This is a genomic window from Tatumella morbirosei (assembly GCF_000757425.2).
GTDB lineage: Bacteria > Pseudomonadota > Gammaproteobacteria > Enterobacterales > Enterobacteriaceae > Tatumella > Tatumella morbirosei.
Genome location: NZ_JPKR02000003.1, coordinates 230,186 through 287,503, shown reverse-complemented (window position 1 = coordinate 287,503; position 57,318 = coordinate 230,186). Strand labels below are relative to the sequence as shown.

Sequence of the window (57,318 nt, the reverse complement as noted above, 5' to 3'; positions counted from 1 at the left end):
AAGTTGTGTTGCAGATTGCTGTACGCTATCCAGTAACTTCTTCACATCATCCAGCGTCACAATCGGGTTCAGTAACGTCATTTTCAGGCAGGTAATCCCGTCTGCTTCTGTTACCCCAACGTTAGCGCTTCCTGATGCCAGCAATGTGTCACCAATCCGCTGATTCAGTAAGCCCAGAGCTGCGTCATCCACCGGTGTGGCAGGTACAAAACGGAACAATACACTGGCCAGTTGTGGCTTCATCACCAGTTGCAGAGACGGCTCAGTGCTGATGTATTCAGCAACCTGCTGTGCCAGAGTCACACCGCCATCGATAATTTCCGCATATTTCGTCTGACCCAGCGCTTCCAGTCCCATCCATAGTTTCAGTGCATCGAAACGACGGGTAGTCTGCAATGATTTAGACACCAGGTTAGGCACGCCCTGCTCTTCATCAAAATCTGAGTTCAGATAGGCTGCCTGATAACGCATCAACTCATAGTGACGGGCATCTTTTAGCAGGAAAGCACCACAGCTGATAGTCTGGAAAAACTGCTTATGGAAATCCAGAGTGACTGAATCAGCCGCTTCCAGACCTTTCAGATAGTGACGATACTGTTCAGAGAGCAGTAATGCCCCACCCCATGCCGCATCTACATGAACCCAGATACCTTCACGGGCCGCCAGCGCCGTGATTTCAGGTAAAGGATCGATGGATCCGGCATCGGTGGTTCCGGCGGTCGCGACAATCGCCAGCACCTGCTCACCACGGCTTTTAGCTTCAGCCAGTTTCTCCTGCAGGTCATGAATATCCATGCGGGAAAAAGCATCGGTTTTTATCTGAGTAACCGAACGATAGCCCAGTCCCATCAGAGCCATATTTTTTTGCACCGAAAAATGGGCATGTTCTGAACAAAATACTTTGATTTTACTCAGGTCGCCGGGCAGCCCCTCCTGCTGAACAGAGTGCCCCTGGCGGGCAAAGTGAGCATCACGGGCCAGCATTAAGCCCATCAGATTACTCTGTGTCCCACCGCTGGTGAATACACCGGCATCTCCCGCCGGGTATCCCACACGGTCGCGTAGCCACTCTATCAGTTTGACTTCAATAATGGTGGCTGACGGGCTTTGATCCCAGGAGTCCATACTCTGGTTGGTCGCATTGATCAACACTTCGGCCGCCTGGCTAATCACCAGGCTGGGACAATGCAGATGTGCCACACATTGTGGGTTGTGTACTGACAGACTGTCATGCAGGAATAAATCTACCGCACGCGCAATAGCAGACTCATTACCCAGTCCTTGCGCGGTGAACTGCAACTGAATGCGCTCGCGCAGTTCAGCAACGGTTTTCCCCTGATACATCTCTGGTTGTTGCAACCACTGTGCGACGGCCTTTGAACTTTGTTCAATGGCCGCCTGGTAGGCGGCAACACTTTCAGCCGATCCACTGAGGATCGGGTTTAACTCTGACATACAGCGGCTCCGCTTAAGCAGGCTGAACACCGGCACTTAACAGCGCCTGCTCAAATTTATCCAGGAAAATGGCCAGCTCATCATTAGTGATCAGCAGTGATGGCAGAAGACGCAACACAGCGCCATGACGGCCACCACGCTCCAGGATCAGTCCCTGTTCAAAGCATTTCTTCTGCAGTAATGCAGACAGTTCACCATCTGCAGGATAACTTCCCATATGATCGGCAGCTTCATGTGGCTTAACGATTTCAATACCGATCATCAGGCCTGGTCCACGGACCTGACCAATCACCGGATAACGCTGCTGTAAAGATTTCAGTTTACCGGTCAGCCATTCGCCCTGAGCGGCAACTTTGTCGGCAATCTTCTCTTCTTTCAGGATCTTCAGCGTCGTCAGACCGGTCGCCATCGCCATCTGGTTTCCACGGAAAGTCCCGGTATGATGGCCCGGTGACCAGACATCGATCTCTTTTTTGATCCCGAGAACTGCCAGTGGCAGGCTGCCACCGACGGCTTTGGACATCACAATAATATCAGGTTCGATCCCTGCGTGCTCGAAGGCGAACAATTTACCGGTACGGGCAAAACCTGCCTGCACTTCATCAACAATCAGCACAATACCGTGTTCACGGGTCACTTTACGGATACGTTGCAGCCACTCTACCGGAGCAGGATTAACGCCGCCCTCACCCTGAACGGCTTCAAGGATGACAGCCGCAGGTTTACGCACACCACTTTCAACATCGTTGATCAGGTTTTCGAAATAGTAGCTGAGCGCTTTAACACCGGCTTCACCACCAATGCCCAGCGGACAGCGGTACAGGCTTGGGTAAGGCATAAACTGAACTTCCGGCATCAGGCCATCAACCGCTTCTTTCGGTGACAGGTTACCGGTCACTGATAAGGCACCATGAGTCATGCCGTGGTAACCACCGGAGAAGCTGATCACACCGCTACGACCGGTGGCTTTTTTAGCCAGTTTAAGTGCCGCTTCTACCGCATCTGCACCGGAAGGTCCGGTGAACTGCAGGCAATAGTCTTTACCTTCGCCTGGTAACAGCGAAAGCAGATAGGCTGAAAACTCATCTTTTAACGGAGTCGTCAGATCGAGGGTATGTAACGGTAAGCCACTGGTAATGACACTTTGGATAGCCTGAAGCACTTCCGGATGATTATGGCCCAGAGCCAGCGTTCCGGCTCCGGCCAGACAGTCCAGGTACTGTTTATTATCTGCATCAGTAATCCACACTCCCTGCGCCCTGGTAATGGCTAAAGGTAACTTACGTGGATAACTTCTGACATTTGATTCGAAACCGGCTTGTCTGGACAGAAGGCTTTCATTGCTTTGCGGTAATGAATTAGCGCTCAAAGTATTAATACGGACTTTATCCGTCATCATATCTCTCCTACAACCCGGACCGCGTATTGGCCGGATTGGATAATAGGTTAAAAAAGTATGTGTATAAAACGCGGCTAATATAGTTTTTTTTACCCCCGGGCTCAATAGTTAATTTTCGTAGATAATCAAAACATATTTATATAAATCAATGACAAAAGCTTTACTGGCCCAATATGAATATTTTGTTGCTTTGTAACTAATCGTGTTCAGGAGTGATTCAGTTGTACATTCCGTGCGAAACAGCATACAAAAACGGCGGAACACCCCCGCTGTTTAAACTAATGATCCCACACCGGGAACCTTTCTTCCCTTAATTTTCGGGCAGGATATTACCCTTCGCTAAACAATCGGGACTGATGACTTAACAGCCAGGATAAACAATTATTTTAGGCAGTTAGCTGACAGGTTGGCTGGAAATAATGAAACTGACCGGAGTGGGTGCGGGCTATAGCTCACTCTCACTGGCCCCGGCCGTTAAATTTACCCAATAATTTATAGCGTGTCCCGGGATAGAGAAATTTCGAATAAGTCACCACCGTAGACTGACTCCAGGTCTGACGACGAATCAGTAAACAAGGTTCCCGGTCATCAATTTCCAGCAATTGCTGCTGTTCACCATCTGCCATGACTGCCTCAACGATATGTTCTCCCGCCGACAGCGGTGCCACATTCATCAGATAGGTATAGGGCGTTTGCGTCTGGTAATCATGGTTGAGGTAGTCTGGTGCGCCCTGTGGATTCACCAGCCGGTCTTCCAGTTGCACCGGAACACCATTCTCATAATGGATAATCCGTGAGCTAAACACGTTTTGCCCTGCCCGAAGTCCCAGCAAAGCTGCCTGTTCAGCACTGGCCCTCACCTCCGCAAGCCAGATGGTCCGGCTGGTATGCTGATGGCCGCGCATTTTGATCTCATCGGCAATATTGTGCACTTCCAGCATCTCAGTATAGCCTTTGCTTTCGGCAACAAAGGTTCCGACCCCCTGCATTCTTATCAGAAAACCTTCGCTGGTCAGTTCACGTAGCGCACGATTGATGGTCATTCTGCTGACCCCCAGACTGCTGACCAGCTCATTTTCGGACGGTATTTTAAGGTTGGGTTTCCAGATACCCTCAGCGATCTGACTGATGATAGCCTGTTTTACCCGCTGATAAATCGGTGCCGGCAGATCACTCATCGCTTCGGTCAGCTGTGTAATAGCATTTTTCCCGGTCATAGTATTTTTCCTGTGTCGCGTTTCTATTGCTATTTTCTGTCTGCGGAGGCCAGGCCAATAATCTTTCCAGGATGTCAGCTTGTCCTGCCCCGCTTTACCGCACACTGCACTGTCGTGGGGCGTTTTTCAGCCAAAGTGCCCCGCCGCTGAGATAAAGTTCACCGCACTGAAGCAAGAGACTCCTGAATCATCATGGCGCATCTCTTGCATAGCAGTGAGCTGGTTGTCTACACAAGTCCAGACAATGACGGCCAACGAGTAACGCTGTGGATGTTTATGCAAAACGGATACCGTTCCCGGAGGAATTCAGGGGATTGCATTACGCATCTGCTGGTTATCAGCCACTCATCACCACTTAATATCCTGAATCCAGACCCCGTCGTCTCTCAGGAACCCCCGACAAACAGAGGCTGAATATAATTACTATGATTCTTAATACTGACGATCTGCGTAGCGAAGCAAAACGCGTACTGCCAGGATTTGTTTTTGATTACGTTGATGGCGGCGCCGGGGATGAGAAAACCCTGCAAATTAACCGTCGCACCTTCGACCAATGGCTGTTTGCACCGTCGGTGTTACGTGATGCCAGCCAGAGGGACCTTTTTGTTACTCTCGGCCGTAGTCGTTTATCCGCTCCACTGCTGGTGGCCCCCACGGGTTATAACGGGATGCTGCGCCATAATGCCGACCTGATGCTGGCTCAGGCAGCTGCACAGGCGGATATCGGCTATATACAAAGTACCGTGTCCACTGCCGCGATGGAGTCGGTCGCGAAAGCTTCGTCGGGGGATCGCTGGTTTCAGTTATATGTTCTGAAAGACCGTCAGGTCACCCGGGATCTGATAGAGCGTGCAAGCCGGGCCGGCTGTTCCGCACTGGTGGTCTCAGTTGATGCTGTTCATTTTGGCAACCGTGAAAGGGATAAACGCCATTACCGGCGGCCAATGAAGCTGTCATACCGCGCTATGGCAGGTATCGTCCTGAAACCCCGCTGGTTCTGTACAACGCTGCTCCCTGCCGGGATGCCCGGATTTGGTAATCTGCTGCCTTATCTGCCCCCGCAATACCGTAAAGGCGCTGGAGGAGCAGGATATTTTGCCAGTCAGATGGATACCACGCTGGACTGGGAAACCCTGAAATGGATACGCTCACTGTGGCAGGGCGATTTATACATTAAAGGATTAATGACCCCGCAGGATGCCCTGCTGGCAAAAAGCATCGGTGCCAGCGGTATTGTTATTTCAAACCACGGCGGCCGCCAGCTCGATGGCACACTCAGCCCACTGACCGTGCTTCCTGAAATCCGACGCCAGACAGGTCCGGATTTCACCCTGCTTATCGACAGCGGCTTTCGCCGGGGTACCGATATCGTCAAGGCACTGGCGCTGGGCGCTGATGCGGTATTACTCGGGCGGCCATTACTCTATGCACTTGCTGTTGGCGGCAGGGCGCAACTTGACCGGACCCTTACAGCACTGATTGATGAGACTTCTCTGACACTCGCGCAGTTGGGCTGTACGTCGCTGCGAGAACTGGGTCCTGAACTACTCTATACGCCTTCGGGTCAGAGTGCCGCCAGATAACCACCATCGACATAAAGTATCTGGCCAGTGATATAGCGTGCCGCCGCTGAACTTAAAAACACGGCGGCCCCCTGCAAATCTTCAGTTTCACCAAATCGCTGCAACGGAATTTTCTGTTGCATGGTTTCGCGCCATTGGCTGTCACGGTAGAACACCTCGGTCAGTTCAGTTTCGAAATAACCGGGTCCAATGCCATTAACACGAATGCCTCGTCCGGCCCATTCGGTGCTCAGTGCACGGGTCAAACCTGCCAGCCCGGATTTGGAGCTGCCGTAGGCTGCTGCACCGGCGACACCCACCAGGCTGGTCAGTGAACAGATATTGATGATGCTGCCCCCGCGTCCCGCTGCCAGCATCGATTTTGCAGCAGCCTGAGCACAAAAAAAGGCGCCTTTCAGGTTGGTCCCGACAATTGTGTCCCACAGTTGTTCGGTGACATTTTCAGAGGCACAAATCTGTTCTGTACCGGCATTATTTATCAAAATATCAATCACCCCGGCAGCAGCAATCGCGCTTTCGATAGCCGGAGTATCCGTCACATCCAGCACGATGCCATCGGCGTGAAATCCCTGACTGCGTAGCTGGTTTACAACCTGATCGACACTCTTCTGCCTCCGACCACTAATCACTACCGCAGCGCCAGCCTCTGCCAGGCCCGTGGCAATAGCCAGGCCAATCCCCCGCGTTGCACCGGTAATCAATGCACGTTGGCCATTCAGTGAGAAAGCGTTAATTCTGTTCATGGTTGAATCACCGTTTTAAGATAGCCGGACTGTCCAGCCAGCAAGCGCTGATAAGCTGCCGGTACGTCATCCAGTGGAATCGCCGGCGCGGTCAGCTGTCGTAACTCCCTGGTCAGCCCCGCCATCACACCCAGTGCCTCCCGCTGCTCATTGCGAAATACGCTACAGCCCACCAGGCTGATTTCCTTCTCGACCCAGTAGTTAATATCCAGCCCGGCGGAATCATGGAAAATACCCACCAGGGCTATCTTTCCTCCTGCTGATATTTGCTCACTCAGCTGCCGCAGCACCGAAGAAATACCGGTAGCTTCCACGGCATAACTGAAGCGAGCTGCGGGTTGCAACGGAATCACCGCTGCCAGCCGCTGATAACGCTCATCATTAGGCTCTGCAAGCTGTATCTGGCAGCCTTTCAGCCGATGTAACAATAAGGCGACCAGACCACCAATAGTGCCACCACCGGCAACTTTTACACTTGCACCCTCGGGTGGATTCAGCTGTCTGACAACCCGCAATGCCACGCCCAGTGGCTCACTGAGCACAGCAATATCGTCCGGAACCTCATCAGGAACCCGTACAAGGTTTCGTTCAGGTAACCAGACCTGTTCGGCAAATCCGCCGTCGAAGACTTCCCCGACAAAGCCAAGCTTTTCGCAGAGCTGGTAATCCTGGCGCTGGCAGGCATCGCACTTGTCACACCACACTCGTGAGTCGGCAACGACCCGACACCCCGGGGGGAATACGTGAGTACTCTGCCGAGCGGTAACCACTCCGAATAATTCGTGGCCGGGGGTGACAGGCTGACCCGCCATCCACTTTCCTGTCCTGAAATTATGCAGATCAGAGCCGCAAATTCCGGCACGTAATACCTTTACCTGCACCCAGCCAGCGGGCGGAGTGCACACAGTTTTCCGTTCAACCCTCAGATCTCCTGGTGAATAAAGAACCACGGCTTTCATTTGCTACTCCCCGGGTAAAGAATTTCAAATCAGGTTGTTAAGCCATTCACTGAAATCATCATCGCCTTCACTGCCTAACATGACAGCCACTGACAAACCGATCGCAGAGCTGACCGGATTGTGTTGGGCCGCCGCTCCGGCACGTAAATCCATTACCAGCGTCGGGCAACAGAATAAAGCCAGCCGGATAATCCGTTGCCAGTCCTCCGGCAGCCAACCCTTTGCTTTAAGCGCCGCCAATAGCGGTTTCCAGTACAAATCGCCTTTGCTGACCAGAAACGCTTCGCGCAACGGGGTGAGTTGCCAGTTGTGAGTCACGTTAATCTGATTGTTTTGCACTGATACCGTGACACTGTAACGTTTTGCCGCATCCTGTGGCTCATACAGCCAGCATGGGTGGGCAAAAATATTATGAAACGTCGCTTTAATCTCAGCCAGTAGTGACGGAATCGCACTCCCGGCAAAGGCCGGATCAAAACTGACCAGACGGGGTGGTTCCCCCTCCTCATACCAGATATTGGCGTTATGAGCATCACCATGAGCGACCACTACTCCCTGCCCGTTAAGGTAATCAGGATTCAGTCGCCGGCCGGATTCAAGAAACAGGGATTCCAGGGTATGGGGATATAACACGCCGTTAATACACCACTGCATATCTTTCAGGTGCTGCCACTCAATCTGCTGGTCTCCGAGCAGAAAAGTTTTGTCGATATAGAATGTGGCGACCCTGCCCCCCAGCCCCGGCGTGACTCCGTCAGAGATCAGCCGGTGATAAAATAACTGATGAATGGCTTCACCGGCGATTTCTTCTGCTGTGGCCTGGCGCAATGTCGGCAGAGTTTGCCTCAACAGATGTTCATCCGCTTCACGCTGTGCGATCACTATCGGTGCTATCGCCTGCCAGTCATGCCGGGTTTCAATGTCGCGGCAGACATCGGCCAGTCGCCGGTCGTTGCGCAGGCTATACAACAGAATTTGACGGCCTGGCTCGCCGCAGGTAAACAGTGGTACATCGACCGCAAACCCATGCTCCCTTAATAATTCTGCACGGTAATATTCCTCAACCGTGCTCTCCTCACCTTCTTCGTGGTGATATTTAAAAAAGAAGGTCTTTTCATCATCCAGGGTGACCCGGCCATTCAGCGAATTAAGACTGTACTGATCACGGTTTATCGTCAGCGATAGCGCCTTACGGCCGGTCACTTCGCTGATCAGTTGTTTTAGCTTTTCTGCTGCCGCCTGCCACTCCCCCTGTCGGGTTAATCGCCGGGCTTCGGCAGCCAGCGGCGGTCGTTGCAGCTCACTCATCATGACTGCCCTTCAGTAAACCCTGACGGATATCAGATACCGCCAGTGCATGACCCGGGAATCCCTCATATTCAGCAAAACGTTTGGCATTCGGGGCCAGAGTCTGATAACCCGTCGGGGTCACCCAGGCTACCGATATCCGTTTCATATAATCAAACACCGACAACGGCCCTGCCGTTTTCGCCGCGCCATTAGTCGGCAGTACCGCATTCGGGCCTAACATAAAATTACCCAGGGTGATTGGCGTATGCGGGCCAAGTAAAATCTCACCGGCATTGCGAATACGCATCATCACTTCCATCGGTTCACTGGCCAGAATCTCGAGATGTTCCGGCGCGTAGCCATTGACGAATTCTATTGCGGTGGCGAAATCTTTAGTCAACACCACCCCACCGTGAGTACCGCCCAGTACCGCCTGCGAAAAACCGGCGCGCTTCTCGCCAATAGTCTGCCAGTAACCCGGCAGTGCTTCGATCGCTTCACGGGCAACCCTCGGGCTGGACGTTACCAGATAAGCGGAAGAGTCCGGTCCGTGTTCCGATTCAATCAACAGATCCAGTGCTGCCAGCGCTCCATTTACCGAATCATCGGCCAGGATAATACTTTCACTCGGGCCGGCAGGAACGCCGGGATCGATAAGCCCTGACAACTGGCGTTTTGCTGCCACTACCCACGGGCTGCCGGGGCCAACAATTTTCAGACATTTAGGCACGGTATCTGTACCGTAAGCCACTGCTGCAACTCCCTGGGCACCGCCGCACTTATAGATATCTTTAATCCCCACCAGCCGTGCGGCCACCAGCGTAGCATCATCAACCCGCCCATCCGGCCCCGGAGGGGTAATCACTACCGGCAGTGGAACCCCGGCGACTACCGCCGGAACGGCCGTCATGATAAGCACACTGGGAAACGACCCCTTACCCCGCGGAACATAACAGGCGACGGAATCGATCGGTACATGGCGGTCACCGGCAAATGCGCCGGGTAACATCTCTTTAAACCACATCTCTTCGGGTTTTTGCGCTTCATGAAAAGCGCGAACATTAGCCACCGACAGCCGCAGAGTTTCGACAACCTCAGGGTCCATACGGGCGAATGCTTGTTCAAACTCTTCTTCGGTGGCTTTCAGAGAAAAATGTTCCGGCACCACACCATCAAATTCACGGCCAAAGCGGATTAAGGCTTCATCTCCTTCGGTTCGAACCGCTTCGATAATCGGCTTAACCTTTTCGGTAAAAAACGACAAATCAGATTCAGTACGGCGAAACAGGTGCGCCGGTAATTCATCGGCCAGTGAGAGATCGTGAAAAGAAACAGTCATAACCCATCCTTAATTATCAATAAACGGTAGAGTGCTGATGGATACGTTGCAGGACTTCGTGCTGCAGATCGGTAAATTCAGCGGTGCGGTTAATCCCCTCATGACGAGGCCGCTGTAGCCCTACTTCAAAAGTGGTATCAATATGGCCCTGGCCCATAACCACTATCCGGTCAGACAGCCAGACCGCCTCTTCAATATCATGAGTGACAAACATCACTGTCAGGCGGTGCTTCTCCCAGATTTCGATCAGCAACTGTTGCATCTGATGACGGGTCATCGCATCCAGTGCACCGAAGGGTTCATCCATCAGCAAGATTTTCGGCCGGTAAGACAGCGCTCTGGCGATGGCAACGCGCTGTTTCATCCCACCGGAAAGTTCACCCGGCCAACGGTCGGCGGCAGCGCCGAGTTTCACCAGTTCCAGATGCTGCTGAGCAATCTCACGACAGTCACGGGCCGGGGTACCCGCGGCTTTCAGGGCAAATTCGATATTGCCGCGAGCGGTCAGCCAGGGAAGCAGCGTATACGACTGAAAAACCACCCCGCGATCGAGCCCCGGTCCGGTAATCGATTGACCGTCAACCCGCACGTCGCCGCTGTCAAACTCTTCCAGTCCTGCAGCAATTGATAACAAGGTACTTTTACCGCAGCCGGAGGCGCCTACCACAGAGACAAACTCATTGTCATTCAGCGTCAGATTGATTTCTTTCAGTACCCGACGACGGGTTTTACCCACAGGAAAGCTCTTTTCAAGCTGATGAAGTTCGAGGGTGGCCATTAAGAACGCCTCCGGTTGTAGCGAAACAGAATTCGCTCGGCACCACGCATCAACTGATCGGTAATCAGTCCCAGAATGCCAAGCAACAGGATGTAGCCGATAATGGTATCGGTCTGGAAATAACGCTGAGAGACCACAATCCGGTAACCCAGTCCTGAAGTGGAAGCCACCAGCTCAGCAAGCACCAGCCATGTCCATGCCCAGCCAAGACTGATACGTAACGCATCCCAGATAGCCGGGAGTGCAGAAGGAATCACTATCCGCAACAGGATCTTATGGTCTGGCATACCCAGTGTTCTGCCCAAACCGACAAAATCTCCCGGAACGCGTTTCACCGCATCCATCATCATCAGTACCTGCTGGAAAAAGGTACCAATCCAAATCACCAGAAATTTCTGGCTGTCGTCGGTCCCGGTCCAGAGAATAGTTAACGGGACAAAGGCCACCACCGGCATATAACGAATAAAATCGACCAGTGGCTCAAAAATCGCCTTAAATAATCCATAACAACCCGCCAGTACCCCGATGATAATCGCCATTACCGAAGAAATAGCAAAGGCGATAACAATCCGGTACAGACTGCTGCCAATATCACTCAATAAGGTCCCATTCAGAGCCAGGGCAACCATCCTGTCCCAGACCCGGTCGATACCCGGCAGGAAAATTGGCTTAACATAACCCCCGGAAGTCGCCAGCCACCAGGCCAGCAACAGGAAAACGAACACTGCCACCGAAATTGACAAAAATTGAGCCCGGGAGGGGGTTTTTCCGATAGTCAGCAAATTACCGCGTTTTTTACGCACTGGCGGGCGCCGCGATAGCTGCGGTTTAGGGGTGCTCATAAAGACTCCACACAAAGGCAAAACTCTGTCGGCTGCCGACAGAGTTACAGAAAAAAATGACTAGGGTGCATCGACAAAACTGGCATCAATACTTTGCGCCGGAGTGACCGGAGCACTGACAATACCGGCTTCGGTTGCCGCTTTCAGGATGTGCGGGAAGGTTGTGGTAGTGAAATCATGTGACAGTATTTTTTTATTATCCGCCAGTGAATAGTAATGAATTCCGTCAAACGCCGTTTTCAGATCATCCGGAGAGGCGCCTACGGCTTTAGAAATCACCGCCCGTCCTTCACTGGTATGCGCATTATAGTAATCCAGCGCCTCGCCCCAAGACTTTATCAGCGCCTTAATCTCCTGCGGATGAGCCTTAATATAGTCATCACGCACCACCAGCACGTCACTGATTAGACCTGGATCCGATGCTCCACTATAGATCACTTTCAGATCAGGATTACCTTTGCGGGCAACCGTCAGATAAGGTTCATAGGTGACAGCGACCGGGACGCGTCCGGCAATAATAGAATCCCCGGCGGAAGCGGCTGGCATCGGCACCGGTTTAATATCTGAATATTTCAGGCCGGCAGCAGCCAGTGCGCTGCGTAACAGAATATCGCTGGTACTACCTTCTTCATAGGCCACCTGCTTCCCTTTCAGGTCTTTGATTCCTGCCACGCCTTTACCTGCCAGCATGGCATCTGCGGTATTACTCTGATCGAGCATCATCACGATTTTGACCGGTAGCCCGGCGGAAATCATCCCCATTGCAGTATGGGTGGCAATGTTTGCCACATCAATCTGCCCGCTGGCCAGGGCGGCGTTAATATCTTTATCTTCAGTAAAATTAATGATGTTGACCTTTTTCAGGCCTTGTTTCTCAAATATGTTCTGACCGGCAGCCACATACCATTGCCCGTAACCGAGCCAGGGTTCGATACCCATTTTAACTTCAGTGGTATCCTCTGCCTGCGCTACTGTGGCCGACATCCCCATTGCCCCAGCCCAACACAGAAAAGCCACTGTCTTTGTTAAATTACGCACTGAAAACATTAAGGTACCCTTCCGTCAGAGTCAGCAGAAGGCCGGAAGTTATCCGGCCATGTATAGACAATCCCATGCAAGCAGGATGCCAAATCTTACAGCCTGCCTGCGTAGGTGACCGGCCAGTATCAGGCAGAATCTGAGCGCAACAAATGCTCCTGTATAGTGCATTGCACTATCAGGATCGGGCATCGGAGCCGGGTTAATCGTTCAGGAAGGAGAATGGCAGAGTTGCCAGCAGTAGAGAAACAACATTACGCGGCTGTTGTCAGAACCCGGGTTATTTACAGACGGTGTTTCTTCAGCCAGTGGTCGGTAATATCCGCCAGTTTTTCCGGTTGTTCCAGGGGGATTATATGCCCGCTATGTTCCACCACCACCGATTCAGCCTGAGGAAACCTTTCTGCCAACTCCGTAGCTTCCTCCGGCAATCTCAGGTTATCCTGTCGGGCGCTGATCACCAGCACAGGGCAACTAATATCGGCCTGTGGAATATCGGTCCGGTCAAGTAATGACTGCGTCCGGAACACCTGTGCACCCAGCGTTCTGCCCATCGCTCTGATTCGCTCTACCTGTTGCGGATCACCAGCATGATCCGGATGCAGTGAATTTTTAATCGCAGACGGACTTAACCCCTGAAAACTTCCGCCCAGTGTCGCGGCAACAGCCTCCTGTTTCCTCTGTTTCTGTTGCGGTGTATCGTCACGCAGTGATGTCGCTATCAGTATCATTCCAGCCACCCGTTGCCCGTATTGCGCGGCCACAGTCCTGGCGACATACCCTCCCAAAGAAAAACCCACAATCACAAAGCGTTCAGGCAGACGGTCTGCAAATCCGGCAGCAATATCCTGCAGAGTTTCTCCTGGCGACAGTGGCAGACGCAGATAACTTCGCCCCGTGGCGACGTTTTTCAGGTAATCATCCCACAGGGTTTCATCCAGCATAAAGCCGGGCAGTAATACGACAGGTAAAGGTTGAATAAAAGTCATTGTTCTCACTTCAGTCATACTGATACAGGGGTTTTGTCATCTGGCGGGAAAGCTTGTCAGATATCGTTATTTCGCCACCGTGATGCCGCTGGTTAAGCTGTGAATTTAGCGGGGAAATAGTCAATGAAATTATTAATCTGTGCGTTGTTGCTTTGCAGTGTAACGGTACAGGCAGCCCAACTGACCATTGGTGATCAGAAAGGCAATGCCAGGGCAGTGATGGAAGCTGCCGGTGAACTCAGTCATTTACCTTATACCGTCAGGTGGGTGGAATTTCCAAATGCAGCCCCGCTGCTGGAATCTCTGAACTCCGGTCATCTTGATGCGGGTATGGTCGGTGACGGTCCGCTGGCTTTTGCCGTCGCTGCCGGGGCAACCGTCAAGGCTGTGCAGGCATCACAGTACCTGGGCAATGGCATTATCGTTAAACAGAACAGCCCGTTGCATAACATCCACCAGCTTCAGGGCAAAACGGTTGCTACGGTGAAAGGCTCTGCGGGTCAGAATCTGGTGCTGGCAGCACTGGCCAAAGCCGGTATGCCAGCGGACAGTGTCCGGTTTGTGTTCCTTTCCCCGGCGGATGCTTCCCCGGCTCTCGATAATGGTTCGGTAGATGCCGTTGCCAGTTGGGAACCCTATGTGTCATTTGGTTTATACCAGTCTGGCGACCGTCTGCTGGTAGATGGAAAGAATTTCCCTGTGTCCAATTACCTGGTGGCTACCGATAAGGCTATTGCCGGTAAACACGCTACGTTACTGGATTTTAGCCAACGACTCTCGCGGGCAAGGACCTGGGGGCTACATCATCCCGAGGCTTATGCGCGGACCATCAGCCGGATTCTGGGGATCCCTGAAAACGTGACATTAAGTAAGGTTAAACGTGAAGATAACTCACCTGTCAACGATCTCAGTCTGTTGCTTGTCCGTCAGCAGGCAGCAATCGATACCTTTACCCAAACCGGACTGATTAAACCAGGCCTGAAGGCCGGGAGTTTGCTTAGCCGCGACTTTTTCTCTGCACCTAAGGAGCCGCAGCCATGATGAATCTTGCGTTATATCTCGATGCGGGTATTCATCAGGGCGGATGGCGTTATCCTCAGGCAGCCAGGGATAACGGCAGTCGCTGGCCGTTACTGCGCAGTATTGCGTTACGTGCAGAAGCGGCAAAGCTGGATATGGTGTTTATTGCCGATAAGCTGGCTATCGATGATATCTACGGTGGCGAACTGACAGCTACTGTCAGAAGTCGACCCCAGGGTTGGTCAGAACCGCTGACCTTGTTGGCGGCTCTTGCGGCAGTCACCACACACATCGGTCTGGGAGGCACAGTCTCTTCCTCCTACTCGCTCCCCTATACCGTGGCGCGGCAGCTGGCAAATATCGACCATATCAGTGAAGGCCGTGCGGCCTGGAATGTAGTGACTTCGGTCAGTGATGCCGAGGCACGTAATTACGGACGACCACAACACTATTCTCACAGCGAACGTTATCGCCGCGCCGCCGAATTTATCCCGCTGGTACGGCAACTGTGGGATAGCTTTGCCGGTGATGCCGTCGTCAACGACCAGCAAAATGCGCTGTTTGCACGCCCGGAGCGCTTCCGTTATCTGAATCATCACAGTGAGTGGTTTAGTGTTCGTGGACCTTTAAATATCCCGCGGCCGCCACAGGGCTACCCGGTCACCCTTCAGGCTGGCGTGTCTGAGGAATTTATCGATCTTGCCGCACGCTATGCCGAGGTGATGTTCGTCGTGCAACCGGATCAGCAACGCGCTGCCGCCTTCTGTCAGCGGATTAAGCAGAAAGTGGCATTGGCCGGGAGGCAGCCACAACATGCGCGCATCTTACCCGGCATTGTACCGGTGATAGCTGAAACACGCGCGGCGGCAGAGGAGAAAAAACGTCACCTTGATTCGCTGATTACGGTGGATTCTGCGTTAAGCTTTATGTCAGCCAGCATGAATCATGATTTAGGCCGGTATCCGGTTGATGAGCCGGTGCCGGATATTCGTGAAGTTATCACCGGCAGCAAAGGCCGGTTTAATTTTGTGATTAGTCAGGCAATTGAACAGCAACTGACCTTAGGGCAGATGGCATTGCGTTATGCAGAAAGCCTGTCATTTCCTTCTCCGGCCGGCACTGCCGATGATATCGCAGCAATGATGGCCGAATGGTACCAGGCCGGAGCCTGTGACGGATTTGTGATACTGCCGGCCTATCTGGAAACTGACAGAAACCTGTTTCTGGACGAGGTGGTCCCCAGGCTGCAACGGGCAGGCGTTTTCCGCAATGAATATCCGGGGAAAACCTTACGCGATACGCTGGGACTGAGCGTGCCTGAAAATCCATTTTTCCCGTCTTAATAAACACACCTTACCACCTCCTGAAGACTTTAGCGGTCAGTGTTTTTCAATTGGACTGGGCCTGACCGGTGGCACATGGGGTTTTAGCCAAAAGGTTATCATCCTGAATACAGGTAAGGGTCAGTGGAAGACCCAATTGTTTGATTACAATACTGTGATTAACCAAAAAACACTGCGTTGAGTTTATTCTGAGATGATGCTAGTCAATAAATCCACCCAATGCCCGCCATCCGGCTGGCGGTTCTTCAGATAAGGAGTCATTAAGGATAGAGGAGTTTTATCGACGAAGTTGAGATAAACAATGAATTTTCATTAGGCGATTTAAGTTCGGTAAAGCCCAGTTGGCGGTAAAATTTTCTGGCCCCCTCATTCAGGGCATCAACAAACATACCGTGTATCCCGACCGCGTCAGAAGCTTTTGACACGACTTTCATTGCATGCGCCACCAGTATTGCACCATAGCCATTGCCCTGAAGCGAAGTGTCTATCGCAAGTCTGCCCAGAGTTATCGCCGGAGCATTAGAATAAGGGATTTTCTTCTGCTGGCTTTTAGAAGGCAAAGACTCTCTCTCAAAACTACTGCCTGAAAGCGTATAGTACCCCACTATCTTTGGCTTATGGTCGTCGGCGATAAGAACATACCCGCGAAGAATGTTTCTTTGATGCTGTCTTAACAGGTGTTGTCTGACAAAAATATCGAGGCTTTGTTCGCCGCAGCTGAAGGTATTCAGGTCGTACTCAAAAGCCTCATTGATCATCTCTATTTTATAATTTACTGTCACCTTGCTGCTCCATAGATGCGAGGCGTTCAGCAGCTCGTTTCAGACGCTCATTAGGTGCTGTTGGGTGGGAAATGGCCTCCATCACCAGATTCCATGATTCTTCGCTAAGAATCAGTCTGCGATGTCTTTCCATAACCAGTTCGGCTCTTTCTGCGGCGCTTTCAACCATAAACTGGGTAATACTTTGGTTATTCATTGCCGCAGCTTCCTCGATCATACTTCTGGTCTCGGTGTTTAATCTTAAATCGATTCTTTCTTTTTTTACGGCGGTCATAAGCACTCCGGAGGTTTACGCTGTTGAGGTTTGGCTGACATGACTTACTATGTGCATTAGTCGTCGCATCACAAACCGCCCAGAAATGTACGGATAAACTCCGTACATGAATTGTAATGCGCTACAGCGTTGCTATCAATAACCGATTTAAGCTGGCGCACTTTATGTCTCCGGGGTTCAGGCTGAACGGGGGGGGCCTTCCAAAAACTGCCGGATAAGGCTCGTCACCTGTCCTGCGGATTCCAGCATCGGATGATGTCCGGTCTCAGGCAGCAGTGCCAGCTCAGATGAAACCAGCGAGTGAGCGATCTCCATACTGAGTTCAGGCGGTGTCGCAGGATCATCCTCACCACAGATAACCAGTACCGGCACGGTGATATCTGGTAACAGTGAACGTATATCTCCCCGGGTAAACACCGCTGCGGTGAGTGCCAATGCCATCGCCTGCGGGTCCTGGTGCAACATCCGTTGGCGATCATCTGCAGCCTGCTGTGGAAACTGTTCCAGCCAGCGGCGACTGTTGAGCAACGGCTGTATCCGGTCAAACAGCTGACTGCGTTGCTGTTGTGTCCCGTTTTGCAGAATTTCGCAGCGTAACTGCCAGTCTGTTATTCTGAATTCAGGCTCTTCCCGGGCACTGGTACCTATCAGAACCATCCGTTCCACCAGTTCCGGAAATCGTGCCGCCAGCCGGATTCCCACCATTCCTCCCTGGCTCTGACCAATAAAGGTCACCGGGCGATGAAACAGTTCCTGAATCATCAGCGCCAAATCTTCGGCAATAGTATTGAGCGTCCAGCCGGAAGGAGAATGGCTACTCTGTCCGTGGCCCGGCATATCCATCACTATGCAACGGTAGCTCTGGCTCAGAACTTTATACTGTGCGCGGAAAGCCTGGCCGTCCAGGAACAACCCGTGCGCAAACAACAGTATCGGCCCTTCTCCGATATCCAGATAACGGTAAACCGTACCGTTTAACCGAACCTGCTGATGGACAGGTTGTTGCTGCACAGTAAATGCCTGTTTCAGTAGCAGTGAATCTTCATAAATCTGATAACGGCAAATCTGCTGATCTCTGACCGTAAAATGGATCACCATATCGCTGCCAACGGTCTGGCCGGTGGATAAAATAGTATGGCGGAAACGACCAATAGCCAGTACGTTTTCCTGATCACCATAATAATGGCTGATAACAAACTCCCTGGCGTGGAAGTTCTGCGGGAAACTCTTCAGCCAGGTGACAACCTTCTCCCTGCCCTGTAATAATCCGACAGTGCTCACCCCGGGGTCGCCATCCACATGCCATACCACATCATCGCTCAGCAACCCTGTCAGCCTGCTGATGTCTCCTGCGGCAAAAGCACTGAACCAGTTCTCGGCCACCTGCCGGCTGTCGGTAAATTTCCCGGTAATTGTTGCCTGCATACATAACCCCTTTCGTTGTCGAATCTGCCATCAGTGGATGACGAAAAGTATATGTTTGCTATTTACGGAGAAAAACCACTACTATCAGCAAATCATTTTCCATAAAAGGAAAACAGCATGCCGGCTTCCGCTCCCGACTGGGATGATATCCGCTTTTTTCTTAATGTAGCCCGCAGCCAGAGCCTGACCAAAAGTTCTGCCCAACTTCATGTCAGTCAGTCTACGGTGTCCAGGCGCATCCAGTCGCTTGAACAGCGTTTACAGGTCAGCCTGTTTACCCGCCATCAGTCCGGCTATTACCTGACTGAGTCCGGCCGTGAACTGTTACAGTACGCGGAGCAGACCGAAGAGAGTATTCTGCGGCTGGAGAATCATCTGACCGGTACTGACCGGCGCCCCGAAGGTAACGTCCGGCTGGCCACCACCGATTTACTGGCAAGCCAGCTGATTATTCCGGCATTACCCGAATTCAAACGCCAGTATCCCCGAATCAGGCTGGAGATAATCACCGGCATTGCTGAGGTATCCATGTCACGTCATGATGCTGATTTGGCATTACGGATGGTACGGCCACAACAAAATACCCTGAAGGTGAGACGTGCCGGAGAAATCTGCTGGTCGGTACTGGGTCATCAGGATTACCTGCATCGTTCTCCGTCAGAGACACAGTGGCAGTTTGTCTGCTGGGACAGCGCCTGGCAGCATCTGCCATCGGCCCGCTGGGTCAGTGAACATTTTCCACAGGCTGAATCTGCTCTGGTCACCACCAGCCTGAACCACCAGTTATCTGCCGTAAATGCCGGACTGGGCGTGGCGGTACTCCCGGATTTTGTCACCCGCCACTACCCACAACTGCAGGCCGCTGGCGACAGACAGCAGATTTATCGTGAAACATTATGGATGGTGAGTTACGGCGAATTGCTGGAATCCGCACGGGTGCGGGCAGTGGCTGACTTTCTGCTGGAGGTGATGGCTTCAGACCCGGCGCAAGCCATCACCGGTAAACCGGGCTTTCCGCGCTGACGCATGCGCCCGGCGACCGCAGACTTCAGGTCAGCAGACCGGAATGCCCCTGGCAGTCAGCGTGGCAGTAATCCCATCTCCCGGAGACGGGAAAAACTCTGTCGGGTATCGCCCTGCGGATGATATTCCATACTGGTCCAGCCCTGATAGTTGAGCTGTTCCAGCAGTGAGAAGAGTTTCTCAAAATCCACATCCCCGGTACCTGGCTGATGACGGCCTGGCACATCGGCAATCTGGATATGGTCAATCCTGTCGATAAACGCCGGTAACACTTTAAACGGGTCTTCACCGGCGCGCAGAGAATGATAGAGGTCATACTGAACCCACAGATTGTCAGTATTCAGGCTATCCAGAAAACGCACCGTCTGTCCGGTACCTGACAGTAGAGCCCCGGGAACGTCATTATGATTTATCGGTTCCACCACCATGCGGATCCCTTCCGCTTTCAGGCTTTCTGCGGCATGTTCAAAGTTTTGTTTCAGGGTACTCCAGGATTCAGGGGTATCTTCTGCCGGACCGGAAGGACAATTGATCCTCGGGGGATGTAACTGCCGTCCATAATCTGTGGCCAGACTGACTCCCTGCTGATATTCATCGACCCGCCCTGCCTGCCCGGCGAAGCCACGATCACCGGCATCCCAGTCGCCCAGTGGCATATTAAATAACACCAGTTGCTGATCATGCTTTTCCAGTGCCTGTCGGATTTTTTCAGCCGGCCAGGGATAGGGGAAAAAGAACTCTACCGCCTGAAAACCATCTTCGGCGGCCACTGCAAAACGGTCAAAAAAATCATATTCGTTATACAGCATGGTCAGGTTTGCTGCGATGCGGATCATCAGGGTTTCCTTCTGCTTACCGGTCCCCACTCACAACCTTCAAGCCGGGACCGCACCATTGAGCACTCATCTGAGAGGCGGTTTTTTTCCGTTCCCGTGGCATCGACAGAGCTCCACCCCCACAGGTAACCTGCTAAACCGCCAAACTCAGATGAACATAAGTTTATTTATTGTTCATATGAACAATAACGGTTGAAAGCACTGCCGGTAAAACTCTGCACACCTATTATGTGATTCCGCGCATAACTTTTAATTAACAACCACAAAGCAATCACCCTGAACTAAAAAAACCTGGGTCTGATCACAGAAAGTTGTATTTATTAGGGGGGCCAGTGAAAACAGTTATCGCACTGATTGATTATTACGTCAGCACCTGACCCGGACGAACCTGCGTGGGGTAACCGGCAACAATACCGGCTAACCCACCGTTGCCCGCGGGGTCAACAGCATAGCTGAGCCCAGTCCCCCGGCCGCAGCGATAGCACATAAACCACTCCGTTGGTCACGACGGCGGAGTTCATGAAACATTCTGCACACCAGAATGGCTCCTGAGGCACCTATCGGGTGTCCCCTGGCCAGCGCCCCGCCCCCGACATTGACGTTATCCATCGACAAACCGGTCTGCGTAATACATACCATCGCCTGTGCCGCATAGGCTTCCATCATTTCAGTCAGACAATGTTGTGGCTGATACTGCGGATAACGTTCCAACAACCGTCGAATAGCTTCCACCGGGGCATAGCCCGGTAACCGCGGATCCGCCCCCAGTGTCTGATAACCGGTGACCGACAAGCCATACCGACAACCCAGACTGGCGGCTGTTCTGTCAGACACGACCAGACAAAAAGCCGCCCCGTCGGCTTCCACCGCGGTGGAGGCTAAGCTGACCGTGCCGGATAATGCCGGTGTGCGTTGTGCCAGACGCAGGCTGAGATTCCGGGGGTAGATATCCCCCCTCACCCCGGCCAGTGGCACAATCTCTTTGGTTAAGCATTCTGCTGCAGCTAACGCTTTACGGTGGCTGTTGACCGCATAGTCATCCTGATCAGGCCGGGTCAACTGATAACGTTGGGCCAGTTCAGCGGCAGCCACGGTCATATCCGGATCCTGGTCAGGATCCGGCGCGAATGGCGGCCGGGTATAGAATTCTGCGGGGCGCTGGTCGGCATAAGTTTTGGCCCGTAATGGGCGGCGTGAGTAACTTTCTGCGCCACCGGCAATCACAATCTCTGCTGCCCCGCTGTCAACCAGAGCCGCCGCCAGCGCTATCGCGTCCAGCCCACCGGCACACTGAGTATCAATACTGAGCCCTGAAAGCTGGTCCAGACCAGCAGCCAGGGCGGCGACCCGTGCAGGGTTTCCCCCGGCCCCCAATGAATTAGCCATAATCAACTGCGATACGTCTTCCGGGGCAATCCCGGTCTGTTGCAACAGAGCCCGGATCACCGGTTCTGCCAGTTGATGGGGCATTAATTCGTTGAATGCTCCGCCACGCGGAACCACTGCAGTTCGTAATGACGCGATAATGACGCTCATAAATTCAGCAGCGCCGTTAAACGTTGCAGGTCAGCTTTACCGCCATTCAGTAACGGAAACTCCGCCAGAAAATGAAAATGTCGTGGCACCATCGCACTGCCAAGTTGCCGGGTGATATCACTGCGTAACTGCTTTTCCAGTTGCGGATCACTTTCTCCCTGAATAAATGCGTGCAGCAAATGGCCACGTTGTGCATCCGGGCAGGCAATCACCGCGACAGCGCCCTGTTCCAGCCTCTGGCTAATTAGGGTTTCGACCGCTTCAGGAAACACATTCTGATCGGCAATCGTCACCATTCGACTGCGGCGACCAGCCAGCCAGAGATAGCCCTGTTCATCCAGCCAACCCAGCTCGCCGACCGTCATAAAGTCACCGTCACAGCGGGTTTCACTGCTGCCACCCAGCGAATAACCACGGAACAGATAAGGGCTGCTGACCCACACCTCACCAATACCCTGATGGGCATGGCGGATTTCAATCGTCACCCCGGGATAAGCTTTGCCTACCGACCCTTCCGGTGTCTGCTGGTCCGCGAGTGTAATGAAGCTGGTTTCAGAAGCTCCATAAAATTCATGTATTGCCGCTTCCGGGAAGCATTCTGTTGCCCGCTGCCGCGTTTTACTGTCCAGCTTTCCACCGCCACACAGAATCAAACGGATCTTCGGCAGGACATCACCACGGCTGGTCAGCAGACGTAGTTGTGTCGGGGTCATATAGAGCACCGTGACTCCAGCTTCAGCCAGTAATCTGACCTGATTACGCGGCCGCATACCCGCCATCACCTCGACGGTTATTCCCAGTCCCAGCGATTCACACACCCCGTACAGTGACAATGAGTGATTTAGCCCGCCAAACACAGCACTGCGATCTACCGGACTCAGATTAAAAAGTTGCCGGTTGATCTCAAAGGTACGTTGCCAGGAGAGGCGGTGACGACGAATGACTTTGGGTAATCCGCTGCTGCCACAGGTGGTACATTCAATATGTTGCTCGCCGTCACCTGCTTCAATCCACGGAGCCTGGCTGATGGCACGGAAGGTGGTTCCCTGCTGCCAGGCGGCCAGCAAACGACGCAGAGCATCAGGTTGTTCTCCCTGACTCGCTGCCAACGGCTGACCATGGAAACTAATACTGTTCGGTGAAATAACTGTCACTCTGCCTCCTGAGCGGAAAATCCGTGCAGGGTACTAAATTCTTCTAACTCTGCCCGTCCGGTACGAAATTGATTAACCGGTGCCTCAGGATCGGCCTTACCCAGTGCAATCCCGCATACCACCAGTTGCTCATCAGGTAACTGTAGCCACTGATGAATATGCCGACCGTAATTTGCCAGTGCGCCAATACCGCAACAGCCATAACCGAGATGACCGGCAGTCAGGAAAAAGTTCATCAGCGCCATACCAAGATCCATAAAACAACCGGCCCCCATATCACGCTGAATAGTGACCACAATACCTACCGGTGCGTCAAAAAAGCGATAATTGGCGTCAAACTGACGACGACGTCCGGCAATATCGCGTTTTTCGATACCAAGCGCCTGATAGAGCGCGTAACCTGCATCACGCTGTCTTTGTTTCAGTATTGCGGACATCGGTTGCGGAAAGTAGCTGTAGAGTTCTTTTTCTACCGGCGTTGTCTGTGCAATGTGGGAGAGTTGCTGAGTCAGTGATGCCAGCGGCTGGCCGGTGTAGACATGAAACGCGCCAGGTTGCAGATTGGCACCGCTGGGGGCACTGCGTGCCGCGTTCAACATTATCTGCACATCAGACAGCTTCACAGGATCGGGTAAAAACGCGCGGCAGGAAGAGCGGTTAGCCAGAAACGCCGGCAGTGAATTATCTGAGTTTTGCATCAAAGGACAACCTGGACCAGGAACATAACAATAAGCAGCAAAGAATACCGGACACTTGCACAGGAGTGAAGAGTCTCATTATAATCGTAAACTAAATTCATGCTTATAGGTTTACAAGTCTGTGTGGTATCTTGCGATCGTTACCTTCCTCTGGGGATCTTCTTTCAGTCTGACCGGCCATTTCCTGGCGGGCCAGGTCGACAGTTATTTTGCCGTGTTTATCCGGACCCTGGCAGGCACCCTGATTTTCCTGCCATTTATGGTCTGGCGCAATCTCCCGACACGACTGGTGGCAGGTCTGTGGATTGCCGGAGCACTCCAGTTTGGGGTGACTTATGCTCTGTCATATCAGAGCTATACCATGCTGACGGTACCAGAGATGTTACTGTTTACCACCCAGACCCCGCTGTATATCAGCCTGATTAATAATGCACTGGAACGACGTTTTAACCCGTGGACACTGCTGGCGGCAATGTTTGCTGTTTCCGGAGGGATTGTCATCCACTATCACCCACTGACCGGTCATTTCTGGAAGGGATTCTGGTTATTACAGCTGGCTAATCTGACCTTTGCTGCCGGTCAGGTACTATGTCGTCGCCTGCTGTTGAAATACAAGCCGGAAGTCGCATTACCCAGGCTGTTTGGTCATTTTTTCCTTGGTGCCATCTGTATTACCGGACCGCTTTATTATTTCTTTGGTCAGCAAGGCCATCTGCCACACACCACCGCGCAATGGTCAGTGCTGATCTACCTGAGTGTGGTCGCTACCGCGCTGGGTAGCTACTGGCTGGCAAAAGGCAGTACCCTGGTATCGGTAGCGACTTTGTCGGTGTTTAACGAACTGCATGTACCGGTCGGCTTGATTATTAATATGTTGCTATGGGGGAACGATGTGCCGCTGCTACGGCTGGTCGCGGGTTGCTGTTTAATCGCCATCGCCATTGGCATTAATTACCGCCACCCAACACGGCCACGCTCTTCCTCTTCTCCTCAGCCGGTGCCTCAGCCTGACTGAGCTGACAAGGCACAGCAGCAATTGCTGTGCCTGCTTTGTTCTGCATCTTTCCCAACCGCCTGATTTTCTCCGTAACCTTCCTCCCTTCACCGCTGTTAATCGCGGCCTGGTCTTTATTTTTCCACCGGTCCCCGGGCTATCATTGCCACTGCCTTCAATGGAACAGAGGGTTATTCCGTTCGTTTGCACAAATAAATTACACAAACAGATAAATATAAATTAACATTTACTGAAGATGGTTTACAAACCACGTTTTATTTCGTTCCGGATATTTCCGGATTTGTGCAATGTCGACACAGGAGTATCAAATGTCTGACCCTTCATCAAAAGGGATTAGCCGGCGACGGCTGCTCTCTGGTTCTGCTGCAGGCCTGACCGTAGCCGCGGTCGGTGGTGCCAATGCCACGACTATCACTGGTATCCCCCGCTGGATGCTGTTTGATCATAACAGCCCTGTCACTGATGCTACTCCGGGCCTTAAATTCCTCACTCAGGAAGAAGCCACCGAAGTGGATGCCATTGTCAGCCAACTGATCCCTGCCGATGAACTGTCAGTGAGCGGCAAAGATGCCGGCTGCACGGTATTTATTGACCGGCAACTGGCAGGCAGTTACGGCGATGCCAGCCGCAACTATATGCGGGGCCCGTTTCAGCAAGGAACTCCGGCTCAGGGCGATCAGTCTCCATTAGTACCACGGGAACGTTACCGTCTCGGACTGGCCGGACTCACAGAGTATTGTCAGAAAAAATACCAGAAACCGTTTAGCCAACTGGATAGCGCCACCCGGGATGAAGTGCTGACGGGTCTGGAACAGGGAGAAATCAATCTCACCGGCATTAGTGGCAAGATGTTTTTCGATCAGGTGCTGACCAATACCATGGAAGGTTTCTTTTCCGATCCGGTGTATGGCGGAAACCGCAATATGGTGAGCTGGAAAATGATTGGTTTCCCTGGCGCCCGTTATGACTACCGTGACTATCTGACCAAAACCGACCAGAAACTGGATTTAGTCCCGATTTCCATCATGGGCAGCGCCGCCTGGAACGCTAAGGTATAAGACAATGACAAAAAAATTACCTGCCACCGATGTGGTAATTGTTGGCCTCGGCTGGGCCGGTTCGATTTTAGCCAAAGAACTCTGTGATCAGGGCCTGAATGTTATTGGGCTGGAACGCGGCCCGTGGCGGGATACCGCCAGAGATTTTAACGTCGCTACAGCGCCTGATGAACTGCGCTACAACGCCCGTGAAGAGCTGATGCTACGGCCTGCACAGAACACCTGTACCATGCGTAATAATCCTTCTGAAACAGCACTGCCGATGCGTTTCTGGGGTTCATTCCACCCCGGCAACGGTACCGGCGGCGCCGGTAACCACTGGGCGGGCCTCACCTTCCGCTATCAGCCTGCTGATTTCCGGCTGGCCAGTCATCTGCGCGAACGCTATGGCAAGGAAGTAGACCCGGCCCTGACTCTGCAGGACTGGGGTATCACCTGGGAAGAGATGGAACCCTTTTATGACGCCTTTGAACAGGTGGCCGGCATTTCCGGTAAAGCCGGGAATATTCAGGGTAAGATTATAGAAGGGGGGAATCCGTTCGAAGGACCACGCACCCGTGATTATCCTAACCCGCCCAATATTCAGACCATCGCGCAGACTTTATTTGCCAAAACTGCCACTGAGATGGGCTATAAACCCTTTAACGTCCCTTCTGCCCTCGCCTCTCAGAGCTATACCAACCAGTATGGTGTGACCATGGGGCCTTGTACCTATTGTGGCTTCTGTACTAACTATGGCTGTGCGAACTATTCGAAAGCCAGTGCTATCGTCAATGTGTTACCGGCGGTGGTTAACATGCCAAACTTTGAAGCACGCACCAACTGTGAAGTGCTGGAAGTTCTGAAAGACAGTAGCGGTAAAAAAGCCACCGGGGTGGTGTATATCGACAGTAACGGCGAACGTTATGAACAGCCCGCTTCCATAGTGATTGTGGCCGCCTTTACCTTTGAAAATGTGCGTCTGATGCTGCTGTCGAATGTGGGTGTGCCTTATGACCCGGTCACCGGTAAAGGGACCACCGGACGTAATTACTGCTATCAGACGGCGAATGGTGTCCGTTTATTCTTCAAAGATCAGATCTTTAACCCGTTTATCGGTGGCGGTGCCATCGGGATGGGTATCGACGAATTTAACAACGATAACTTCGACCACTCAGGATTAGGCTTTGTCGGCGGCGGTTCGACCCGCGTGACACCGATTGGCGCCGCACCTATTGCCTCACGTCCGGTCCCGCCGGGTACCCCACGCTGGGGATCGGCATGGAAGAAAGCGACCGCGGAGCACTATCTGACCAATATGAGCATTGGCTGTGAGGCGAGCAGTTACCCGCAACGCACTAACTACCTGTCCCTCGACCCAAATTATACCGACCCACATGGCCGTCCATTGTTACGCATTACCTTCGACTTCCCGGACAACGATATGCGCATGGCGCAATACGTTACTGATAAGGTCGGTGAAATTGCGTTACGTATGAACCCGGTACAGATCCAGAAGCAACCGCGTACCGCTCCGTGGGCCAATAATGACTACCAGTCATCTCATGTGGTCGGTGGCTTTGTCATGGGAGCTGACCCCTCCACCAGTGCTGTCAATAAATTCTGTCAGGTCTGGGATATCCCCAACCTGTTTGTGGTAGGAGCTTCTGCGGTTCCTAACAACCCCGGGTATAACCCGACCGGGACAGTCGGCGCCCTTGCCTTCCGTACCGCTCACTATATCCGTACCCAGTACCTGAAACAGCCCGGGGAGATGATGGTATGATGAAAAAATTAATGCTGACCGCCGGCAGTTTACTGTTGCTGACCGCGGGTTACGCACAGGCCGAGAGTGGTGCTGATTCCTGGGATTTAGTGAGTAAAGGCCGTTATATTGCCCAGCTGGGTGACTGTACCGCCTGTCATACAGAACCAGGGCATCCTTTATTCTCCGGCGGGGTTGCGATTGATACCCCCTTTGGTAAGCTGCTAGGTGCCAATATTACCCCTGACCCGGAAACTGGCATTGGAAAATGGACCTTCGAAGATTTCCAGAATGCAATGCGTCAGGGCCACAGCCGCGACGGCCACTTACTCTATGGGGCGATGCCGTTCACTGCCTATACCAAAGTCACTACCGACGATAACCGCGCACTGTGGGCCTATCTGCAGACGGTCGAGCCAGTGAGCCGGGTAGTTAATACCAATCAGCTGCCATTCCCGTTCAATATTCGTACCTCGCTGCATGTCTGGAATATGCTGAACTTCACCGAAGGTGAATACCAGCCGGATCCTAAGCAATCAGCCGAATGGAACCGGGGTGCCTACCTGGTTCAGGGACTGGGGCATTGCAGCACCTGCCACACCCCTAAAAACATGCTGGGTGGCGATAAAGACAGTCAGTTCCTGCAAGGTGGCTCACTGGGTGTCTGGTTCGCGCCAGATATTACCGCCAATACTCATAGTGGTATTGGAAAGTGGACCCAACAGGAAATTGTCGAATACCTGAAAACCGGTGCCAACAAATACGATATAGCCTCAGGGCCAATGGCTGAAGCGGTAGAGAATTCGACCCAGTACTGGAAAGATGATGATCTTAATGCCGCGGCGGTGTATCTGAAATCGCTTAAAAATGACAGCACTAAACCCCAACCGCTGGCTGCGGATAATGGCCAGATGGTAAATGGTAAAGCGATTTACGCCGATCGTTGCAGTGCCTGCCATGTGTCACAGGGCCAGGGTGTTTCGCATCTGTTCCCGCAACTGGCGAATGCACCACTGGTTAATGCCGCTGATCCTGCTTCACTGATTCATGTGGTGCTGGCGGGCAGCCGTGCCGGGGGGACCGCAGCGGCGCCAACCGCTCCGGCCATGCCGGCATTTGGCTGGAACCTGACTGATCAGAATGTCGCCGACGTGCTGACCTATATCCGCAACAGCTGGGGCAATGCAGCGCCGTCTGTGACCGCCAGCGATGTGAAAAATATGCGCAGTACTTTAGAGAAGTAATCAGTCAGCCTCTTTCCCGGAAAGAGTGCTACCCATGACCACCAAAAGGCCCCGAAACGGGGCCTTTGTTATAGGTATTGTCTTAACCGTGTTGCAGGTCGCGTTTGATACTGTCAGTAGCCCGCAATGATAAGGCCACCATACTCAGGGTTGAGTTAACCGTCCCTGCCGCAGCCATCACGCCACCAGAGGCGATATACAGGTTCTGGTGATCATGGGTACGCATCCATTTATCCACCACCGAATCTTTAGGATCATGCCCGCCGATAGTCCCGCCCATAATATGGTTGTTTGGGTTGAAGTACGGAGTCATCTCGATTTCTGTCGCACCAAACAGTTTGGCGATAGTCATCAGATGCTCACGGGAAGAGACCGCCGCCTTACGTACATAATCCCCCACGTCATAAGTGACATGAGGATACGGAATGCCCAGTTTATCTTTGTGAACCGTACTGAGGGTCAGCCGGTTGTCCGGATTTGCCAGCACATCATGGTTCACATAGATATCCATCCCACAGGCAGCCCGTCGACGAATCTCCTCATCCAGCTTTTTACCCACCAGCCCCATTTGCAACGCTTTCACACCCGCTTTATGGTTCTGGGATGTATTGTTCATCCCAATCTGGATTGCCGCATGTTCACGGCGGAAATCACCGTCACGGTAGTTAGTAATGGAACTCATCTGTACTGAACCACCCCCGGTCCAGATGGGTTCTGCCGACTGGAAACTCATCAGAATTCCCGGGTGGTCCATCATATTACGCCCCACCATGCCTGAACTGTTCGCGATACCGTTTGGGTTACGGTCATTAGCCGCCAGCAGCAGCAATTTAGGGGTTTCTATTCCGTTACCTGCCAGTACAAAGGTTCGTGCCGTTACGCGGTGAGAATTCTTGTCCGGATCGTAGTAGTACAACGCCGTGATGTTGTTGTTTTCATCGGTATCAAACTTATACACTACCGCATTCGGCAGAACCTTAGCGCCCGCTTTTTCGGCTTTAATAATACTGTGAATACCATTGAACATCGCGCCGATCGGGCAGATAGGCATACAGTTATTGTTACCACAGCACTGCGGACGTCCGTCATACGGTCGACTGTTACGCCCCTGGGGAACCGGAGTATTTTCATAACCGGCGGTTGCCACCACTTCAGTGAACCTGCGGTCGGCAGGACCATAAGGCATAGGCTCCATCGGGAACGGTTTTTTGCGCGGTGCAACGTACTTCAGTGACGTATCGTTAGGACCATTAACGCCAATCAACACCTCTGCCCGATAGTAATAATCTTCCAGTTCATCGTAATTCACTACCCAGTCACGGCCTACGCCATAGGTGGTGTGTAGCTGCATATCTGCCGGCAGGAAACGCCAGCATGAAGCGGCCCAGTGCCAGGTGGTACCACCGACGCCTTTGACCATACCCTGACGAAATGCCGATGCATCCGGGCCCGAAACTTCCGGATAATTGTTATACGGATAAAGTTGCGGGTGAACTGCCCAGGGTTCCGCCGGATATGGCGTCGCGTAATCAGATTCAGATTTATTCACCGGCGGCAGATTTCGCCAGTTCTCTACCACTTCGCCCCTTTCCCAACGAGGGCCTGCATCCAGCACCAGTACGGATAACCCGGCTTCTGCCAGTTCTTTTGCAACCGTCCCACCACAAATGCCGCCACCAACGACTACCACATCTGCGCTATATTGTTCAGACATAACCACCTCTAAAGACTACAAATTCAAAAATCCCGGCAATTTCAGCGACGTTTGCGCGAAATGCGGACAATAATCAGCACAATAATCAGTAACAGGATCACTCCACCCACTGCCGATCCTGCGGCAGCGTATTTGGCGAGGAACGGCTGCGTACCACCTTCACGCAACGTTTTCACCTGATCAGCGGTCACCGATAACTGTGGATTGCCGAATTGTCTGAAGATGTAATTACTGAGTTTTGCAACCTGTTCATCATTCAGTGACTGTACGTCTGAGCCAGGCCCAAAAGCCGGCATCAGCACCTGTTTACCATTCACTTCACGTTGCACACCAAACAGAATGGCGGAGACCAGATTATTTGGGGTATTCCCGCCGGTGGCCGTATTGTGGAACAGCGATGGATAAAAATTATCCGCGGTACCTGCTCCTGAAGACTGATGACAACTGGCACAGGTGGTGTCATAAAGCGCTTTACCGGTCATGTCGTCCGGTAATGCAGAACCCAGGGGCTGAGTACCACGAACTTCTGAATCTGAGCTGCTGCCTGCGGGACTGCCAAAATCACCGGTGGCTTTTGCCTGGTCTGGCTCACTGACCGGTGGCAGGCTTTGCAGGTAAGTCACAATGGCGCCGATATCGTCATCACTCAGATATTGCAGACTGTTGGTGATGGCTTCCGCCATCGGTCCGGCGGCCTGAGCTTTACCAGCTACGTGACCAGTTTTCAGATAGGTAATCAGCTGATCACGCTGCCAGCTACCCAGCCCGCTCAGGCGGTCAGAAGTCAGGTTCGGGGCAAACCAACTCCCCAGGGCCGCCCCGCTGTACTGCGCAGACCCGGTTTCGCTACCCATCAGCGTATTACGTGGGGTGTGACACTCCCCGCAGTGTTCCAGATTAGCCACCAGGTACTTGCCGCGGTTCCATTCAGGGCTTTGTGATGGATCATTTTGGTACGGTTTCTGTTTCAGAAACAGCAGGTTCCAGCCCCACATGGCTTCACGGATATTAAACGGAAAGCTCAGTTGGGTCGGGCGATTGGCCTGTTCTACCGGTTTAACCCCGTGGGTGAAGTAGTAATACAGCGCATGAATATCCTGATCCGTTAGCCCTGAATAGGAGGTATAGGGCATGGCCGGATAGAGATGGCTTCCATCACCGCGGATACCATGACGAACCGCCTGTTCAAACTGCGCCTCGCTGTAGGAACCAATACCATACTGTCGCGAAGGAGTAATGTTGGTGGAATAAATGACCCCCATCGGGGAGTGGATAGCGTAACCGCCGGCAAAGGTCTTTTTGGTTTCAGGATCGGTATGACAGGCAGCACAGTCAGCAGCAATGGCCAGATAATGCCCTTGTTTTAGCAGTGCATCATCACTGTGATCCACTGAGGGCTGGCTGACCGGTACCTGTTCTGCGGCCATCGCCGGCACTGCACTTAATGCACTCAGCCCAAGACAAAGGCTCAGAAGCTTTCGGCGGAAACCAGCCGTTTTACCTGTGAATAGCTTTTGTTGTTGTTTCACATTAACTCCGGAAAAATTCTGCTACCCCATATTGTTACCGGTAACAATAGCAGACAAAAAATGCCATAGAATTAGTTAAATAATAATTAACCCGCTGTTTTCCTTTTAAAAATTCAGAAGTCGGTCAACCGGCGGCGGATCTGCAGTCCAGTAATCCGGTCCGTTATGCGCATAGGTGGGAATGACCATGCCATCGCGTGGTACCTGATACATCAGCGCATTCTGATAGGCATAAACTTTGGCATGGTGACTGTCATCAATCACCCCGAGGTACCAGCCTTTAATCACCGACATCATCAGGTCATGTAACGGTTGTCCTGCCAGCTGAGTGTCCAGCGCTTCTACATCTGCCGGTTGTTTATCGGCAATCCACTGATTAAGCGCCGCCAGTTGCGTAGTGAACTGTGGATCTTTCTCGCTGAATGCCGCATAAAGACGCTGGCCGAGGGTCATATCCAGGTTCTGGTGTCCGGTAAGAAGACGGGAGGTTTTCATAAACTGATTCAGAGTCTGAGTATCTGGCCCGGCAACAGTAGTTGCCGCACTGGCACCATTACTGAGTGTGCTGCCTGCAATCGCCGAGCCGATAGCAAAGGAAGCCACCAGCCCTCCCGTCTGTCCGAATAGCTTCCGGCGACGCAACCCCTCTTCACTCAGCTCAGGCTGTGTTTGATGTGTATTTGGGTTATTCATAAATTTCCTTAATGCGTTATGTTATTGTCTGTCCGCGACGACAGTGCTCACGCAACTTTATACTAACGTTCAACGACAGCGGAAATCTCAAAAAGTAACTAAAAATTTACAAATGCATAGAGATAATTACACTTTATGGTTAAATAAACTGGAGGGTTGTGAAAATAAGGTTACGGGTAACAGTGTTCAGACTGAAGTAGTTACGTGACCGTGAGCATCAACATAAAAAATACGGCCCACAACATGACCGCTTATGTGATAACTCACTTTCACAGAGGCCGTATTCAACACTCTGTGATCTATTTGCGCACGACCAAAATATTCACTGCCGTGATGATGCAGACTGGCTAATCACTTCTTTAGCAATACGTCCGTTAATGAAGGTCAGACAACGAGTTCACGATCAGTGTACTGAGGAGATCACAGGCCGCCTGATTTTCCCTGGTATTCACATTTCTCCGGAGGCTTATCCCCAATTTTTCGGGTGACGGCAGATGCGGATGGCCGAACTTTAATGAATCAGGCATTCCCGGACAACTGCGGAGGGTAATTCCCGGGCCTGGCTGAACTGCCGCGCGAATCCCTTCCAGTCTTACTATTCAAAAGCTGGTTATACCGCTGCCTTAACCAGCCGTTACAACCCGGGGCCCACAATTGTTACGCCCCGCTCTATGCCTGGGAAAACAGCGAGGCGATGAATGCATTTCTGACCGGGCCGCTGTTCGCCGCCGCAGTCAACAGTTTTGGCTGGCCCGATATCCGCTACTGGCTTTCCCTGCGAGTCCCGCAGACCTCCCTGCTCGGTTCAGCAAAATATCTGTCGGTGACGACCCGTCCCCTCGCCCACGACAGCGACCTCTCGCAACTGCCGCTTAGCGGGCAGCTTGCCGGATGGGATATCAGTCGTCGTGAATTATTGAATGTGGCTTTTACGGATTCACCTCAGCCACAGGCTGAAAACTACTGTATTGGTTATATTTCACAAGGCGCACTGGTCAATGGTGAGATTTAAGGCAAAAACTGTTGAATAAATCGCCTGTTGCGCCAGGTAAATAGCATAAAATATGCAAAATGCACGACACTGTATATATATACAGCCCCTATATTTTTGTTAACCAGGCGGAGTAATGTAATGTCTTCGTACTGTTTAACAAACCAATACTGACCGCGACTCTCAGCGAAAAAGCAGAACAATAAGCCCGGATTCAGGTTATCCGGGAATTTACTCTGACTGGCTATCAAAAAACATCAGCCATTGCTATGAAAACAGTTTCGGACTCAGCAGGTTATGTTAGCATGCGTTATATAATTACTTTCACAATGCTCTCACCTGTAATGGCAGCAGTCTGAGAGGCAGGCTATGCATATATGACTGATTATATTGACAAAAAAGAATCAAACTCCCGTTCTCCGGCGATTACCCGGGCAGTGAAAATCCTTGATTTGCTTGCATCATCTAAAACAGGTTGTCTGACCCAGACCGAAATATCTGTGGCCCTCGACCTGGCAAAGTCATCGACGGCACATCTGTTAAGTAGTCTGGAAGATGCTGACCTGGTTCACCGAACCGCGGAAGGGTATATGCTGGGCCGTAAACTTGTCGGTCTGGCAAGCTCATATCTGAACCGTTTGGATACTGTTCAGGAATTTTATCGTTTCTGTAAAGCTTCTCCGGTACTCAGCACTGAAACGGTGAGAATTGCGTTACTCGATAAAACAGATGTTATCTATCTTGCCCGTTTTGAAGGACATGCTGCAAACCACCTGACTCCGAGTATTGGCGATCGTATGCCTGCATCACTTTGTGCCGTAGGTAAGGCCATGCTGGCTAAACTCGATACTCAGGATGTTGACCTCCTGTATACCGGAGTCAAACAGCTCCCGGTACTGACTGAATTCTCGATACAAACGGTCACTGATTTAAAGCAACAACTTCCTGTCATCAGGCAACAGGGATTTGCGCTGGAAAATCAGGAAAGTGCTTTGGGGGTGGTATGCCTGGGTATTGCTGTACCCTCCCGCGGAATCAATGGTCCTAAACTCGGGGTATCAGTCAGTTCAGTAACCGTTACTTTTGATGACAAACGAAAAAATAGTTTGTTATCCGAGCTGGATACTCTGGCGGCATTGCTGGGTAATCCTCTGCATACCAGAATTGACATACAGCAGAATAGTTGAGCCCCTGTTCCATCAAGGAACAGAAGCCAGTTAGTCAGTTAGTCAGTTAGTCAGTTAGTCAGTTAGTCAGTTAGTCAGTTAGTCAGTTAGTCAGTTAGTCAGTTAGTCAGTTAGTCAGTTAGTCAGTTAGTCAGTTAGTCAGTTAGTCAGTTAGTCAGTTAGTCAGTTAACCAGATTTAATGGGCATTGGCTGTTGTTCAATCGGGCAATTTGATCTGTCAGAAGCTTTCGTATTCCGGGAACAAATGCTGTGGTATTGCCGCCAAGGTGGGGAGTGATTAACAGGTTCGGGCATTCCCAGAGAGAATGATCAGGATGTAAGGGTTCCGGATCTACCACATCCAGCGCGGCATGCAGTCTCCCTGTATTCAGTTCATTGATCAAATCGTCTGTAACCACGACTCCTCCTCTTCCAACATTGACCAACAAAGCATCATCAGGTAGCAGGGATAAAAATTTATGGTCTACCAGGCTCTTCGTTTCCCCGGTCAGAGGAAGAGCAAGTATGACGATTTCCGCGTGAGGCAGACAGTCAGTTAACTTTTCAAACCCCATGATTTCACCGATTTCATCTGTTCTTGCCGTCCTGCTGATCCGTGACAAAATCACTTCAAAAGGCATTAACCTACTGGCAATAGCGTCACCAATGTTTCCGGCCCCTAAGACCAGAACCTTACGGTGTTGCAATGATTTATGCCGTTGTTCACGCCAGACTCCTTGCAACATATCCTTTGCTGCGATATCGATATTCCTGAGTGAGGCAATAACCAGGCCAATAGCCAGCTCCGCTGTTGACGCAGCATGGACACCTGCTGCATTTGATAATTTTACTCCTGTAGGAAGGCAGTTCAGCACATTATCGTAACCTGTACTTTGTGTCTGTACCCATTTCAATGCGGGCAAATTATTTAAAACATGCAGAGTATGGCTATCGTGTTGATAGGGTAATACCACCCCTGTCACTACCTGCCTGATATCTTCAGACAGTTCGTTTCCATCAGGCCAAAATACGATATTGACCCTCCCATCATCCCTCTGAAGTACTTCAGCCAAAGACTTATCCGGCACAGTAATAACCTGTGTTGTTGCACTATCCATAATTATTTCCTCTTACCGATGGCTAAATGAACGATTGCTTAGTACAGCATTTGGAACTATAAACCACATATGGAACCAGCGTCGATATAATTTTTGCAGCACTCAGCACGATGTTTAGTGAAAATCATTAGTTATATAGGGAGTAATCAATGACTGCAGTCGGACTTACTGATCAACCAACTGAATCAGGAAAAATGACATTACTCGCGGGCAGAGTATTGAGTTTATTTACCGCAGAAGTTGCAGCACATGAAATGCAGCAGCAAGCATCGGTAAGACTAATAAAAGGCACAGGAATCGAGGGAGACAGATATGCAAAACAAGAAGGACGCTGGTCAGACAGACCGAAACCTGAACATCAACTCACACTGATTGCTGACGAAGTTCTTACCGATATTAGTCAGACGTTAGGGATAAATTTTAGTGCCCGGGAATGCCGGAGAAACATTATTACCGAAGGCATAGATCTTAACCTGCTCGTCGGCAAAAGAATTTCAATCGGAAGTACCGTGATTATTCTCGCCACTAAACTAAACCACCCCTGTCGATACCTGGAAAGATTGATCGATAAGCCTGTCATGGAGCCTCTGCTTGGCCGCTCAGGTTTAAATTGTGAAATTTTAACCGGTGGGATTATTTACCCTGGTGATGAGATAAAAGAGGCCAGATAATGACAGTGCGACTGCTAATGAAAGTCAGAGTCGATAAAATATCCACTCTTTCACCTGATATTAAAGCAATTGAATTCACCCCGGCAGATCGGGAATTCTTCCCTGCCTGTACCGCAGGTTCAAATATCATATTCAGAATGAAAAAAGGTCTTAGTCGCCAATATTCTTTATGTAATCACCGTGATCCGCGACGTTATCGTATTGCTGTAAAATTAGAGCCATCAGGTCGAGGCGGTTCTCAATTCGCGCATGAGTATGTTCGGGAAAATGAACACTATTTTATCTCGTATCCACAGCCAGACTTTAGTCTCAGCTCATTGTTTTCAGAGTATATATTTATTGCTGGTGGGATTGGCATTACTCCAATACTTAGTTTTATCTATGAACTCGCAGACAAAGATAAGAAAATGACACTTCATTATTGTGTCCGTCATCAGCGAGAGGCTATTTTTCTGGATGAGCTCAGTAGATTACCCGTCAATGTAATAATGCACTGCTCTGAGGAAGGTGAACGACTGGACATTAATCATTTATTAAGTGTGCGCCCCAAAGATACTGCACTTTATTACTGTGGTTCAGTACGGTTTAATCAGTCTGTATCTGAGGCTTGTCACCACTGGCCTTCTGGCACAACATTTTCCGAGAACTTTTCAGCACCTCCTGCTCCGGAGGGGGTTATGGGTGACCCCTTTATTGCTGAAATTCCTCGCAGTGGGCATACATTACAAGTCACTGCGGAAAAAACATTGTTACAGGTATTACTCGATGATGGCGTCGATATTGATTATTCGTGTGAAGCGGGCACCTGCCGGAGTTGTATTATTGATATCATTTCCGGAGAAATTCAGCACAAGGATCATTGTCTGACAGAAGAAGAAAGGAAAACATTAATGACTCCCTGCGTCTCACGTGGTAAAGGGATAATAGTTATAAACTCACTCTGATTAATTACGTTAACTACCGTGGAGGAAACTTGAAAAACATTAACCATATTATTCAACCGGATGGACTGGTTGCAGGAAATGGCTGGTCTCATATTGTTTCAGGAAATGGCATACCAGCATTTATATCGGGTCAGGTATCTGTCGATCAGCAAGGCTCAGTTATTGGCATTGGTGATATGGAAGCACAAATTCGCCAGGTCTATCACAACCTTGAGCTTTGCCTCAAATATCTTAATACTGACTGGCAGCATGTGGCTAAAATAACGTATTACGCAACTGATATTACAATCGCACTTCCACTAATGAGAAGGATTCGCGAAGAAATTATGCCACCAACAATGAGAGCATCAAATACATTCGTCGAGGTTTCTGCTCTTGCGCATCCTGATTTATTATTTGAAGCAGAAGCCTTCGCCTTAATCGATCTTTAAATAAATTATAACAAATCAAACCTCTCTACCAGGTAATTCATTAATGTGAGGCCTGAATTATGTCACTAACTTATGAAAGCAGCACCAGGAGTGCCCTAAAGTACAGTATCCGCTGGAGAATGATTTCATTAATTTTCATCCTGTACACTATTAACTGTATTGACAGGATCTCTCTGTCTCTTGCAATGCCGGATGTCACTAAAGAATTTAATTTATCTCCGGAGGTTCAGGGGATCATATTAAGCTCATTTTTTTGGGCATATTGTGCATTTCAGTTACCTGGCGGCTATCTGGTTGATAAGATTGGAGCCAAAAAAGTTCTGGGAGTGACCTCTATATTTTGGGGAGTATTTGCAGCTATTGGGGGTCTGGCCATGGGAGGATTTACACTTATCTTAAGCCGGCTTGGACTGGGGGCTTTTGAAGCCCCGTTTATGCCCGCCGCCAACAAGATTGTTAGCCAATGGTTACCCGATAAGGAGAAAAGCCGGGGTATCACTTTAATAGATAGCGGTGCTGCACTCGGGTCCGCTGTCGGCGCAATCATAGTGTCTTCATTAATCGTCTGGTTTGGCTCATGGCGTGCCGCATTCCTTGTTACTGGCATAGTCAGTATGATTGTTGCCTATATCGTCTTTCGCAAAGTCAAAGAGTTCCCTTATCAGCACCCTAATATTACGGAACATGAGCTGCATGTTATCTCCGCCCCGCTAAGCCCTGTGAGTGTTTCAGTGAATCAACAGGCAGATACTGACAGAAAACTGGATACTGTTTCATTGGTATTTATGTTTTTTGGCCGCATAGGTTTCGCTATGGTTTTCTTTGGCCTGGTAACATGGGGACCGAGTTACCTGGTACATGAAAGAGGACTGAGTCTGCAGTATTCCGGACTAGCAACCTTCTGCATTTTCCTGGCTGGCACTCTGGGAGAAATAAGCGGTGGATTTATTTCCGATAAATTTCGGGGAAAATTAATCTTCCCGCGGGTACTTAGAATCTTATTTCTGGTATCGGGCGTTGTCTCCCTCGCCTCTCTGGCCTCTATCGGTTATATACACAGTGTAACCCTGGCCGTAGCTATAATCTGCCTGGGATTTTATTTTGAAATGTTTGGCGGACTTTACTGGTTGATACCGGGAATGATAACTTCACATAAGAACCTTGGTTTTGTAGGTGGCGTTCTGAATTTTGCAGGACAAATAGGTGGAGCGACAGTAGGTATTGCCTCAGGAATCATTGTGCAACATTACGGCTATCAAGCTATGTTAGTTTATTATGCCGTCTGTGCCGCAGTGTATCTGGTTTGCTCACAATTTATCAGATTCAGAAATTAACCGTTGTACAGAAAATAAGAGAATAACTGCAGGGAGCCAGAGCTCCCTGCAAAAAATTACTGTTCAATCTCTTTGTAATGATGTTCTTCATAAGGTTCGGTGAGGTAACTATTCACCACATCATCAAAGTGTTGCCAGTGTGGCGTTTTCTGGTGTCCACCCAGTGATTCTTTATCTTTCCAGTGCTCGATCAGGACATAGAAATCAGGATTAGCATTATCCTGCCATAATTTATAAAACTCACAGCCTGATTCTTTGTTTGATTCAGTCACCATATGTGTGAGCTCTTTCAGAAATTCACTTTTCTTCTGTGGATTAACCTTAAAGAATACATTCAAAGTAATCATAAAATTCTCCATAAAGTAGGGTAAATACCAGTACTACCTGATGAAGTATAGTTCATAGCTCAACTTAGTCAGTTAATTTTTATTAATGGTCATATTTCACAATTAGTGAACATTAGAAGAAACAAGAGGGGATATAATGTTTATAAGCAGAGTGGGATTGCAAAAAGATATATAATCGTTTAACGTCACCCTGTTCTATATTCCGGAACAGTAATCCTTGTTAATCGTGGGCAATACTCCAGGCATTCAGGCTATATCAGTATCGATTTATCATGCCATCCCTTTCAGCTGCAAGCAGAAATCAATTCCGCAACACTGAACATGAACGCAATGTTGCGGTAAATAACTCCGGGGAGAATTAACGCCAACCCAGGGCCGGTGCAACATGTTTAAGAATGGAGTCCATCACATGTACACAATAATCAACACCCAACTGATTAGGGATGGTGAGTAGCAAAGTATCCGCCAGAGCAATGGCTTCATCTGCTCTTAACTGTTCAATCAGTTTATCCGGTTCTGCGGCATAACTGCGCCCGAAAATCGCACGGGTGTTTTCGTCCAGATAGCCAATCTGATCGCCGCCCTGAGACATACCGCCGAAGTAGGCTTTATCCTGCTGGTTGGTCAGTGCAAATATACTCCGGCTCACCGACACTCTCGGAGTATGGCTATGACCGGCCTGCTTCCAGGCATCCTGGTAGATACGGATTTGCTGAGCCTGTTGCACATGGAAGGGTTCGCCGGTTTCGTCGTCTTTCAGAGTTGAGCTTTGCAGATTCATGCCCTGCTCCGCTGCCCAGCGCGCCGTGGCATTCGAACCAGACCCCCACCAGATACGGCTTCTCAGTCCTTCAGAAAAGGGTTCCGTACGCAGTAACCCCGGTGGATTCGGGAACATCGGCCGGGGATTGGGTTTGGCAAATCCCTCTCCGCGAAGTGCATCGAGGAAAACCTCGGTATGGCGGCGGCCCATATCAGCATCGGATTCACCTTCCTGAGGGCGGTAGCCAAAGTAGCTCCAGCCATCAATCACCTGCTCACCTGAACCGCGACTGATGCCCAGTTGTAACCGGCCACCACTGATCAAATCCGCAGCCGAAGCCTCCTCGGCCATATAGAGTGGATTTTCATAACGCATATCAATCACCCCGGTACCAATTTCAATTTTCCGGGTACGGGCACCGGCAGCCGCCAGCAACGGGAAAGGTGCGCTCAGTTGCCGCGCAAAATGGTGAACACGAAAGTACGCGCCATCCACACCGATTTCTTCGGCGGCAACCGCCAAATCGATGGACTGGGTCAGTGCATCTGCGGCACTGGCAGTAGCTGAATGGGACGAAGGTGTCCAGTGACCAAAAGATAAAAATCCTATTTTTTTCATAGCATAAGCGCCTGATAGTAGATTTGCGTCATATGAAATGACATCTGAGTAGTCAGCAAGCAGGTATTCGCAGTATAGACCTGAATAAGGTTGAAGTGGATTTCCAGTGCCATTAATGTAACTCCTGCCCGCAGTTGACTAGCCACCGACACTGCTTCCCACCGCTCCCCTTGCCACATCCTGCCGACGATTATTTCATTAATGAGTCAGATCACCAGATTATCATGCCAAAGGTTACTAATCAGAATATTACTTTAAAACCCTCAGGTTATCCGGATACTTTACGATATCCATCGGAGAGATTAAATTTCTTACTTACTGATATATATGAAATATTTATATTAAGACAACGAAAATAGCGCCGTAGCCAAAAAATAACCAACCACAGAGAATATTATCGACAAAAAGTCATTAAATAAAAATTTTAAGCTAGTTGCCTGTTTCGATGGAGAGATATATTCTACACGCAATTTAATATACCAGATGATATCGCTGCCTCCAGGCGATTTATCCAACATATCAGACCTTATAACCCGAGGAATACCACCATGTTCTCTGCGCAATCCCGCCTGCGTCATGCGGTTGCAGATACTTTTGCGATGGTCATTTACTGCACCATTGTTAATATGATGATCGAGATATTTTTATCAGGTATGACATTTCAGCAATCGCTGTCATCACGACTGGTGGGTATTCCGGTTAATATTTTGATTGCGGTACCTTATGGTGTGTACCGCGATTTACTGATGCGCAAGGCAAAATATTTCAGTCCCGCAGGATGGGTAAAAAGCGTGGCGGATATTGTGAGTTATGTGACGTTTCAGTCGCCAGTGTATGTGGCGATTCTGCTGTTTGTCGGCGCTGACTGGCACCAGATTACTGCGGCGGTCAGTTCTAATATTCTGGTCTCGATGGTAATGGGCGCTGCCTATGGTTATTTTCTCGATTTCTGCCGGCGCCTGTTTCGCGTCAGCAACTCCCTGCCAGTCTGAGCCTTAAACGGTGCCGACAGCAACCGCAGTGACTGCCGGCATGTCGTTAATCTATCCTTGTGATAAATTGCTCCACGGGACGACGGACTTTCTGAAGATTAACCAGCCAGTCCCCCTCCTTTGCCCGATAGCCCAGAGGTAATATAACCACACTACGCAGATTTCGTTCTGGCAAACCAAGAATAAGGTCAATCGCCTGAGGATCAAATCCTTCCATCGGGGTGGCATCCACTTGTTCCATCGCGGCCGCAATAAGTGCTGAGCCAAGACCGATGTATGCCTGCCGGGCAGCCGCTTGATAATTATTTTCCTGTCCACGTTGGTTGACAATAGTGAGCAGTAACTGTCGGTAGTTTTCCCATGCCGGGTGACTGGTGCCACGAATATCATTAGTCAAATCAAACATCATATTCACCCGTTCAGGGGTTATATCGTGCCATGCAGCAAAAACCAGCAGATGAGAACAATCCGTTATCTGTGATTGATCCCAACTCACCTGCCTGATTTTTTTTCTAAGCTCCGGGTTTGTGATCACTATGACTTCAAAGGGCTGAAGTCCGCTACTGGTTGCTGTCAGCCTTATTGCTTCAAGGATACGGTCAAGTTTTGCATCGTCTACTTTTAGATCCGGGTCGTATTTTTTCGTCGCATAACGCCATTTCAGGGCTTCAATTAACTGACTCATTAAAATATCCTCATTATCAGACACAGTATTTATTACACTTAAACTGCAACCCCATTACTCTGTTCCGGGCGAATTATAAAGTTTAAAGGTAAGTTGAAGGTCAAGCAGATTATGAAAATAGGTGAAGTGGTCAGACTGACAGGAATACCTGCATCAGCAATCCGTTATTATGAAACACAGGGAATTATTCAGGCTCCCGGGCGTGAAGGTAACGGCTATAGGAGTTATACCCCGGGCGAAGTAGCAAAACTGCTGCTGATTAGGGATGCTCAACGTCTGGGATTTACACTGGAAACTATCCGCAGCCTGTTTCTTAACGATGGAAGTTGCTCCATGTCACTGACTTTGGAACAAATAAGACTGCGTCTGCTGGAACTGGAACGTATCGAGTCAAGTCTCAAAGCACAACGGACTGAGTTGATCAATTTACAAAAGGTGTTGGAAGACGGACTGAACAAAGGGGATATTCCACCGTTCGAAGCCTGCTACAGAATGAGTCCCTGAGAGAAACTATATTCCAGGCTCCGGTCAGTCACGGGAAAGTATCAGGATAGACTGGCTGTCAGAAGCAAAATGCCTGTGACGGCCAGCTGTCATATGTCACTCAGGCAATCATATGAGATAGTTTGCCAATCTGACTAATTTCTACAGAAATGTTATCGCCAGGGAACATAAATAACTGAGGAGTGCGTGATTTACCTACACCTCCGGGAGATCCGGTGATAATCACATCTCCGGGCGCCAGCGGAGTAAAACAGGTGACATAAGCAATGATATTGGCCACGGTATGGATCATGTTAGCCGTTGAATCCTGCTGTACTTGCTGACCGTTCAGAAAAGTCCGGATATCAAGTTGTTGTGGATCAGGAATCTCATCACTGGTCGTCATCGAGGGCCCAAACCCGCCCGTCTGGGGCCAGTTTTTGCCGGCCGTAAACCAGGTAAACTGCATATCACGCACCGTCGCGTCCATAAAGCAGCTGTATCCGGCCACGTACTGCAACGCCTCTTCAGCCGGAACCTGATGAGCCGGTTTACCAATAATCACCGCCAGTTCACCTTCGTAGTCGAACTGTTCACTACTGGCCGGTTTTTGTAAAGGTGTCTGATGTGCAGACAGAGTATCGGCAAACCGGATAAACAAGGTCGGGGCCGGATTGGTTTCACCGAACTCTTTGCGCTTTTCGGAATAATTCATTCCGACACACAGAATTTTTCCAGGAGATTCGATCACCGGCAAAAATGAAATCTCATCCAGTGAGTAATCGGCAGGATAATCAGCGAGTACTTTCAGTTCATCGACGGCCTGAGCCATAAGTACCGCTTTCAGGTCTGCATAGTCGGTATATTTAGCGGCGTCTGTGACACCATTGTCCCTGAGAATCCCAAAACTGTGGTGACCCGTGGCTTTAATTTTAAAACTACATAACTGCATATTAAATAACTATTCTTATCTTCGTAAGGTGAGGGATATTATTACGGTTTAACAACCACCGATCCAGCAGGAAAATGCTGTTCAGTAAACATATTAACATTAAGCTTGCGATAAATATCACAATTTTCTGCAACCAAATGAAATATAAGGATTTTAAATCTAAACTTTTGCAAGGCAATTTTATGCAAAAAACTGCGTTAATTCAGTGAAAATCCTGATTTATGCAGGCAAACAGACTGGAAGTGTCGCGAAATTTGTCCGAAATTTTGATGATGCGTGAATAACGGGAAATAAGGTGGCCCGGCGCTCGCCGGGCAGGTCGGTCACAGTTCAGCGTATCCGCCGGTCCCTTCCGGCCAGGGTGTCAAAAGATCATAACCTTCTGAGGTCACCGCAATCGTATGTTCCCACTGAGCAGACAACGAACGGTCTTTAGTCACTACCGTCCAGCCATCAGACAACACACTGGTCGCCGCTTTGCCGGCATTAATCATCGGTTCAATGGTAAAAATCATCCCCTCTTCCAGCACGGTCCCGGTACCCGGAGTGCCGTAATGTAACACCTGAGGTTCGGTATGATAGATCTCGCCCACCCCGTGACCGCAATACTCTCTTACGACCGAGAAACCGGCATTTTCGGCGACAGACTGAATCGCTGCACCAATATCACCCAGCGTGGCGCCTGGCCGGACAGCCCGGATACCGGCAACCATCGAATCGTAAGTCGTCTCCACCAGCCGTTTAGCACGAATCGATGGCTCACCGACGTAATACATGCGACTGGTATCGCCGTACCAGCCCTCTTTGATCACGGCCACATCAATATTCACGATATCGCCCTTTTTCAGAACTTTTGGTGCCGGTATCCCGTGACATACGACATGGTTAACGGAGGTACAGACCGTTTTGGTATAACCGTGATAGCCAATATTGGCCGGAATCAGCCCCTGAACATTGACGATGTAATCATGGCAACGTTTGTCCAGCTCTTCTGTTGTGACGCCCGGCACCACAAACGGGGTGATCATTTCAAGAACTTTGGCGGCCGCATGGCCCGCTGCGCGGGCCAGCTCTATTTCGTCCTGAGTATGTAGTTTTATCTCTGACATTAAGCACTCTCTGTAGTCGTTGACAATGGCGAGGGTTGTCCGACCAGCATACCGATCGCAGCCTCACCATTTTCTAATTCGATACGCACTAATTCGCGGGTCAGCTGTGGGTAGGTTAACTGAGGGTACATTTCTGCCAGCATACCAATTTTCATCCAATGCTCTGCCTGAGCATTTATGGAACGACTCATTGCGTTACTGGCGATCCGCAGATTGCTATGCATTAACTCATTGATTTTAACAATACCCATAAACAGCCTATATAAAACGTATATGTTTTATATAATGCCATGTCTGTGCAATGATGCCAAATCCCTGTGGGTCGGTTATGTGACATAAGGTGCGACGATTACGACAGCACATCAGCCCGAAATGGTAGCAAAGAACCACTGATTATCGGTTCTGGTAGCGATGGCCATTGCTCAGGTCATTTATGAAGGAAAAAAACTCATTCATTATCGTCCCATGGTAAACGGATTAAGGAAATTACTGCTATTACTGAAGCTCTGAGTTCCGCGAGCGATATGGCAAAAAACCGTGGCTCTGACAATGATTGCGGTTAATCTGGATTCTGACGCCGTCGTATCATTCTGCTTATCGGGATGTAATATTTCGAATTTGACCAGATGCGGTGCTTTGTTGTTAATTTACGGCGCGGTTTTGTTTACACCCACCCTGGTAACATCGGGAATTGAACCGAACAAGGCTATAAACTCTGGCAGGGAAAATTACAGACTTTCTCTGATCTTTATTGAGAAATCTAACGGCAAGTACCGGACCACTCCTGGCTGCGCTGCAGGCTCATCCAGTAGCCGGGCAATCAGATCGCAGATCGTTGTCAGATCCTGATAAATAATCACATCCACCGTGCCGTCGACTAATGCCTGTTCCCAGCCAACAAAAGGACCGTGGCATATCATGAATATTTCATCCTTACGCGGATGATTACGCAGAGAATCAATAATGCCACCGACGCCACCACATGGGGCATAAATCAGATTAAGCTCCGGATGCTCCAGCAACAATTTATTGGTCTGGATTTCCGCATAGCGAACATCTTCCAACGTATGTAATGGGCCGGTAATTTGCGGTCGCAGATTTTGTTCTCTGAACCAGGACCTGAAACTACTTTCACAATCTTCCTGACAAAGAAAACGGTTATTTCCCTGAAATATCGCCACATTGAGTTGATTACCGGTCAACCGTTGGGCCAGCCAGGCGGCTGCTCGCCCTGCTTTACGGTCATCCAGCCCGATATGAGCCATCTGCCCGGAATGAGACAGCGGTGAAAACAGGGTAAATATCCGCGCACCTGTTTCGGCCGCTTTACTGATGGCCAGTTTGACCTGAGGATCATCCAGTACCACCATTCCCAGCACATCCACCTCTTTTGCCAGCCTGATAATGGTGGCACTCACTGTGTTGAGATCACGGATATCACAGTCCACCATCACAGGTACCACTTCCTGCTGATAGTGTTGGCTCAGGCGCTGGCTAATCTGCGTGGTCAGCATTTCATAAATACTTCCTGCGACCCGCGGCACGATCATCCCGATGCGGATCGTTTTAGCGGCCACCATTGCGGGAGGCCTGAACTGAGAAGTCCCCTGGAAGTTAAGCGTTGTCATCGCCGTCTGAATTTTATCGGCAGTGGTTTGCTTTACCTGACTGCGGCTGTTCAGGTAACGGTCAACCGTCGCTGCCCCTACGCCTGCTTCCCTGGCAATATCTTTTAGCGTGACTTTTCTGGCGAGTTTGTTCTTTCGTTCAGACATTTCAATTTAACCTCATTATTTTTTGAGGTATTTACATCAAAACACCTCTCAAAGTTGTAACATAATAATGCAATTAACATAACATAATGATTTTAAAACAATTAATTCATCCACTAACAAACTAATGATAATAGACCTTTAAATTTAACAATTCTAAAATCTTGCCAATCCTGCGTTAACATATTTCACTTTCGTTAACACAGGCGTGACGTCTGAAACAGAAAGCGCCCTGCTGTTTTGATGGTTTTCATTGCTGATGACCTCAGAACCAGAGGTTCTGACTAACAATGACGTCAGGGTTCACGCCGGGTAACAGATAATTCTATTACGCGTCTCCGGAAAGATAAACCACCCTTCCCAATAAAGGATCAACAGCAATGAAATTTGTTATAGATCAGGAAACTGATGCAGGAGAAATTTCTGCATCACGTCGTAGTTTCCTGATAAAAACAACAGCGTTATTAGCCTCATTCACCTTGATTCCGGCACACGCAGTCATTACCGCTCCTGCTGGCACGTCACTGATATCGCAATTACAGAAAACCGCTCAGTTTTTAACCGAAAGCCAACAGGATCCGCAGCTGATTAGCCGTGCAGCCAATGCCCTGTTGAAAGTTAACAGTAATTTCGCCGCTGATCTGCAACAGCTCTCTAAGCTGATTGAAGATAATAAGATAAACAACGTCAATGAACTCAAAACCTCAGAAATGTTTGAGGGCAAGCCACAACAAACTGCCAAAGATATTCTGTCTGCCTTATACCTGGGTTATGCAGGTACGCCAGTAATGTTGTCATCAGAAGATAACGTGGTGTTTGTGGCCTATGCACAGGCATTGACCTATCAGCTCACCAAAGATTTCACCCCGGTTCCCAGTTATTCCCGCTGGAAAAGTGGCTATTGGGCCCATTTGCCGGCAGGCGTTTAACTGATAACAGAAAATTCAAAAACTTTTAATGAATATAAAGGGTTACTACTTTGGCTACAGAATTTGATGCAGATGTGATTGTCGTAGGGTCAGGGGCCTGTGGTTCTAACCTGGCAAATGAACTGGCGGTAAAAGGAAAATCGGTGATTTTACTGGAAGCCGGTGCCAATGTGCCGCGCTGGAAAATTCTCGAAAACTTCCGTAATTCCGGCCGCCATTATGACCGCAATAATGCCTACCCGAATAATCCCTGGTCGCCGACCAGTAATACCCCGGGATATATCGAAAATGATGGTGAGTTTCGTGAGCAACCCGGCATGCTAAAACTGGTAGGTGGTACGACCTGGCACTGGGGTGGCGCCACCTGGCGGTATATCCCTAACGATTTTAAACTGAAGACGTTGTATGGTGTGGGCCGCGACTGGCCCATCAGTTACAGCGATCTGGAGCCCTTCTATACCCGTGCCGAATATGCTATCGGAGTGGCAGGTTCAGACACAGAAGATCAGTCAGGCCAGAACCCGGGGATAGCCTTCCCGCCACGTTCTAAAACCTACCCGGTGGATCCGGAAGAAGATATCTACAGCAATGCCAAGCTGAAGGCTGCCCTGTTACCGCATGGTCATAGTGTTGTCCATGAACCAACCGTGCGTATTCACCGTCCTTATGACGGACGTCCGGGGTGTCAGGGAAATAATAACTGTGACCAGGTCTGCCCGATTGGCACCCTGTATAACGGTTCCGTTCATGCAGATAAAGCCGTGCGTAACGGTGCAAAACTGATCACCGATGCCGTGGTACACAAAATTACCAAAGGGGAACAAGGTAAAATCACCTCCGTCAGTTATCTGACTCCAGCCGGTGAAGAACATACACTGACGGCTAAATATTTTGTCCTGGCAGCACACAGTTTCGAGACCTCGAAGCTGATGCTGATGAACGATATCGGCAATTCTTCTGACATGGTCGGCCGTAATCTGATGGACCATATCGGTCTGAGTATGAACTTCCTGGCGGATGAACCGATGTGGGCAGGACGCGGTCCGGTTCAGCAGGCCACTATTATGACCTGGCGTGATGGTGATTTTCGTTCCAGATATTCCGCCAACAAACACTCTTTAGCCAATAACAACCCGCAAATCGATATTGCTCAACGGGCAATCAACGAGGGATTGATGGGTAAGGAACTGGACGCGCGTATTCTCGACTGGTCCTCGCGCTGGATGTCAATCTACAGCTTCCTGGAACCCCTGCCAAACCCGGCCAACCGGGTACAGCCAAACCCGGCATGGAAAGACAGCCTCGGGTTACCGGGCATCAAAGTGAATTTTGATGTAGATGATTACACCAAGCTGGGTGCACAACACATGGTTGAACAGTACAAGCAGATTGCAGGACTGATGAATGGTCAGATCATTGATTTAAATACTGCTTTCGAAAACCATGACCACCTGATGGGTACCATGATTATGGGTGACAATCCTAAGGACTCGGTGGTGAACCATGAATGTCGCAGCCACGATCACCCGAATCTGTTTATTGCCTCTGTTGGGGTGATCCCTGCGGCCGGTGTCGTCAACCCGACACTGACCGGCGTGGCACTGGCTATCCGTTCAGCTGACATCATTGCAAAGGAGGTATGAGATGAAAAAATACTCTGCTCTTCTGACTCTGTCAGCCGCGGTCCTGTTTTCCCCTCTGGCCCTGGCGGCCGGAAGCACCAACAGTGATTTGGTCAGTCGTGGTGAATATCTGGCACGGGCCGGTGACTGTACTGCCTGCCATACGGCCGCCGGCGGGGCCGAATATGCCGGCGGGTATAAATTCAATATGCCCATGGGGACTATCGTAGCACCGAATATTACCTCATCGACAAAATACGGTATCGGAAACTGGTCTGAAGCCGATTTTGCCAAAGCGGTGCGTCAGGGGGTTCGCCCGGATGGTTCCCATCTCTATCCTGCGATGCCTTATACATCTTACGCCACTGTAACCGATGAAGATATGCAGGCGTTGTATGCCTACTTCCGTACCGTTCCGGCGGTCGATAAAGCACCGGCTGCCAAAAACGACCTGAAATTTCCGTTCAACCTGCCTGGCCTGATGGGGATCTGGAATGCGCTGTTTACCAGTGACGCTCCGTTTAAATCAGATCCGGCACTGACCGCTGAGCAAAACCGGGGGAAATATCTGGCAGAAGGACTGGCTCATTGTTCAACCTGCCACAGCCCACGTAATCAGATGATGGCTGAGGATAGTCATCAGTTCCTTGCCGGAAATCATGTCGATGGCTGGCTGGCACCTAATATCACCTCTGATGCCGTCAGCGGTATTGGTGGCTGGAGCCAGCAGGAACTGACCGAATACCTGAAAACAGGCAGTGTGAAAGGTAAAGCTCAGGCCGGTGGTCCGATGGCAGATGCCATCGAACACAGTTTCAGTCACCTGTCAGACAGTGATTTAGCCAGTATCGCCGCGTGGCTGAAAACAGTGCCTGCCATCCAAACACCGGGACAGAAACAACCGTCGTGGGATGCCGCTCCGGACAGCAAGGTGGACTGGACCCGCTATCAGACCGGTGGCGGTAAAAACAACTCCCCTGCTTACCGCGATTCGTCAACCACTGACGGTGCCGTGCTGTATGACAGCAGTTGTGCTGCCTGCCACCAGGAGAGTGGTCAGGGTTCAGATGACCATTACTTTCCGTCGCTGACCCATAACAGTGCCGTTGGCGCAGCTGACCCGTCAAATCTGGTGATGGCGATTGTCGATGGTATACACCGCAAAACTCCGCAGGGCGAAGCGGTTATGCCAGCATTCTCCTCAGACACTCAGGCCATTCACTCCTGGTTGAATAATGACCAGATTGCGGCAGTGGCCAACTATGTCACCGAAAAATTTGGGCACGGAAATGCAGGGCTGACCGGCGCCGATGTAGAGAAAATCCGTAGCGGCAACAGCAATGTTCCGTTTCTGATTAAAAATGCAGCCGGTTTGACCATTGGCGGGATAGTGATTGTCGTTATCATTATTGCGTTACTGGCGACCCGTAACCGGAAAAGACGCCGTTAACTGAGCGATCCCGGCGGGAATTTCACCGCCGGGAATTTCCCGGATTACTGCTGGCAAACCGTTAATAACTGCTGGCGTAACCAGCGGTGTGCAGGATCATTTTCTGACCTTGGATGCCACATCTGTGAAATGGTTATGGTCCCGGTCGCCACAGGTAACTCGAACATATGGAGTGCAGAAATCCCGCCACTGTCAGCCACACCTGGCTGGTTTTTCATAAATGACGCCGGCACCAGAGCAATCAGTTCGGATTCTCTGACCACTGCCAATGCAGCAGTAAAGCCTGGCACCACCGCGACCACATTGCGGGTTAATCCCAGTTCAGCCAGTGCATTATCCACCGGGCCCTGATATTTTCCTTGCCGGGAAGACGCGATATGTTGCCAGCGGACATAATCCTGTAATGTCACCTCCGGCAGTAAAGCCAGCGGATGGCGGCTACTGACCACTCCGACAAACCGGTCACGAAACAGCGCCTGCAGTCGGATTTCCGGACCTGAGTCCCCCACCACACCAATTTCGATATCCACCAGACCTTCCCGCAGATAACGGGCAGTTTTGTCCGGCTTTGGCGCAAAGCGTAGCCGCACTCCGGGGGCTTGTGCTGCGACTTCAGCAATCAACATGGCCCCGAAGGCATTAATAAATCCATCGTTAGCCCGCAGGACGAATGTCCTTTCAAGGGTGGCCAGGTTAACCCCGGAAACATCAGGACGCAATAAATCCCTGGCAGCTAAAACGGTATCGCGGGTACGCTCGCGGATCGCCCCGGCATAGGGTGTCAGCACCATCTCCCGGCCCGCGCGCACCAGCAAAGGGTCTCCCGTGACCTTACGCAACCGGCTTAGCGTCCGGCTCATCGCGGAAGCACTCAACCCAAGACGCCTGGCAGCCGCGACGACAGAACGGGTAGCCAGCAGGACATCCAGTGCGGTTAACAAATTTAAGTCAGCCTCTTTCATAGCGGTTATTCCTGATGATTCTGTGAGCAGGCGTTTGGTGCAGGTTATAACTGCAGATGCTGCGCCTTCCGCCTTATATCCTGACAGAGTATATTTCTGTCTCAGGCAAATCAACGACCTGCCGACGGGCAACCTTGACAGGCCTCAGCAAAATAGTTTCTGATGATTGCGGAGAAGCAAAGGATGTTATTTTCAGATCTCCCGGGAGATGAAGGTTTACCCGGCCGCCAGCGCCGTCTGGCAATGATAGCGGTAATGATGACCACCGCCATGTCAGTGTTTGATGGTTCAATGGTGAACATCGCTCTGCCGCAAATAGCCAAAGCGATGCAGGTGCCAGCCGCAGAAATTGTCTGGGTATCTAACGGCTATCTGCTGGCAGCCGCCATGACGCTGGCGATTTTTGCCGCTCTGGCAACACGGATGGGATTCAAAAATTTGTTTGCCACCGGCCAGGTCATTTTCACCCTGGCCTCGCTGGGCTGTGCACTGTCATCTGATCCCAATACACTGATCATTATGCGTATTATCCAGGGTATTGGTGGTGCCGCCACCCTGAGTATCGGCCCGGCCATTTTGCGTTCAGTATTTCCTAACCGGCTACTGGGCCGCATCCTGGGCATGAATGCGCTGCTGGTGGCTTCCAGCACCGCCATCGCGCCAATGCTGGGTGGCTCCTTGTTGTCGGCCATGAGCTGGCAGTGGTTATTCGCCATTAATCTGCCGCCGGGAATTATCGCCGTGCTACTGACTGTCCGGGTATTGCCAGGCCGTGTACAAAAAGTCACCGAACGCTTTGATATCGCGGGAGCTGTGTTATCAGCCATTATTCCCGGGGCGCTGATTATGGCCGCAGACAGCTTTGCCAACACTCACGGTCAGGGGTTCACGGCGCATACATTACTGATGGCCGCAGGCTATGCCGTGCTGGCACTGTTGGCCGGTATCGCTTTTGTCTGGTGTGAGCGCCGGGCCAGTAAACCGCTACTGCCACTCTCTATTTTCGCCTCATCCCGTTTTTCACTGGCAGCAATGACCTCGATGGCTTCCTTCGTCAGCCAGGGGATCACCTTTATTGCCCTGCCATTCCTGTTTCAGAACGTGTATGGCTACAGTGCTTTTGTCTCAGCATTGCTGTTTACCCCGTGGCCGGTGGGCATAATTCTGGCGGCGCCACATTCAGGGCGGCTTTCAGATCGTTTTCCGCCGGCGATTATTTCGACGGTCGGGTTGGCAATTTTCGTGGTCGGTCTGATTCTGTTGGCATTATTACCGGAAAACGCGGCCGCCTGGGATATCTGTATACGTAGCCTGGTATGTGGTATCGGTTTTGGTTGCTTCCAGAGTCCGAATAACCGTGAAATGTTGTCAAATGTAGCCCGCGAGAATAGCAGCTATGCTTCCGGCATTCTGGCCATCATGCGGATGTTTGGTCAGTGTATGGGGACAGCGATTGTCGGTGTAATTCTGGCCTTATTTGGCCAGAAAAACCTGTTAAATGAGTATCACGGTGTGCAGACGGGGCTGTGGCTGGCGGTCGTTTCCAGTGTGCTGGCGATTATCCTGAGTATCAGCCGGTTACGTAAAAAGTAGCCGGTGAACCCGCCGGTTATAGCCGGCGGGGGAGATTATGCACTTAGCGCGATCGGCGCATTATTTTTCAGTTGCATGGAAATAAATCGGGTCAGCAAGCCACTGGCATCGGGTGTCTGTGTTACTCCGGCTATCAGCGACTGACTATCGCGCCCTTCGTTATCTAATTCAGTGCTGCGTCGTTCAATCATGGCTTTGGCGGCTGCTACAGAAAACTCCGGATGAAACTGCGTTGAAACCGCATTCGGTCCGTAACGCACAATCTGATGACTGTCCACCGCCGAGCTGGCCAGGGCGATGGCACCATCAGGAAGACGGCTCACCGTCTGCATATGGGTCAGGTGCGCGGGGAAATGCTCCGGCAGTTGCCCTGTCAGCGGATCCTGGCGGGCTGCCTCTTTCAGTGATACCTGCAGGCAACCGGTTTCACGAATACAATCCAGATAGCGGACTTCACCGCCCAGTGCATAAGCCATTAGTTGGTGGCCGTAACATACCCCAAACAGCGGCATATTTATCGCCATCGCCTGGCGAATCCATTCTGCGGTCAGTTCACTCCAGGACAGTTTCTCTGTCACCATCGCCCAGGAACCGGTGATCACTGCCAGACGGGAAGGATCCGGTGCCGGTAATGGCTGGCCCTCAAACACTCTGACCACTTCAATTTCCTGCAGAGGAATTCCCATTGCCTGGCTGAACCAGTCCGGCAGGTCTCCATATTTCTGTCGTATGTCCTCTGGCGGGGTTCCGGTTTGAATGATAATGAACGACGTTTGACTCATAATTTAGATTCCCGCTGATACGGCTTACAGGCCGGATGAAGTAGTGAAAAGATAGTCATAGCGGAAATTTAACAATGAAACAAGATGTCGCTTAATACCGTTTTTTGCGTTAGAAACACTGCTGCCAGATAACCGGTAACAAGTGACAATGTCACTCATCATCCTGCCGGCGAGTTTTATTGTCGTCCCCGGGGCCGCCGCTTTTGGTTGCCGGGACTTTCCCCCTTCGGATATTCGTTCTATGATTAACCCGATTTTTTATTATTTGGGCGAGTTATGAAAACGATTATTCAAGGGTTTCTGAATTTTCAGAAAGAAGTTTTTCCTGAGCGAAAAGAGTTATTCCGTAGCCTGGCAGGCAGTCAGAATCCTAAGGCCTTGTTTATTTCCTGTTCAGACAGCCGTCTGGTCCCTGAGCTGGTAACACAGCAAGAACCCGGCCAGTTATTTGTCATCCGTAACGCGGGCAACATCGTTCCTTCTTTCGGTCCTGAACCTGGCGGTGTCTCTGCTACCATTGAGTATGCCGTGGTCGCTTTGGGCGTGAAAGATATTATCATTTGCGGTCACTCCAATTGCGGAGCGATGGGAGCTATTGCTAAGTGTCAGTGTATGGATACCATGCCTGCGGTGGCTCACTGGCTACGTTATGCCGATGCAGCAAAAGCCGTGGTAGAGAAAAACAGCTACGCGGATGAAGACCAGAAAGTTAGTGCCATGGTGCGTGAAAACGTGATTGCACAGTTGAATAATATCAAAACTCACCCGTCGGTTGCCGTTGCCTTACGTAACAATGCCATCCATCTGCATGGCTGGGTTTATGACATCGAAAGCGGAGAGGTTCAGGCGCTGGATAAAGGTGGCAACAAATTTGTTCCTCTGGCGGCCAATCCGGACGTTTGTTTCGAGTAACAAACGCCTCCGGTCCTCTGAGACCCGGTGACCTGTGGGGCTTCCCGCAGGTCTAAAACCCTGCCTGCACCGGCACCCTCTCTTTCCCTGCTATTCAGCTATAGGGGTATTACAGACAGTACCAGCAACAGCGCCTGCACAGTATTCAACTGAGATTTTTTACCATTCAGGCAAACACCCCGGGATGGCCAGCGAAGCCCTGACGGCTAATATTAAACAATGTGTTACGCCGGGCTGAACACTCCTTCACGGCGGAATAGCCTGTCACATAGATTTACCGCTGGAAGAGACTACCCCAGGAGTAAATCTGCGGGATAACGTTTTGTTGCACTCTGGTTAAGGAAAATTATGCACGTTATTACTGAGAAGTTCGTAAAACTTACCCCTCTGCTGATGACGATATGTTTGGGTATCACGCCGTTAGCCGCTTCTGCTGCACGGTCCGACAGTCCTTCCTTTCTCGGCTATTCGCTGAACAGTCGGCTCACTCTGGCGGATACTGACACTGTGATGAACAGCAACAGTAATACCCTGCTCACTGATGAAAGCCTGGGTCATTATAACGGGGTAGTGTTTGTTAAACCCCGCTTGCCTGGCAGTCCCTTTAAGCAGCCACACGTGTTACTGAGTGATGGCCGGGTGGTACAGGTCATGGGCTCTGATGATTTCGATACTCCCACGCAATGCCAGAGTACGTTGCAAAAAGAGTATAGCCAGTTGATAAGCAGTTTCGGACCGGCAACGATACAGGAACCACAACTTAAACAGTGGAAAAACAGTGCTGCGGGTTATCAGTTGGTTATCCAGTGCCAGGGCGGGAGTTTGCTGGGCACCTTTTCTCTCTGAAGACAACATATTATCAGCCTGCCACTGGTAAACCCCGCGGATCACTCCGGCTGACAGTATGATGCTTCATATTGCGTAAAATAAGACTTTCACAACGGTGCCGGTTTAAGGTACAACGACATGACAGTTAAGGGAATCTGGAGAACATTATGACTATTCCGGTTGAGCAGTCTGCACTCGATTCATTATTTAATCAGGCTCGTACCCACAGTTACTGGCTGGATAAACCGGTCACCGAAAGTACTCTGCAAACCCTGTATGAGTTGACCCGGCTTGGCCCGACCTCGGCTAACTGTTCGCCGGGCCGCTTTGTGTTTGTGACCAGCAATGCGGGCAAACAGAAGCTTAAACCGGCACTCTCTTCAGGCAATATCGATAAAACGATGTCTGCTCCAGTGACGGTAATTGTCGCCTCAGATATGACTTTTTATGAAAAGCTTCCGGGATTGTTCCCCTATGCAGACGCCCGAAGCTGGTTCACCAGCAGTGAATCTCTGGCTCAGGAAACAGCATTTCGTAACAGCAGCCTGCAGGCAGGTTATCTGGTGGTCGCCGCGCGGGCTTTGGGACTGGATGTCGGCCCGATGTCTGGGTTCGATGCTGATAAAATTAATGCAGAGTTTTTTCACGGTACTGACTGGCGGGTCAATTTACTGATCAACCTGGGTTATGGCGACAGTGAGAAACTTCATGGGCGTCTGCCGCGGCTTGATTTTGATGATGCCTGCCGGTTTGCCTGATGAGCCACACTGACTGTGGCATTGCCGCAGTCAGTGGAATGGATGATAACGGTGAATAGTGTTAAAGCACAGCTCATTCCAGTAAGTTACCCGCAGTAAACGGTGTTGTTTATTTTTATTCATCCTGCAACCACTGAGGATCAAGATAACCGGGACCAATGCCGTATAATCCGAGAATTGGAATCATAGACTCGAGTAACAGATGGCTGTCTTTTGCCCGTTCTGCCGCCGGACTGCGCTCCGGGAGTCCGGTAAACCTGATAATTTTTTTCCAGATATGCAGTGCCATAATATGTCCCCACTGAAGTGTCGATAACTACAGTTCAGCCTAAATAGTGACTAAAGGGAAATATCAATTCCGGTACTGCATTTTACAAAAACGGCA

At 50.6% G+C, this 57,318-nt stretch carries 55 protein-coding genes (1 of these 55 running past the window's edge); 23 read left to right on the top strand and 32 right to left on the bottom strand.

The features are described 5' to 3' along the window. The 3 genes from HA49_RS04215 to hutC all read right to left on the bottom strand — a co-directional run. Positions 1-1,455, bottom strand: the 5' portion of a protein-coding gene (locus HA49_RS04215; RefSeq protein ID WP_038020678.1) for a pyridoxal phosphate-dependent decarboxylase family protein. The gene continues 12 nt to the left of window position 1, outside the view; the window shows 1,455 of its 1,467 coding nt (coding positions 1-1,455); its start codon is at positions 1,453-1,455; its stop codon lies off the left edge, out of view. Positions 1,456-1,468: 13 nt separating this feature from the next. Further along, on the bottom strand, positions 1,469-2,854 hold the full coding sequence (locus HA49_RS04210; RefSeq protein WP_156994547.1) for a diaminobutyrate--2-oxoglutarate transaminase: 1,386 nt from the start codon (positions 2,852-2,854) through the stop codon (positions 1,469-1,471). Positions 2,855-3,312: 458 nt separating this feature from the next. Continuing rightward, a complete protein-coding gene (gene hutC, locus HA49_RS04205) occupies positions 3,313-4,071 on the bottom strand; it encodes a histidine utilization transcriptional repressor HutC (RefSeq protein WP_038020677.1) in 759 nt (252 codons plus the stop codon). A 425-nt stretch (positions 4,072-4,496) separates the two neighbouring features. On the opposite strand from hutC, the gene HA49_RS04200 reads away from it, so the two are divergent. Next, complete coding sequence (locus HA49_RS04200; RefSeq protein ID WP_038020676.1) at positions 4,497-5,654, top strand: alpha-hydroxy acid oxidase; 1,158 nt, start codon at positions 4,497-4,499, stop codon at positions 5,652-5,654. On the opposite strand, the gene HA49_RS04195 is transcribed toward HA49_RS04200, so the two are convergent. The 8 genes from HA49_RS04195 to HA49_RS04160 form a co-directional block, all read right to left on the bottom strand. Next, positions 5,636-6,397 (bottom strand): SDR family NAD(P)-dependent oxidoreductase, encoded by a 762-nt coding sequence (locus HA49_RS04195; protein WP_038020675.1) that lies wholly within the window; start codon positions 6,395-6,397, stop codon positions 5,636-5,638. The genes HA49_RS04200 and HA49_RS04195 overlap by 19 nt on opposite strands. Next, positions 6,394-7,356 carry a zinc-dependent alcohol dehydrogenase gene (locus tag HA49_RS04190; protein ID WP_038020674.1) on the bottom strand — a complete coding sequence of 321 codons (963 nt, stop codon included), beginning with the start codon at positions 7,354-7,356 and terminating at the stop codon, positions 6,394-6,396. Before HA49_RS04190 ends, HA49_RS04195 begins: the two co-directional genes overlap by 4 nt. A gap of 24 nt (positions 7,357-7,380) precedes the next feature. Continuing rightward, on the bottom strand, positions 7,381-8,664 hold the full coding sequence (locus HA49_RS04185) for a hypothetical protein (RefSeq protein ID WP_156994597.1): 1,284 nt from the start codon (positions 8,662-8,664) through the stop codon (positions 7,381-7,383). Further along, entirely contained in the window at positions 8,657-9,985 is a 1,329-nt protein-coding gene (gene hisD / locus HA49_RS04180) for a histidinol dehydrogenase (protein ID WP_038020672.1), read from the bottom strand. The genes HA49_RS04185 and hisD overlap by 8 nt, the downstream gene beginning before the upstream one ends. Before the next feature lie 16 nt (positions 9,986-10,001). Continuing rightward, complete coding sequence (locus tag HA49_RS04175; RefSeq protein ID WP_038020671.1) at positions 10,002-10,763, bottom strand: ABC transporter ATP-binding protein; 762 nt, start codon at positions 10,761-10,763, stop codon at positions 10,002-10,004. Then, positions 10,763-11,605: an ABC transporter permease gene (locus tag HA49_RS04170; RefSeq protein WP_046791667.1), complete on the bottom strand. Its 843-nt coding sequence runs from the start codon at positions 11,603-11,605 to the stop codon at positions 10,763-10,765. Before HA49_RS04170 ends, HA49_RS04175 begins: the two co-directional genes overlap by 1 nt. Before the next feature lie 60 nt (positions 11,606-11,665). After that, positions 11,666-12,589 carry an ABC transporter substrate-binding protein gene (locus HA49_RS04165; RefSeq protein WP_245610149.1) on the bottom strand — a complete coding sequence of 308 codons (924 nt, stop codon included), beginning with the start codon at positions 12,587-12,589 and terminating at the stop codon, positions 11,666-11,668. Positions 12,590-12,927: 338 nt separating this feature from the next. Further along, complete coding sequence (locus HA49_RS04160; RefSeq protein ID WP_038020669.1) at positions 12,928-13,632, bottom strand: alpha/beta fold hydrolase; 705 nt, start codon at positions 13,630-13,632, stop codon at positions 12,928-12,930. Between the two features lie 123 nt (positions 13,633-13,755). Between HA49_RS04160 and HA49_RS04155 the strand changes: the two genes are divergently transcribed. Both HA49_RS04155 and HA49_RS04150 read left to right on the top strand, forming a co-directional pair. Then, positions 13,756-14,673 carry an ABC transporter substrate-binding protein gene (locus HA49_RS04155; RefSeq protein WP_038020668.1) on the top strand — a complete coding sequence of 306 codons (918 nt, stop codon included), beginning with the start codon at positions 13,756-13,758 and terminating at the stop codon, positions 14,671-14,673. After that, positions 14,670-15,995, top strand: coding sequence for an NtaA/DmoA family FMN-dependent monooxygenase (locus tag HA49_RS04150; protein WP_084706362.1), 1,326 nt, complete (start codon positions 14,670-14,672; stop codon positions 15,993-15,995). The genes HA49_RS04155 and HA49_RS04150 overlap by 4 nt, the downstream gene beginning before the upstream one ends. A gap of 260 nt (positions 15,996-16,255) precedes the next feature. On the opposite strand, the gene HA49_RS04145 is transcribed toward HA49_RS04150, so the two are convergent. The 3 genes from HA49_RS04145 to HA49_RS04135 all read right to left on the bottom strand — a co-directional run bounded on the left by HA49_RS04145 (position 16,256) and on the right by HA49_RS04135 (position 18,476). Further along, positions 16,256-16,753: a GNAT family N-acetyltransferase gene (locus HA49_RS04145; RefSeq protein WP_038020667.1), complete on the bottom strand. Its 498-nt coding sequence runs from the start codon at positions 16,751-16,753 to the stop codon at positions 16,256-16,258. Between the two features lie 7 nt (positions 16,754-16,760). After that, complete coding sequence (locus tag HA49_RS04140) at positions 16,761-17,051, bottom strand: type II toxin-antitoxin system TacA family antitoxin (RefSeq protein WP_038020666.1); 291 nt, start codon at positions 17,049-17,051, stop codon at positions 16,761-16,763. A gap of 177 nt (positions 17,052-17,228) precedes the next feature. Next, positions 17,229-18,476, bottom strand: a complete 1,248-nt coding sequence (locus tag HA49_RS04135; protein ID WP_038020665.1) for an alpha/beta fold hydrolase — start codon at positions 18,474-18,476, stop codon at positions 17,229-17,231. Between the two features lie 117 nt (positions 18,477-18,593). Here HA49_RS04135 and HA49_RS04130 point away from each other — a divergent pair, with 117 nt between their 5' ends. Beyond that, positions 18,594-19,499: a LysR family transcriptional regulator gene (locus HA49_RS04130; RefSeq protein ID WP_038020664.1), complete on the top strand. Its 906-nt coding sequence runs from the start codon at positions 18,594-18,596 to the stop codon at positions 19,497-19,499. Positions 19,500-19,555: 56 nt separating this feature from the next. On the opposite strand, the gene HA49_RS04125 is transcribed toward HA49_RS04130, so the two are convergent. From HA49_RS04125 to HA49_RS04110, 4 genes are all read right to left on the bottom strand, one after another. Then, positions 19,556-20,335 carry a hydroxypyruvate isomerase family protein gene (locus HA49_RS04125; protein ID WP_038020663.1) on the bottom strand — a complete coding sequence of 260 codons (780 nt, stop codon included), beginning with the start codon at positions 20,333-20,335 and terminating at the stop codon, positions 19,556-19,558. A gap of 417 nt (positions 20,336-20,752) precedes the next feature. Beyond that, positions 20,753-21,871 (bottom strand): thiolase family protein, encoded by a 1,119-nt coding sequence (locus HA49_RS04120; protein WP_038020662.1) that lies wholly within the window; start codon positions 21,869-21,871, stop codon positions 20,753-20,755. After that, positions 21,868-23,025 carry an AMP-binding protein gene (locus tag HA49_RS04115; RefSeq protein ID WP_052752428.1) on the bottom strand — a complete coding sequence of 386 codons (1,158 nt, stop codon included), beginning with the start codon at positions 23,023-23,025 and terminating at the stop codon, positions 21,868-21,870. The genes HA49_RS04120 and HA49_RS04115 overlap by 4 nt, the downstream gene beginning before the upstream one ends. Further along, positions 23,022-23,723 carry a nitroreductase gene (locus HA49_RS04110; protein WP_038020661.1) on the bottom strand — a complete coding sequence of 234 codons (702 nt, stop codon included), beginning with the start codon at positions 23,721-23,723 and terminating at the stop codon, positions 23,022-23,024. Before HA49_RS04110 ends, HA49_RS04115 begins: the two co-directional genes overlap by 4 nt. 121 nt (positions 23,724-23,844) lie before the next feature. Here HA49_RS04110 and HA49_RS04105 point away from each other — a divergent pair, with 121 nt between their 5' ends. From HA49_RS04105 to HA49_RS04090, 4 genes are all read left to right on the top strand, one after another. After that, positions 23,845-24,738, top strand: a complete 894-nt coding sequence (locus HA49_RS04105; RefSeq protein ID WP_038020660.1) for an EamA family transporter — start codon at positions 23,845-23,847, stop codon at positions 24,736-24,738. Between the two features lie 308 nt (positions 24,739-25,046). After that, complete coding sequence (locus tag HA49_RS04100; RefSeq protein WP_038020659.1) at positions 25,047-25,796, top strand: gluconate 2-dehydrogenase subunit 3 family protein; 750 nt, start codon at positions 25,047-25,049, stop codon at positions 25,794-25,796. A 4-nt stretch (positions 25,797-25,800) separates the two neighbouring features. Further along, complete coding sequence (locus tag HA49_RS04095; RefSeq protein WP_038020658.1) at positions 25,801-27,561, top strand: GMC family oxidoreductase; 1,761 nt, start codon at positions 25,801-25,803, stop codon at positions 27,559-27,561. Next, on the top strand, positions 27,561-28,784 hold the full coding sequence (locus HA49_RS04090) for a c-type cytochrome (RefSeq protein WP_038020907.1): 1,224 nt from the start codon (positions 27,561-27,563) through the stop codon (positions 28,782-28,784). The genes HA49_RS04095 and HA49_RS04090 overlap by 1 nt, the downstream gene beginning before the upstream one ends. Before the next feature lie 82 nt (positions 28,785-28,866). On the opposite strand, the gene HA49_RS04085 is transcribed toward HA49_RS04090, so the two are convergent. The 3 genes from HA49_RS04085 to HA49_RS04075 form a co-directional block, all read right to left on the bottom strand. Then, positions 28,867-30,498 carry a GMC family oxidoreductase gene (locus HA49_RS04085; RefSeq protein ID WP_038020657.1) on the bottom strand — a complete coding sequence of 544 codons (1,632 nt, stop codon included), beginning with the start codon at positions 30,496-30,498 and terminating at the stop codon, positions 28,867-28,869. 41 nt (positions 30,499-30,539) lie between these two features. Further along, positions 30,540-31,925, bottom strand: coding sequence for a c-type cytochrome (locus HA49_RS04080; protein ID WP_046791756.1), 1,386 nt, complete (start codon positions 31,923-31,925; stop codon positions 30,540-30,542). Between the two features lie 207 nt (positions 31,926-32,132). Next, on the bottom strand, positions 32,133-32,720 hold the full coding sequence (locus HA49_RS04075) for a sorbitol dehydrogenase family protein (RefSeq protein WP_038020656.1): 588 nt from the start codon (positions 32,718-32,720) through the stop codon (positions 32,133-32,135). Between the two features lie 559 nt (positions 32,721-33,279). Here HA49_RS04075 and HA49_RS04070 point away from each other — a divergent pair. Continuing rightward, positions 33,280-33,732, top strand: coding sequence for a DUF4865 family protein (locus HA49_RS04070; RefSeq protein WP_156994545.1), 453 nt, complete (start codon positions 33,280-33,282; stop codon positions 33,730-33,732). A gap of 356 nt (positions 33,733-34,088) precedes the next feature. Further along, positions 34,089-34,898, top strand: a complete 810-nt coding sequence (locus HA49_RS04060; RefSeq protein ID WP_038020653.1) for an IclR family transcriptional regulator — start codon at positions 34,089-34,091, stop codon at positions 34,896-34,898. Positions 34,899-35,060: 162 nt separating this feature from the next. On the opposite strand, the gene HA49_RS04055 is transcribed toward HA49_RS04060, so the two are convergent. Next, positions 35,061-35,996 carry an NAD(P)-dependent oxidoreductase gene (locus HA49_RS04055; protein WP_038020652.1) on the bottom strand — a complete coding sequence of 312 codons (936 nt, stop codon included), beginning with the start codon at positions 35,994-35,996 and terminating at the stop codon, positions 35,061-35,063. A gap of 149 nt (positions 35,997-36,145) precedes the next feature. Between HA49_RS04055 and HA49_RS04050 the strand changes: the two genes are divergently transcribed. From HA49_RS04050 to HA49_RS04035, 4 genes are all read left to right on the top strand, one after another. After that, positions 36,146-36,667 (top strand): MOSC domain-containing protein, encoded by a 522-nt coding sequence (locus HA49_RS04050; RefSeq protein ID WP_156994543.1) that lies wholly within the window; start codon positions 36,146-36,148, stop codon positions 36,665-36,667. After that, positions 36,667-37,611 carry a PDR/VanB family oxidoreductase gene (locus HA49_RS04045; RefSeq protein WP_038020650.1) on the top strand — a complete coding sequence of 315 codons (945 nt, stop codon included), beginning with the start codon at positions 36,667-36,669 and terminating at the stop codon, positions 37,609-37,611. The genes HA49_RS04050 and HA49_RS04045 overlap by 1 nt, the downstream gene beginning before the upstream one ends. 29 nt (positions 37,612-37,640) lie before the next feature. Further along, a complete protein-coding gene (locus tag HA49_RS04040) occupies positions 37,641-38,042 on the top strand; it encodes a RidA family protein (protein ID WP_052752427.1) in 402 nt (133 codons plus the stop codon). 119 nt (positions 38,043-38,161) lie between these two features. Further along, positions 38,162-39,376: an MFS transporter gene (locus HA49_RS04035; RefSeq protein ID WP_052752426.1), complete on the top strand. Its 1,215-nt coding sequence runs from the start codon at positions 38,162-38,164 to the stop codon at positions 39,374-39,376. 56 nt (positions 39,377-39,432) lie between these two features. Here HA49_RS04035 and HA49_RS04030 read toward each other — a convergent pair whose 3' ends face one another. Both HA49_RS04030 and HA49_RS04025 read right to left on the bottom strand, forming a co-directional pair. Then, entirely contained in the window at positions 39,433-39,723 is a 291-nt protein-coding gene (locus HA49_RS04030; protein WP_038020902.1) for a putative quinol monooxygenase, read from the bottom strand. Between the two features lie 358 nt (positions 39,724-40,081). Continuing rightward, positions 40,082-41,104, bottom strand: coding sequence for an LLM class flavin-dependent oxidoreductase (locus HA49_RS04025; RefSeq protein WP_038020648.1), 1,023 nt, complete (start codon positions 41,102-41,104; stop codon positions 40,082-40,084). A gap of 548 nt (positions 41,105-41,652) precedes the next feature. Here HA49_RS04025 and HA49_RS04020 point away from each other — a divergent pair. Beyond that, positions 41,653-42,096: an L-alanine exporter AlaE gene (locus HA49_RS04020; RefSeq protein ID WP_038020647.1), complete on the top strand. Its 444-nt coding sequence runs from the start codon at positions 41,653-41,655 to the stop codon at positions 42,094-42,096. 46 nt (positions 42,097-42,142) lie between these two features. Here the strand turns inward: HA49_RS04020 and HA49_RS04015 are convergent, their stop codons facing one another. Beyond that, a complete protein-coding gene (locus HA49_RS04015) occupies positions 42,143-42,781 on the bottom strand; it encodes an NAD(P)H-dependent oxidoreductase (RefSeq protein ID WP_038020646.1) in 639 nt (212 codons plus the stop codon). Positions 42,782-42,892: 111 nt separating this feature from the next. Between HA49_RS04015 and HA49_RS04010 the strand changes: the two genes are divergently transcribed. Then, a complete protein-coding gene (locus HA49_RS04010) occupies positions 42,893-43,285 on the top strand; it encodes a MerR family transcriptional regulator (RefSeq protein ID WP_046791666.1) in 393 nt (130 codons plus the stop codon). Positions 43,286-43,385: 100 nt separating this feature from the next. Here the strand turns inward: HA49_RS04010 and HA49_RS04005 are convergent, their stop codons facing one another. The 4 genes from HA49_RS04005 to HA49_RS03990 all read right to left on the bottom strand — a co-directional run bounded on the left by HA49_RS04005 (position 43,386) and on the right by HA49_RS03990 (position 47,100). Beyond that, positions 43,386-44,216, bottom strand: coding sequence for a fumarylacetoacetate hydrolase family protein (locus HA49_RS04005; protein ID WP_038020645.1), 831 nt, complete (start codon positions 44,214-44,216; stop codon positions 43,386-43,388). Between the two features lie 323 nt (positions 44,217-44,539). Next, a complete protein-coding gene (map, locus tag HA49_RS04000; RefSeq protein ID WP_038020644.1) occupies positions 44,540-45,325 on the bottom strand; it encodes a type I methionyl aminopeptidase in 786 nt (261 codons plus the stop codon). Next, positions 45,325-45,576 (bottom strand): ParD-like family protein, encoded by a 252-nt coding sequence (locus tag HA49_RS03995; protein WP_038020643.1) that lies wholly within the window; start codon positions 45,574-45,576, stop codon positions 45,325-45,327. Before HA49_RS03995 ends, map begins: the two co-directional genes overlap by 1 nt. 477 nt (positions 45,577-46,053) lie before the next feature. Then, positions 46,054-47,100 carry a LacI family DNA-binding transcriptional regulator gene (locus tag HA49_RS03990; RefSeq protein ID WP_038020642.1) on the bottom strand — a complete coding sequence of 349 codons (1,047 nt, stop codon included), beginning with the start codon at positions 47,098-47,100 and terminating at the stop codon, positions 46,054-46,056. Positions 47,101-47,477: 377 nt separating this feature from the next. On the opposite strand from HA49_RS03990, the gene HA49_RS03985 reads away from it, so the two are divergent. The 3 genes from HA49_RS03985 to HA49_RS03975 are packed head-to-tail and all read left to right on the top strand — an operon-like array spanning position 47,478 to position 51,098. Then, positions 47,478-48,026 carry a sugar dehydrogenase complex small subunit gene (locus tag HA49_RS03985; RefSeq protein ID WP_038020641.1) on the top strand — a complete coding sequence of 183 codons (549 nt, stop codon included), beginning with the start codon at positions 47,478-47,480 and terminating at the stop codon, positions 48,024-48,026. A gap of 50 nt (positions 48,027-48,076) precedes the next feature. Beyond that, positions 48,077-49,669, top strand: coding sequence for a GMC family oxidoreductase (locus HA49_RS03980; protein ID WP_038020640.1), 1,593 nt, complete (start codon positions 48,077-48,079; stop codon positions 49,667-49,669). A 1-nt stretch (position 49,670) separates the two neighbouring features. Next, entirely contained in the window at positions 49,671-51,098 is a 1,428-nt protein-coding gene (locus HA49_RS03975) for a cytochrome c (RefSeq protein ID WP_046791665.1), read from the top strand. Positions 51,099-51,142: 44 nt separating this feature from the next. On the opposite strand, the gene HA49_RS03970 is transcribed toward HA49_RS03975, so the two are convergent. Further along, positions 51,143-52,060: a LysR family transcriptional regulator gene (locus tag HA49_RS03970; protein ID WP_038020639.1), complete on the bottom strand. Its 918-nt coding sequence runs from the start codon at positions 52,058-52,060 to the stop codon at positions 51,143-51,145. 183 nt (positions 52,061-52,243) lie between these two features. Here HA49_RS03970 and HA49_RS03965 point away from each other — a divergent pair, with 183 nt between their 5' ends. Then, complete coding sequence (locus HA49_RS03965; RefSeq protein ID WP_038020638.1) at positions 52,244-53,653, top strand: MFS transporter; 1,410 nt, start codon at positions 52,244-52,246, stop codon at positions 53,651-53,653. Between the two features lie 35 nt (positions 53,654-53,688). Here the strand turns inward: HA49_RS03965 and HA49_RS03960 are convergent, their stop codons facing one another. Then, positions 53,689-54,435: a glutamine amidotransferase gene (locus HA49_RS03960; protein ID WP_038020637.1), complete on the bottom strand. Its 747-nt coding sequence runs from the start codon at positions 54,433-54,435 to the stop codon at positions 53,689-53,691. 276 nt (positions 54,436-54,711) lie between these two features. On the opposite strand from HA49_RS03960, the gene HA49_RS03955 reads away from it, so the two are divergent. The 3 genes from HA49_RS03955 (at position 54,712) to HA49_RS03945 (ending at position 56,933) form a co-directional block, all read left to right on the top strand. Beyond that, on the top strand, positions 54,712-55,347 hold the full coding sequence (locus HA49_RS03955) for a carbonic anhydrase (RefSeq protein WP_038020636.1): 636 nt from the start codon (positions 54,712-54,714) through the stop codon (positions 55,345-55,347). Between the two features lie 348 nt (positions 55,348-55,695). Continuing rightward, positions 55,696-56,193, top strand: a complete 498-nt coding sequence (locus tag HA49_RS03950) for a hypothetical protein (protein WP_038020635.1) — start codon at positions 55,696-55,698, stop codon at positions 56,191-56,193. A 149-nt stretch (positions 56,194-56,342) separates the two neighbouring features. Then, positions 56,343-56,933 (top strand): malonic semialdehyde reductase, encoded by a 591-nt coding sequence (locus HA49_RS03945; RefSeq protein ID WP_038020634.1) that lies wholly within the window; start codon positions 56,343-56,345, stop codon positions 56,931-56,933. Positions 56,934-57,048: 115 nt separating this feature from the next. Here the strand turns inward: HA49_RS03945 and HA49_RS21395 are convergent, their stop codons facing one another. Then, positions 57,049-57,222, bottom strand: a complete 174-nt coding sequence (locus tag HA49_RS21395) for a hypothetical protein (protein WP_156994541.1) — start codon at positions 57,220-57,222, stop codon at positions 57,049-57,051. Positions 57,223-57,318 lie beyond the last annotated feature (96 nt).

What these genes read in the sequence shown, in the direction of transcription:
- HA49_RS04095 (WP_038020658.1), top strand. Translation starts at nt 25,801, where the DNA reads ATGACAAAAAAATTACCTGCCACCGATGTGGTAATTGTTGGCCTCGGC.
- HA49_RS21395 (WP_156994541.1), bottom strand. Translation starts at nt 57,222, where the DNA reads ATGGCACTGCATATCTGGAAAAAAATTATCAGGTTTACCGGACTCCCG.
- HA49_RS04140 (WP_038020666.1), bottom strand. Translation starts at nt 17,051, where the DNA reads ATGACCGCCGTAAAAAAAGAAAGAATCGATTTAAGATTAAACACCGAG.
- HA49_RS04195 (WP_038020675.1), bottom strand. Translation starts at nt 6,397, where the DNA reads ATGAACAGAATTAACGCTTTCTCACTGAATGGCCAACGTGCATTGATT.
- HA49_RS04075 (WP_038020656.1), bottom strand. Translation starts at nt 32,720, where the DNA reads ATGAATAACCCAAATACACATCAAACACAGCCTGAGCTGAGTGAAGAG.
- HA49_RS03990 (WP_038020642.1), bottom strand. Translation starts at nt 47,100, where the DNA reads ATGTCTGAACGAAAGAACAAACTCGCCAGAAAAGTCACGCTAAAAGAT.
- HA49_RS04055 (WP_038020652.1), bottom strand. Translation starts at nt 35,996, where the DNA reads ATGGATAGTGCAACAACACAGGTTATTACTGTGCCGGATAAGTCTTTG.
- HA49_RS04130 (WP_038020664.1), top strand. Translation starts at nt 18,594, where the DNA reads ATGCCGGCTTCCGCTCCCGACTGGGATGATATCCGCTTTTTTCTTAAT.
- HA49_RS04035 (WP_052752426.1), top strand. Translation starts at nt 38,162, where the DNA reads ATGATTTCATTAATTTTCATCCTGTACACTATTAACTGTATTGACAGG.
- HA49_RS03965 (WP_038020638.1), top strand. Translation starts at nt 52,244, where the DNA reads ATGTTATTTTCAGATCTCCCGGGAGATGAAGGTTTACCCGGCCGCCAG.
- HA49_RS04125 (WP_038020663.1), bottom strand. Translation starts at nt 20,335, where the DNA reads ATGATCCGCATCGCAGCAAACCTGACCATGCTGTATAACGAATATGAT.
- hisD (WP_038020672.1), bottom strand. Translation starts at nt 9,985, where the DNA reads ATGACTGTTTCTTTTCACGATCTCTCACTGGCCGATGAATTACCGGCG.
- HA49_RS04005 (WP_038020645.1), bottom strand. Translation starts at nt 44,216, where the DNA reads ATGCAGTTATGTAGTTTTAAAATTAAAGCCACGGGTCACCACAGTTTT.
- HA49_RS04175 (WP_038020671.1), bottom strand. Translation starts at nt 10,763, where the DNA reads ATGGCCACCCTCGAACTTCATCAGCTTGAAAAGAGCTTTCCTGTGGGT.
- HA49_RS04160 (WP_038020669.1), bottom strand. Translation starts at nt 13,632, where the DNA reads ATGACTTTTATTCAACCTTTACCTGTCGTATTACTGCCCGGCTTTATG.
- HA49_RS04155 (WP_038020668.1), top strand. Translation starts at nt 13,756, where the DNA reads ATGAAATTATTAATCTGTGCGTTGTTGCTTTGCAGTGTAACGGTACAG.
- hutC (WP_038020677.1), bottom strand. Translation starts at nt 4,071, where the DNA reads ATGACCGGGAAAAATGCTATTACACAGCTGACCGAAGCGATGAGTGAT.
- HA49_RS04030 (WP_038020902.1), bottom strand. Translation starts at nt 39,723, where the DNA reads ATGATTACTTTGAATGTATTCTTTAAGGTTAATCCACAGAAGAAAAGT.
- HA49_RS04015 (WP_038020646.1), bottom strand. Translation starts at nt 42,781, where the DNA reads ATGAGTCAGTTAATTGAAGCCCTGAAATGGCGTTATGCGACGAAAAAA.
- HA49_RS04185 (WP_156994597.1), bottom strand. Translation starts at nt 8,664, where the DNA reads ATGAGTGAGCTGCAACGACCGCCGCTGGCTGCCGAAGCCCGGCGATTA.
- HA49_RS04210 (WP_156994547.1), bottom strand. Translation starts at nt 2,854, where the DNA reads ATGATGACGGATAAAGTCCGTATTAATACTTTGAGCGCTAATTCATTA.
- HA49_RS04110 (WP_038020661.1), bottom strand. Translation starts at nt 23,723, where the DNA reads ATGCAAAACTCAGATAATTCACTGCCGGCGTTTCTGGCTAACCGCTCT.
- HA49_RS04200 (WP_038020676.1), top strand. Translation starts at nt 4,497, where the DNA reads ATGATTCTTAATACTGACGATCTGCGTAGCGAAGCAAAACGCGTACTG.
- HA49_RS03975 (WP_046791665.1), top strand. Translation starts at nt 49,671, where the DNA reads ATGAAAAAATACTCTGCTCTTCTGACTCTGTCAGCCGCGGTCCTGTTT.
- HA49_RS04045 (WP_038020650.1), top strand. Translation starts at nt 36,667, where the DNA reads ATGACAGTGCGACTGCTAATGAAAGTCAGAGTCGATAAAATATCCACT.
- HA49_RS04050 (WP_156994543.1), top strand. Translation starts at nt 36,146, where the DNA reads ATGACTGCAGTCGGACTTACTGATCAACCAACTGAATCAGGAAAAATG.
- HA49_RS03985 (WP_038020641.1), top strand. Translation starts at nt 47,478, where the DNA reads ATGAAATTTGTTATAGATCAGGAAACTGATGCAGGAGAAATTTCTGCA.
- HA49_RS04025 (WP_038020648.1), bottom strand. Translation starts at nt 41,104, where the DNA reads ATGAAAAAAATAGGATTTTTATCTTTTGGTCACTGGACACCTTCGTCC.
- HA49_RS03945 (WP_038020634.1), top strand. Translation starts at nt 56,343, where the DNA reads ATGACTATTCCGGTTGAGCAGTCTGCACTCGATTCATTATTTAATCAG.
- HA49_RS04120 (WP_038020662.1), bottom strand. Translation starts at nt 21,871, where the DNA reads ATGAGCGTCATTATCGCGTCATTACGAACTGCAGTGGTTCCGCGTGGC.
- HA49_RS03995 (WP_038020643.1), bottom strand. Translation starts at nt 45,576, where the DNA reads ATGGGTATTGTTAAAATCAATGAGTTAATGCATAGCAATCTGCGGATC.
- HA49_RS04190 (WP_038020674.1), bottom strand. Translation starts at nt 7,356, where the DNA reads ATGAAAGCCGTGGTTCTTTATTCACCAGGAGATCTGAGGGTTGAACGG.
- HA49_RS04060 (WP_038020653.1), top strand. Translation starts at nt 34,089, where the DNA reads ATGACTGATTATATTGACAAAAAAGAATCAAACTCCCGTTCTCCGGCG.
- HA49_RS03970 (WP_038020639.1), bottom strand. Translation starts at nt 52,060, where the DNA reads ATGAAAGAGGCTGACTTAAATTTGTTAACCGCACTGGATGTCCTGCTG.
- HA49_RS04135 (WP_038020665.1), bottom strand. Translation starts at nt 18,476, where the DNA reads ATGCAGGCAACAATTACCGGGAAATTTACCGACAGCCGGCAGGTGGCC.
- HA49_RS03950 (WP_038020635.1), top strand. Translation starts at nt 55,696, where the DNA reads ATGCACGTTATTACTGAGAAGTTCGTAAAACTTACCCCTCTGCTGATG.
- HA49_RS04020 (WP_038020647.1), top strand. Translation starts at nt 41,653, where the DNA reads ATGTTCTCTGCGCAATCCCGCCTGCGTCATGCGGTTGCAGATACTTTT.
- HA49_RS04150 (WP_084706362.1), top strand. Translation starts at nt 14,670, where the DNA reads ATGATGAATCTTGCGTTATATCTCGATGCGGGTATTCATCAGGGCGGA.
- HA49_RS04145 (WP_038020667.1), bottom strand. Translation starts at nt 16,753, where the DNA reads ATGATCAATGAGGCTTTTGAGTACGACCTGAATACCTTCAGCTGCGGC.
- HA49_RS04165 (WP_245610149.1), bottom strand. Translation starts at nt 12,589, where the DNA reads ATGTCGGCCACAGTAGCGCAGGCAGAGGATACCACTGAAGTTAAAATG.
- HA49_RS04085 (WP_038020657.1), bottom strand. Translation starts at nt 30,498, where the DNA reads ATGTCTGAACAATATAGCGCAGATGTGGTAGTCGTTGGTGGCGGCATT.
- HA49_RS04090 (WP_038020907.1), top strand. Translation starts at nt 27,561, where the DNA reads ATGAAAAAATTAATGCTGACCGCCGGCAGTTTACTGTTGCTGACCGCG.
- map (WP_038020644.1), bottom strand. Translation starts at nt 45,325, where the DNA reads ATGTCAGAGATAAAACTACATACTCAGGACGAAATAGAGCTGGCCCGC.
- HA49_RS03960 (WP_038020637.1), bottom strand. Translation starts at nt 54,435, where the DNA reads ATGAGTCAAACGTCGTTCATTATCATTCAAACCGGAACCCCGCCAGAG.
- HA49_RS04010 (WP_046791666.1), top strand. Translation starts at nt 42,893, where the DNA reads ATGAAAATAGGTGAAGTGGTCAGACTGACAGGAATACCTGCATCAGCA.
- HA49_RS04080 (WP_046791756.1), bottom strand. Translation starts at nt 31,925, where the DNA reads ATGGCCGCAGAACAGGTACCGGTCAGCCAGCCCTCAGTGGATCACAGT.
- HA49_RS04170 (WP_046791667.1), bottom strand. Translation starts at nt 11,605, where the DNA reads ATGAGCACCCCTAAACCGCAGCTATCGCGGCGCCCGCCAGTGCGTAAA.
- HA49_RS03955 (WP_038020636.1), top strand. Translation starts at nt 54,712, where the DNA reads ATGAAAACGATTATTCAAGGGTTTCTGAATTTTCAGAAAGAAGTTTTT.
- HA49_RS04100 (WP_038020659.1), top strand. Translation starts at nt 25,047, where the DNA reads ATGTCTGACCCTTCATCAAAAGGGATTAGCCGGCGACGGCTGCTCTCT.